The organism is Metapseudomonas phytobenefica, from assembly GCF_043392685.1.
GTDB lineage: Bacteria > Pseudomonadota > Gammaproteobacteria > Pseudomonadales > Pseudomonadaceae > Metapseudomonas.
In genome coordinates this window covers 1-56,778 of record NZ_JBHZGM010000028.1, presented here as the reverse complement: position 1 = coordinate 56,778, position 56,778 = coordinate 1, and the positions used below count along the sequence as shown (strand labels likewise).

The 56,778-nt window shown below is 64.4% G+C and carries 49 protein-coding genes (1 of these 49 only partly in view); 21 read left to right on the top strand and 28 right to left on the bottom strand.

Annotated features, from left to right (window positions below):
- Positions 1–583, top strand: partial view of an amino acid ABC transporter ATP-binding protein gene (locus ACFW0B_RS20025; protein ID WP_449150737.1) — the 3' portion only. It extends 152 nt beyond the left edge of the window; only the last 583 of its 735 coding nucleotides appear in the window; its start codon lies off the left edge, out of view; the stop codon is at positions 581–583.
- Between the two features lie 142 nt (positions 584–725).
- Here ACFW0B_RS20025 and ACFW0B_RS20020 read toward each other — a convergent pair whose 3' ends face one another.
- The 10 genes from ACFW0B_RS20020 to ubiE all read right to left on the bottom strand — a co-directional run bounded on the left by ACFW0B_RS20020 (position 726) and on the right by ubiE (position 7,219).
- The gene (locus tag ACFW0B_RS20020; RefSeq protein ID WP_449150736.1) at positions 726–1,148 is read right to left on the bottom strand and encodes a UPF0158 family protein; all 423 of its coding nucleotides are present in this window, start codon (positions 1,146–1,148) and stop codon (positions 726–728) included.
- Between the two features lie 52 nt (positions 1,149–1,200).
- The gene (locus ACFW0B_RS20015) at positions 1,201–1,908 is read right to left on the bottom strand and encodes a 16S rRNA (uracil(1498)-N(3))-methyltransferase (RefSeq protein WP_449150735.1); all 708 of its coding nucleotides are present in this window, start codon (positions 1,906–1,908) and stop codon (positions 1,201–1,203) included.
- A complete protein-coding gene (tatC, locus tag ACFW0B_RS20010) occupies positions 1,905–2,699 on the bottom strand; it encodes a twin-arginine translocase subunit TatC (protein WP_449150734.1) in 795 nt (264 codons plus the stop codon). Before tatC ends, ACFW0B_RS20015 begins: the two co-directional genes overlap by 4 nt.
- Positions 2,696–3,145 (bottom strand): Sec-independent protein translocase protein TatB, encoded by a 450-nt coding sequence (gene tatB, locus ACFW0B_RS20005; RefSeq protein ID WP_449150733.1) that lies wholly within the window; start codon positions 3,143–3,145, stop codon positions 2,696–2,698. The genes tatC and tatB overlap by 4 nt, the downstream gene beginning before the upstream one ends.
- Before the next feature lie 6 nt (positions 3,146–3,151).
- Positions 3,152–3,409, bottom strand: coding sequence for a twin-arginine translocase TatA/TatE family subunit (locus ACFW0B_RS20000; RefSeq protein WP_449150732.1), 258 nt, complete (start codon positions 3,407–3,409; stop codon positions 3,152–3,154).
- Positions 3,410–3,434: 25 nt separating this feature from the next.
- A complete protein-coding gene (locus ACFW0B_RS19995; RefSeq protein ID WP_449150731.1) occupies positions 3,435–3,770 on the bottom strand; it encodes a phosphoribosyl-ATP diphosphatase in 336 nt (111 codons plus the stop codon).
- Positions 3,763–4,164, bottom strand: a complete 402-nt coding sequence (gene hisI, locus ACFW0B_RS19990; RefSeq protein ID WP_449150730.1) for a phosphoribosyl-AMP cyclohydrolase — start codon at positions 4,162–4,164, stop codon at positions 3,763–3,765. Before hisI ends, ACFW0B_RS19995 begins: the two co-directional genes overlap by 8 nt.
- 78 nt (positions 4,165–4,242) lie before the next feature.
- Positions 4,243–5,835, bottom strand: a complete 1,593-nt coding sequence (gene ubiB / locus ACFW0B_RS19985; RefSeq protein WP_449150729.1) for a ubiquinone biosynthesis regulatory protein kinase UbiB — start codon at positions 5,833–5,835, stop codon at positions 4,243–4,245.
- Positions 5,832–6,449: a ubiquinone biosynthesis accessory factor UbiJ gene (locus ACFW0B_RS19980; RefSeq protein WP_449150728.1), complete on the bottom strand. Its 618-nt coding sequence runs from the start codon at positions 6,447–6,449 to the stop codon at positions 5,832–5,834. Before ACFW0B_RS19980 ends, ubiB begins: the two co-directional genes overlap by 4 nt.
- The gene (gene ubiE / locus ACFW0B_RS26020) at positions 6,449–7,219 is read right to left on the bottom strand and encodes a bifunctional demethylmenaquinone methyltransferase/2-methoxy-6-polyprenyl-1,4-benzoquinol methylase UbiE (protein WP_459251725.1); all 771 of its coding nucleotides are present in this window, start codon (positions 7,217–7,219) and stop codon (positions 6,449–6,451) included. The genes ACFW0B_RS19980 and ubiE overlap by 1 nt, the downstream gene beginning before the upstream one ends.
- A 143-nt stretch (positions 7,220–7,362) precedes the next feature.
- Between ubiE and ACFW0B_RS19965 the strand changes: the two genes are divergently transcribed.
- The 3 genes from ACFW0B_RS19965 to ACFW0B_RS19955 all read left to right on the top strand — a co-directional run bounded on the left by ACFW0B_RS19965 (position 7,363) and on the right by ACFW0B_RS19955 (position 9,188).
- Positions 7,363–7,638 carry a polyhydroxyalkanoic acid system family protein gene (locus tag ACFW0B_RS19965; protein ID WP_449150727.1) on the top strand — a complete coding sequence of 92 codons (276 nt, stop codon included), beginning with the start codon at positions 7,363–7,365 and terminating at the stop codon, positions 7,636–7,638.
- Positions 7,639–7,810: 172 nt separating this feature from the next.
- Positions 7,811–8,242, top strand: a complete 432-nt coding sequence (locus tag ACFW0B_RS19960; protein ID WP_449150726.1) for a phasin family protein — start codon at positions 7,811–7,813, stop codon at positions 8,240–8,242.
- A 10-nt stretch (positions 8,243–8,252) separates the two neighbouring features.
- Positions 8,253–9,188: a phasin family protein gene (locus ACFW0B_RS19955; protein WP_449150725.1), complete on the top strand. Its 936-nt coding sequence runs from the start codon at positions 8,253–8,255 to the stop codon at positions 9,186–9,188.
- Positions 9,189–9,237: 49 nt separating this feature from the next.
- On the opposite strand, the gene ACFW0B_RS19950 is transcribed toward ACFW0B_RS19955, so the two are convergent.
- From ACFW0B_RS19950 to ACFW0B_RS19905, 10 genes are all read right to left on the bottom strand, one after another.
- Entirely contained in the window at positions 9,238–9,852 is a 615-nt protein-coding gene (locus ACFW0B_RS19950; RefSeq protein ID WP_449150724.1) for a TetR/AcrR family transcriptional regulator, read from the bottom strand.
- Positions 9,853–9,923: 71 nt separating this feature from the next.
- Entirely contained in the window at positions 9,924–11,606 is a 1,683-nt protein-coding gene (gene phaC, locus ACFW0B_RS19945; protein ID WP_449150723.1) for a class II poly(R)-hydroxyalkanoic acid synthase, read from the bottom strand.
- Between the two features lie 189 nt (positions 11,607–11,795).
- A complete protein-coding gene (gene phaZ, locus ACFW0B_RS19940; protein WP_449150722.1) occupies positions 11,796–12,653 on the bottom strand; it encodes a poly(3-hydroxyalkanoate) depolymerase in 858 nt (285 codons plus the stop codon).
- Positions 12,654–12,806: 153 nt separating this feature from the next.
- Positions 12,807–14,486 (bottom strand): class II poly(R)-hydroxyalkanoic acid synthase, encoded by a 1,680-nt coding sequence (gene phaC / locus ACFW0B_RS19935; protein WP_449150721.1) that lies wholly within the window; start codon positions 14,484–14,486, stop codon positions 12,807–12,809.
- A 276-nt stretch (positions 14,487–14,762) separates the two neighbouring features.
- On the bottom strand, positions 14,763–15,137 hold the full coding sequence (locus ACFW0B_RS19930; protein WP_449150720.1) for a gamma-butyrobetaine hydroxylase family protein: 375 nt from the start codon (positions 15,135–15,137) through the stop codon (positions 14,763–14,765).
- A gap of 79 nt (positions 15,138–15,216) precedes the next feature.
- Complete coding sequence (gene hslU, locus ACFW0B_RS19925; RefSeq protein WP_449150719.1) at positions 15,217–16,554, bottom strand: ATP-dependent protease ATPase subunit HslU; 1,338 nt, start codon at positions 16,552–16,554, stop codon at positions 15,217–15,219.
- 29 nt (positions 16,555–16,583) lie between these two features.
- Positions 16,584–17,114: an ATP-dependent protease subunit HslV gene (gene hslV, locus ACFW0B_RS19920; RefSeq protein ID WP_044870821.1), complete on the bottom strand. Its 531-nt coding sequence runs from the start codon at positions 17,112–17,114 to the stop codon at positions 16,584–16,586.
- A gap of 96 nt (positions 17,115–17,210) precedes the next feature.
- Positions 17,211–17,918, bottom strand: coding sequence for an SPOR domain-containing protein (locus ACFW0B_RS19915; RefSeq protein WP_449150718.1), 708 nt, complete (start codon positions 17,916–17,918; stop codon positions 17,211–17,213).
- Positions 17,919–17,924: 6 nt separating this feature from the next.
- Positions 17,925–19,664, bottom strand: coding sequence for an arginine--tRNA ligase (gene argS, locus ACFW0B_RS19910; protein WP_449150717.1), 1,740 nt, complete (start codon positions 19,662–19,664; stop codon positions 17,925–17,927).
- 138 nt (positions 19,665–19,802) lie between these two features.
- On the bottom strand, positions 19,803–22,025 hold the full coding sequence (locus ACFW0B_RS19905; RefSeq protein WP_449150716.1) for a primosomal protein N': 2,223 nt from the start codon (positions 22,023–22,025) through the stop codon (positions 19,803–19,805).
- 167 nt (positions 22,026–22,192) lie between these two features.
- On the opposite strand from ACFW0B_RS19905, the gene rpmE reads away from it, so the two are divergent.
- From rpmE to ACFW0B_RS19885, 4 genes are all read left to right on the top strand, one after another.
- A complete protein-coding gene (gene rpmE, locus ACFW0B_RS19900) occupies positions 22,193–22,405 on the top strand; it encodes a 50S ribosomal protein L31 (protein ID WP_449150715.1) in 213 nt (70 codons plus the stop codon).
- A 26-nt stretch (positions 22,406–22,431) separates the two neighbouring features.
- On the top strand, positions 22,432–23,232 hold the full coding sequence (locus ACFW0B_RS19895; protein ID WP_449150714.1) for a thermonuclease family protein: 801 nt from the start codon (positions 22,432–22,434) through the stop codon (positions 23,230–23,232).
- The gene (locus ACFW0B_RS19890; protein ID WP_449150713.1) at positions 23,229–24,683 is read left to right on the top strand and encodes a M48 family metalloprotease; all 1,455 of its coding nucleotides are present in this window, start codon (positions 23,229–23,231) and stop codon (positions 24,681–24,683) included. The genes ACFW0B_RS19895 and ACFW0B_RS19890 overlap by 4 nt, the downstream gene beginning before the upstream one ends.
- A 99-nt stretch (positions 24,684–24,782) precedes the next feature.
- Entirely contained in the window at positions 24,783–26,051 is a 1,269-nt protein-coding gene (locus tag ACFW0B_RS19885; protein WP_449150712.1) for a malic enzyme-like NAD(P)-binding protein, read from the top strand.
- A 279-nt stretch (positions 26,052–26,330) separates the two neighbouring features.
- Here the strand turns inward: ACFW0B_RS19885 and ACFW0B_RS19880 are convergent, their stop codons facing one another.
- Positions 26,331–28,769 carry a penicillin-binding protein 1A gene (locus tag ACFW0B_RS19880; protein WP_459251724.1) on the bottom strand — a complete coding sequence of 813 codons (2,439 nt, stop codon included), beginning with the start codon at positions 28,767–28,769 and terminating at the stop codon, positions 26,331–26,333.
- A 181-nt stretch (positions 28,770–28,950) separates the two neighbouring features.
- Between ACFW0B_RS19880 and ACFW0B_RS19875 the strand changes: the two genes are divergently transcribed.
- The 12 genes from ACFW0B_RS19875 (at position 28,951) to ACFW0B_RS19820 (ending at position 45,492) form a co-directional block, all read left to right on the top strand.
- Positions 28,951–30,015 carry a pilus assembly protein PilM gene (locus tag ACFW0B_RS19875; RefSeq protein ID WP_449150710.1) on the top strand — a complete coding sequence of 355 codons (1,065 nt, stop codon included), beginning with the start codon at positions 28,951–28,953 and terminating at the stop codon, positions 30,013–30,015.
- A complete protein-coding gene (locus ACFW0B_RS19870) occupies positions 30,015–30,614 on the top strand; it encodes a PilN domain-containing protein (protein WP_449150709.1) in 600 nt (199 codons plus the stop codon). Before ACFW0B_RS19875 ends, ACFW0B_RS19870 begins: the two co-directional genes overlap by 1 nt.
- A complete protein-coding gene (gene pilO / locus ACFW0B_RS19865; protein WP_449150708.1) occupies positions 30,611–31,234 on the top strand; it encodes a type 4a pilus biogenesis protein PilO in 624 nt (207 codons plus the stop codon). Before ACFW0B_RS19870 ends, pilO begins: the two co-directional genes overlap by 4 nt.
- A complete protein-coding gene (pilP, locus tag ACFW0B_RS19860) occupies positions 31,231–31,764 on the top strand; it encodes a type 4a pilus biogenesis lipoprotein PilP (protein WP_449150707.1) in 534 nt (177 codons plus the stop codon). Before pilO ends, pilP begins: the two co-directional genes overlap by 4 nt.
- 57 nt (positions 31,765–31,821) lie before the next feature.
- Positions 31,822–33,930: a type IV pilus secretin PilQ gene (gene pilQ, locus ACFW0B_RS19855; RefSeq protein ID WP_449150706.1), complete on the top strand. Its 2,109-nt coding sequence runs from the start codon at positions 31,822–31,824 to the stop codon at positions 33,928–33,930.
- Between the two features lie 5 nt (positions 33,931–33,935).
- Complete coding sequence (gene aroK, locus ACFW0B_RS19850; protein ID WP_449150705.1) at positions 33,936–34,454, top strand: shikimate kinase AroK; 519 nt, start codon at positions 33,936–33,938, stop codon at positions 34,452–34,454.
- A gap of 51 nt (positions 34,455–34,505) precedes the next feature.
- On the top strand, positions 34,506–35,609 hold the full coding sequence (aroB, locus tag ACFW0B_RS19845; protein ID WP_449150704.1) for a 3-dehydroquinate synthase: 1,104 nt from the start codon (positions 34,506–34,508) through the stop codon (positions 35,607–35,609).
- Positions 35,610–35,618: 9 nt separating this feature from the next.
- A complete protein-coding gene (locus tag ACFW0B_RS19840; RefSeq protein ID WP_449150703.1) occupies positions 35,619–37,256 on the top strand; it encodes an AAA family ATPase in 1,638 nt (545 codons plus the stop codon).
- A 253-nt stretch (positions 37,257–37,509) separates the two neighbouring features.
- On the top strand, positions 37,510–41,955 hold the full coding sequence (gltB, locus tag ACFW0B_RS19835) for a glutamate synthase large subunit (RefSeq protein ID WP_449150702.1): 4,446 nt from the start codon (positions 37,510–37,512) through the stop codon (positions 41,953–41,955).
- 36 nt (positions 41,956–41,991) lie between these two features.
- Positions 41,992–43,410 carry an FAD-dependent oxidoreductase gene (locus ACFW0B_RS19830; RefSeq protein WP_449150701.1) on the top strand — a complete coding sequence of 473 codons (1,419 nt, stop codon included), beginning with the start codon at positions 41,992–41,994 and terminating at the stop codon, positions 43,408–43,410.
- A 142-nt stretch (positions 43,411–43,552) separates the two neighbouring features.
- On the top strand, positions 43,553–44,620 hold the full coding sequence (gene hemE, locus ACFW0B_RS19825; RefSeq protein ID WP_449150700.1) for a uroporphyrinogen decarboxylase: 1,068 nt from the start codon (positions 43,553–43,555) through the stop codon (positions 44,618–44,620).
- Between the two features lie 107 nt (positions 44,621–44,727).
- Entirely contained in the window at positions 44,728–45,492 is a 765-nt protein-coding gene (locus ACFW0B_RS19820; RefSeq protein ID WP_449150699.1) for a ParA family protein, read from the top strand.
- Positions 45,493–45,500: 8 nt separating this feature from the next.
- On the opposite strand, the gene ACFW0B_RS19815 is transcribed toward ACFW0B_RS19820, so the two are convergent.
- The 4 genes from ACFW0B_RS19815 to ACFW0B_RS19800 all read right to left on the bottom strand — a co-directional run bounded on the left by ACFW0B_RS19815 (position 45,501) and on the right by ACFW0B_RS19800 (position 48,401).
- Complete coding sequence (locus ACFW0B_RS19815; protein WP_449150698.1) at positions 45,501–46,325, bottom strand: universal stress protein; 825 nt, start codon at positions 46,323–46,325, stop codon at positions 45,501–45,503.
- 73 nt (positions 46,326–46,398) lie between these two features.
- The gene (locus ACFW0B_RS19810; protein ID WP_449150697.1) at positions 46,399–46,842 is read right to left on the bottom strand and encodes a PaaI family thioesterase; all 444 of its coding nucleotides are present in this window, start codon (positions 46,840–46,842) and stop codon (positions 46,399–46,401) included.
- A gap of 90 nt (positions 46,843–46,932) precedes the next feature.
- Complete coding sequence (gene trxC / locus ACFW0B_RS19805) at positions 46,933–47,367, bottom strand: thioredoxin TrxC (RefSeq protein ID WP_449150696.1); 435 nt, start codon at positions 47,365–47,367, stop codon at positions 46,933–46,935.
- Between the two features lie 59 nt (positions 47,368–47,426).
- Positions 47,427–48,401, bottom strand: coding sequence for a sulfite exporter TauE/SafE family protein (locus ACFW0B_RS19800; RefSeq protein WP_449150695.1), 975 nt, complete (start codon positions 48,399–48,401; stop codon positions 47,427–47,429).
- 250 nt (positions 48,402–48,651) lie between these two features.
- Here ACFW0B_RS19800 and ACFW0B_RS19795 point away from each other — a divergent pair, with 250 nt between their 5' ends.
- On the top strand, positions 48,652–49,347 hold the full coding sequence (locus ACFW0B_RS19795; protein ID WP_449150694.1) for an aspartate/glutamate racemase family protein: 696 nt from the start codon (positions 48,652–48,654) through the stop codon (positions 49,345–49,347).
- Positions 49,348–49,527: 180 nt separating this feature from the next.
- On the opposite strand, the gene selO is transcribed toward ACFW0B_RS19795, so the two are convergent.
- From selO to ACFW0B_RS19780, 3 genes are all read right to left on the bottom strand, one after another.
- On the bottom strand, positions 49,528–50,988 hold the full coding sequence (gene selO, locus ACFW0B_RS19790; RefSeq protein ID WP_449150693.1) for a protein adenylyltransferase SelO: 1,461 nt from the start codon (positions 50,986–50,988) through the stop codon (positions 49,528–49,530).
- Between the two features lie 53 nt (positions 50,989–51,041).
- Positions 51,042–54,377 carry a mechanosensitive channel MscK gene (mscK, locus tag ACFW0B_RS19785; protein ID WP_449150749.1) on the bottom strand — a complete coding sequence of 1,112 codons (3,336 nt, stop codon included), beginning with the start codon at positions 54,375–54,377 and terminating at the stop codon, positions 51,042–51,044.
- A gap of 169 nt (positions 54,378–54,546) precedes the next feature.
- Positions 54,547–56,289: a potassium/proton antiporter gene (locus ACFW0B_RS19780; protein ID WP_449150692.1), complete on the bottom strand. Its 1,743-nt coding sequence runs from the start codon at positions 56,287–56,289 to the stop codon at positions 54,547–54,549.
- Between the last annotated feature and the right edge of the window lie 489 nt (positions 56,290–56,778).

Sequence of the window (56,778 nt, the reverse complement as noted above, 5' to 3'; positions counted from 1 at the left end):
GAACGGCCTGGAGGAACTGGACTCCGGCTCGGTGAGCATCGACGGCGTCGACCTCGCTGACCCGAAGACCGATGTGAACGCCTACCGTCGCGAGGTGGGCATGGTGTTCCAGCACTTCAACCTGTTCCCGCACATGACCGTGCTGGAGAACCTGTGCCTGGCGCAGAAGATCGTCCGCAAGCGCGGCAAGGCCGAGCGCGAGGCCAAGGCCCAGGCGCTGCTGGCCAAGGTCGGCATTGCGCAGAAGGCCAACGAGTATCCCTCGCGCCTGTCCGGCGGCCAGCAGCAGCGCGTGGCCATCGCCCGCGCCCTGTGCATGGACCCCAAGGTGATGCTGTTCGACGAGCCCACCTCGGCGCTGGACCCGGAAATGGTCGGCGAGGTGCTGGACGTGATGAAACAACTGGCCCAGGAAGGCATGACCATGGTCTGCGTGACCCACGAAATGGGTTTTGCCCGCGAAGTGGCCGACCGGGTGCTGTTCTTCGATCACGGCAAACTGCTGGAGGACGCCCCGCCCGCGCAGTTCTTCGACAAGCCCCAGGACCCGCGCGCGCAGAGCTTCCTGCGGCAGGTGCTCTGAGGCGGGGGCATTTCCTGGAAGGGGCGAATTCATTCGCCAAGGGCGGCGCAGCTGCCCCATTTACCCCTCATGGGCAGGCCTTCGGCCTGCTTGGCGATTGAAATCGCCCCTTCTACAGAAAAGCGCCACAGAGCAGCTGGCTTCAGTGCAGCGGCTTCGCCGGCTCCAGCTCATTCTCCGCCAGCCAGTCCTGGGCCAGTTCGCGCAGCCGGGCGGCTTCGAACTGGTGCCAGGCCTCCAGCAGCACCGGGTATTCCATCAGCACGTGGCGGAAGCTGCGGGCAGGCTTACGGCCCGCCAGGGCCTGTTCCAGGGCGGAATAGGCGTGGGGGTGGATCACTTCCACGAGGAACTCCTGCATCAGTCGTAGCTCGTCGCCCTGGCCCAGGGGCTCCACCAGCAGGAAGCGCTCCGGTTCCTCGCGCAACAGGCTCTCCAGTTCGGGATCGGCGTCTTCTTCGGGGATCAGCAGGACCTTGCCGCTGTGCAGGTCGAGGTAGTGATCGAGACCCTCGGTATTGAGGGCGAAGGCGATCTGGTCGAGGTCGATGGTCAACGGGCGCATGGCTCAATCTCGATGGCAGAAGGATGCTGCCAGCCTACGCCAGCGTCGCCGCTCAGAACAGCCGGGCGAGCAGGGCAGTGACCGCCGTTTCCACACGCAGGATGCGTTCGCCGAGCTGCACCGGCTGCAGGCCGGCTTCGTGCAGCTTCTCCACCTCGTAGGGGATCCAGCCGCCTTCCGGGCCGATGGCCAGGGTGATGGGCTCGTTCACCGCGCGCGGGCAGGGCGGGTGGTCGCCGGGATGCCCCACCAGCCCCAGGGTGCCGGCGGCGAGCTGCGGCAGGCGGTCCTCGACGAACGGCTTGAAGCGCTTTTCGATGACCACTTCGGGCAGGACGGTATCCCGCGCCTGTTCAAGACCCAGGATCAGCTGTTCACGAATCGCCGAAGGTTCGAGGAACGGGGTCTGCCAGAAGCTCTTTTCCACGCGATAGCTGTTCAGCAGCACCAGGCGCGGCACGCCCATGGCGGCCACTGTCTGGAACACGCGGCGGAGCATCTTCGGCCGTGGCAGGGCCAGCAGCAGGGTCAGCGGCAGCTTGGCTGGCGGGGGCTGGTCGAAGCTCACTTCCAGCTCGGCGCAGGCCGCTTCGAGGCTGAGCAGGCGCCCCTGGCCCATCTGCCCGCCGAGGCGGCCGACCCGCAGGCTGTCACCTTCCTCGGCGCGATGGACTTCATGCAGGTGCTTGAGGCGCCGGCCTTCCAGGCGCACGCGGTCCGCCGCGATGAAGTCGGCGTCTTCGAGAAGGAGCAGGTTCACGGGCGGGTAGCGGGCGGCTGGTCGCCGGGTTCTTCGCTGTCTTCTTCCGGATGGTCGCCGCGCTTGCGGATCAGGCCGCCGAAGAACACGCCGACCTCGAACAGCATCCACATGGGCACGGCCAGCAGAGTCTGCGAGAAGATGTCCGGTGGGGTGAGGATCATGCCCACCACGAAGCAGCCGATGATCACGTAGGGACGGATGCGCTTGAGGTAGACGACGTCTACCACGCCGATCCAGATCAGCAGCACCACAGCCACGGGGATCTCGAAGGCGACGCCGAAGGCGAAGAACAGCGTCATCACGAAATCGAGGTAGCTGCTGATGTCGGTCATCATCGACACGCCTTCGGGCGTGACGCTGGCGAAGAAGTGGAAGATCAGCGGGAACACCAGGAAGTAGGCGAAGGCCATGCCCGCGTAGAACAGCACGATGCTCGACACCAGCAGCGGCAGGGCGATGCGTTTTTCATGCTTGTACAGGCCGGGGGCGATGAAGCCCCAGACCTGGTGCAGGATCACCGGCATGGCGAGGAACAGCGCCACCACCATGGTCAGCTTGAACGGGGTGAGGAAGGGCGAGGCCACGTCGGTGGCGATCATGGTCGCGCCTTCCGGCAGGTACTGGCGCAGGGGCGCCGAGACCAGGGTGTAGATCTTCTGCGCGAAGTAGAACAGGCCGGCGAAGATCAGGAAGATCGCCGCTACGCAGCGCAACAGGCGTGTACGCAGTTCGGTGAGGTGCGAGACCAGGGGCATTTCCTGGTCTTGTTCCGGCTTCTGGTCGCTCATGGGATGCGGGACGGCTGTTGCGGTTCGACGGGGGCCTGGGGAGCAGCCGGTGCTGCCGCAGTGGCGGCGGGCGACTGGGTGGCCGCGGGGGCTTTTGCCGGCGCTGCGGGAGTCGCCGGACTGGCTGGCGCCTGACTCGCGGTCGCGGCGGCCGGTGTTGCGCTTTCAGGTTCGGAATCGGACAGCAGGGATTCGACCGTCGGAGGCACGATGCTCTCCTTGATCTGCTTCTCCAGCGCCATGATGTGTTCGTTATGCAGCTGGCGGCGGATCTCGTCGGCGCCGATCTCGCGCTCGACCTCTGTCTTGATCGCATTGAAGCTGCGCTTGAGACGGCCGATCCACAGGCCGGCGGTGCGCGCCGCGCCGGGCAGCCGTTCAGGCCCGAGCACCAGGAGGGCGATCAGGCCGATCAGCAGCAGTTCACCGAAGCTGATACCGAACATGGGTCATCAGTCCTTGCGGGTCACCGGGTCCTGCACTTGCTGCGCCTGGCCGTCGATGGTGTGCGGCTGGTTCAGCGGGGTGCCGGATTGCTGGGTGGTGGTCTGCTCGGGGGTCTTGTCGGCCTCCTCGGTGTTCATGGCCTTGCGGAAGCCCTTGATGGCCTCGCCGACGTCGGAGCCGAGGTTCTTCAGGCGCTTGGTGCCGAACACCAGCACGACGACGATGAGAATGACCAGCCAGTGTTTCCAGTCGAAGATGCCCATGGTGTGTTCCTCTTGATTGTATTTGTCAGGCGGAAGGCTGGCGGGCGGCCTTTTCGGCGTGCCCGGACAGGCCGAAGCGACGGTCCAGTTCATCGAGTACGGCCTGGGGATGCTGGCCGAGGGCGGCGAGCATGACCAGGCTGTGGAACCAGAGGTCGGCGGTTTCGTAGATCAGGTCGCTGGAGTCGCCGCTGACGGCGGCATCCTTGGCGGCGAGTATGGTTTCCACCGCTTCTTCCCCGACTTTCTCGAGGATCTTGTTCAGGCCCTTGTGGTACAGGCTGGCGACGTAGGAGCTGTCGGGCGCGGCGTTCTTGCGCTCTTCGAGTACCTCGGCCAGGCGGGCGAAAGTATCACTCATGGCTGTGTCCTGCGGCGTAGATGGCATGCGGGTCCTTGAGCACGGGGTCGACGGTCTTCCAGCCGCCATTTTCAAAGACGCGGTAGAAGCAGCTTTCCCGCCCAGTATGGCAGGCGATGCCGCCCAGCTGTTCGACCAGCAGGATGACGACGTCGGCATCGCAATCCAGGCGCAGCTCGTGGAGCTGCTGCACGTGGCCGGATTCCTCGCCCTTGCGCCAGAGCTTGCCACGGGAGCGCGACCAGTAGATGGCGCGGTTTTCGGCAACGGTGAGGGCGAGAGCCTCGCGGTTCATCCAGGCCATCATCAGTACGCGGCCCGTCTTGTGGTCCTGGGCAATCGCCGGCACCAGGCCTTCGGCGTTCCAGTTGATCTCTTCCAGCCAGTCTTTCATCGTGTCATCCACTACTGGGCCGGCCCCGCAGGACCGGCGCTCGAATCGAAATAGTGTGCCAGTGCCGCTCCGGGCTGGCTATTGGCGCAGTACCAGATATAGACCGCCGGCCAGCATCAGCCAGCTCGGCCAGGTTTCGGCGGTGGGCGCCAGGCCCTGGGTTGCGGCGCCGGCGACCAGAAGCGCGCCGAGCAGGCGTGCCGGCCAGCGGATGCCTGCCGGCGGCTCGGTTTTCTGCACTGCACTGGCCGGCTGGGCCAGGCGTTCCAGGGTATCGCGGGCGATCTGCGACAGGTGCGGCACCTGCTCGGCCTGTTGCTGCAGGTTGCGCAGCAGCTGCAGGGGGCTGACGCGCTCGCGCATCCAGCGTTCGAGGAACGGCTGGGCGGTGGTCCAGAGGTCCAGGTCCGGGTAGAGCTGACGGCCCAGGCCTTCGATGTTCAGCAGGGTCTTCTGCAGCAGCACGAGCTGCGGCTGGACTTCCATGTTGAAGCGGCGGGCGGTCTGGAACAGGCGCAGCAGCAGCTGGCCGAAGGAGATGTCCTTCAGCGGCTTCTCGAAGATGGGCTCGCACACGGTGCGGATGGCCGCTTCGAAGTCGTTGACCTTGGTTTGTGCGGGCACCCAGCCGGAGTCGATGTGCAGCTGGGCCACGCGGCGGTAGTCGCGCTTGAAGAAGGCGATCAGGTTGCGCGCGAGGTAGTCCTGGTCCTCGGGGGTTAGGCTGCCGATGATCCCGCAGTCGATGGCGATGTACTGCGGGTTCCAGGGCTGGCGGGTGGCCACGAAGATGTTGCCGGGGTGCATGTCGGCATGGAAGAAGCTGTCGCGGAACACCTGGGTGAAGAAGATTTCCACGCCGCGCTCTGCCAGCAGTTTCATGTCGGTGCGCTGGTCGGCGAGGGTGGCCAGGTCGGTCACCGGGATGCCGTAGATGCGTTCCATCACCAGCACCTTGGGGCGGCACCAGTCCCAGTAGACCTGGGGCACGTAGAGCAGCGGAGAGCCGTCGAAGTTGCGGCGCAGCTGGCTGGCGTTGGCCGCCTCGCGCAGCAGGTCGAGCTCGTCGTAGATGGTCTTCTCGTAGTCGTCCACCACTTCTACCGGGCGCAGGCGGCGGGCGTCGGCGGACACGCGCTCGGCCAGGCGGGCGAGGAGGAACAGCCAGGCGAGGTCCTGGCGGATGATCGGCCGCAGGTTGGGGCGGATCACCTTCACCACCACTTCCTCGCCGCTTTTCAGCTGGGCAGCGTGGACCTGGGCCACCGAGGCCGAGGCCAGCGGCTCGACGTCGAAGCGGGCGAACACCTCGCTGACCCTGGCGCCCAGTTGTTCCTCGATACGCGCGACGGCCTTCTCCGGGGCGAACGGCGGTACCTGGTCCTGCAGGCGGGCCAGTTCATCGGCGATATCGGGCGGCATCAGGTCGCGGCGAGTGGAGAGCAGCTGGCCGAACTTGATGAAGATCGGGCCGAGGTCTTCCAGCGCCAGGCGCAGGCGCGCTCCGCGGGATAGCGGCAGCTCCTTGCGCGGCAGCCAGCGCCAGGGCAGGGCGTAGCTCAGTGCGCGCAGCCACCAGGGCAGCGGCAGTTCGAGCAGCAGGTCATCGAGGCGGTAGCGGATGACGACCTGCTGGATGCGCAGCAGGCGGCGGGCGGCGAGCAGCTTCATGCGTTGGGCTTGGTTCTCTGGTTCAGGCGCTCGACGCGGGCATCGAGACGGTCCAGGGCGAGCTTGAGGCGGTCCAGTTCGGCGAAGCGCGCGTCGGCTTCGCGGCGGCCCACCAGGGTGCGCGACTCTTCGGCCAGGTAGTCGGCGAGGTTCTGCCGCAGGTTGTCCAGCCCTTGTCCGGCCCAGCTGGCGCGGCTCTTCAGGTGGCCGGCGAGCAGTTGGGTGCCGACCGGGCCGAGCCAGCGCGACAGCTCGTATTCCCAGTCCAGTTCGAGTTCCTGGAGGATGGCCGCCAGTTCGAGCAGCACACCGCTGTCGCCTTCCAGGGTGACTTCCGGGCTGTGCAGGACGGCGGTCTTCTCCCGCGTGGTGGCCAGCTTCAGCAGGCTGCTGGCGGGCGCTCGCAGGCGGCAATCGGCGGGGGCGGACCAGTGGGCGGAGAGCCTCAGGCCGTCGCCGCCGGGGAGCAGGAACAGGGTCAGCGCCGGGCTCTGGCAGTCGATCTCGATGACGCTGCCTTCCAGTGCGGACATGCGCGGCAACGCGGTGCTGTCCAGGGCCAGCACACGGTTCAGGCCGAGCTCGATACCGGCCAGCAGCGCCTGGGTCAGCATCAGGGCTTGATGCCGCGGTGCAGGGCGACGATGCCGCCGGTCATGTTGTGGTAGGTGACACGTTCGAAGCCGGCTTCGGACATCATCGCCTTGAGGGTTTCCTGGTCCGGGTGCATGCGGATCGACTCGGCCAGGTAGCGGTAGCTGTCGGCGTCGTTGGTGATCAGCTTGCCCATCAGCGGCAGAAGGCTGAAGGAGTAGGCGTCATAAGCCTTCGACAGCAGGCCGTTGGTGGGCTTGGAGAACTCCAGCACCAGCAGGCGGCCGCCCGGCTTGAGCACGCGCAGCATCGAACGAATGGCTTCGTCCTTGTGGGTGACGTTGCGCAGGCCGAAGGCGATGGTGACCACGTCGAAATGGTTGTCGGGGAAGGGCAGCTTCTCGGCATCGGCCTGGACGAAGCTGACGTTCCCGGCCACGCCGCTGTCCAGCAGCTTGTCGCGGCCCACCTTGAGCATCGAGGCGTTGATGTCGGCCAGCACCACTTCGCCGGTCACGCCCACCAGACGCGAGAACTGGCGGGTGAGGTCGCCGGTGCCGCCAGCGATGTCCAGCACGCGGTTGCCCGGACGGACGCCGGACAGCTCGATGGTGAAGCGCTTCCACAGGCGGTGGACGCCACCGGACATCAGGTCGTTCATCAGGTCGTACTTGGCTGCAACCGAGTGGAATACCTCGGCGACCTTGTCGGCCTTCTGGCTTTCGGGGACCTGTTGGTAACCGAAGTGAGTCGTGGGTTCGGCGTCGTTGCCTTTGCGCGGGTCGTTCATGTCGATGCCACCGGAATTGAATGGCGGCCATTCTAATGCCGGCGCCCGGCTTTGTCTTGGCGCCCGGGTGCTGCGGGGGCGGCCAGGGCGCGTGGCGGCTGGTATAGTCGCGCGACCAAAGGTCGCAGTTCAGGAACCCTCCCATGTCGCGCATCCAAGTCGAACGTCCCCATGCCCTCGGCCGCGAGGCCGTCCGGGAGAAAGCCGAGAAACTGGCACAGCGCCTGGCGCGCGAGTACGACGTGCGTTACCAGTGGCGCGGCGACACCCTGGAGTTCAAGCGCAGCGGTGCCGATGGCTCGATCGAAGTGAGCGATGCCAGGGTGCGGGTCGAGGTCAAGCTGGGCCTGTTGCTCTCGACCATGAGCGGCAGCATCAAGCGCGAGATCGAGAGGGCACTGGACGAATACCTGGCCTGAGCCATCCTGCTCCACAGGGCCGCTCAGCGGCCCTTCGCGATTGAGTTCGCACAGCCACCCTGCCCGGAACAGCCCGCCTCGCGGCTAGTATGCGGTTTCTAATTTTCCTCGCTACCTTGCGCTCAAGCCCTGAAAAAGGGCGAGTCATCTACCTTTCAGCGTGAGGTGCATCATGGCCAAAGTAGCCGTCAAGAAGAAAGTCGAGAAAGCCCAAGTCAAGTCCGGCGTCATTGCCGACGTGAAGCTCTATGCCCGCAAAATCTGGCTGGCTGGCCTGGGTGCCTACGCCAAGGCCGGCGCCGAGGGTGTCGATTACTTCAAGGAGCTGGTGAAGGCCGGCGAAGGCGTCGAGAAGCAGGGCAGGAAACTGGTAGGCGAGCAGGTCGAAGCCGCCAACAGCCAGTTCGACAGCGTGAAGAACAGCGTTACCGGCGTGAAGGAAAAGGTCGAGGTTCAGTTCGACAGGATCGAGAAGGCTTTCGACAACCGTGTAGCCAGCGCGCTCAATCGCATCGGTATTCCCTCGCGCCAGGACGTTGAGGCACTCTCTGCTAAGCTTGATGAGCTGAGCGCGTTGCTCGAGCACGTCGCGCGAACCAAATAAGGAGAGCAGGATGGCTGGCAAGAAGAAAACCGATAAAGACTCCAACTCCTGGATCGGCGAGATCGAGAAATACTCGCGCCAGATCTGGCTGGCTGGCTTGGGGGCCTACTCGAAGATCAGCAACGACGGTTCCAAGCTGTTCGACACGCTGGTCAAGGATGGCGAGAAGGCCGAGAAGCAGGCCAAGACCGAGGTGGACAAGCAGGTAGACGCCGTCAAATCGAGAGTCGGCTCCCGCGTGGGCACGGCCAAGTCCAAGGTCGAAGAGGTCAAGGGCAAGGCGTTCGGCAAGTGGAGCGAGCTGGAAGAGGCTTTCGACAAGCGTCTGAACAGTGCCATTTCCCGTCTCGGCGTGCCCAGCCGCAGCGAAGTGAAGGACCTGCAGGGCAAGGTGGATGCCCTGACCAAACAGCTCGAGAAGCTCACCGGTGTGTCGGCCAAGTCGGTGAAACCTGCAGCCAAGCCAGCCGCAAAAACGGCAGCCAAGGCCGCCGCCAAGCCCGCTACCAAGGCCGCCGCCAAGTCTGCAGCCAAGCCAGCCGCCAAACCTGCTGCCAAGGTTGCTGCGGCCAAGCCTGCCGCCAAAGCCGCTGCTACGAAACCTGCGGCCAAGGCTGCTGCGAAACCGGCCGCCAAGCCGGCTGCCACTGCCAAGCCTGCAGCCAAGGCCGCCGCCAAGCCTGCTGCCGCGAAACCGGCTGTCGTCGCCAAGGCTGCCGCAGCGAAGCCCGCTGCCAAAGCGGCTGCGACCAAGTCCGCCGCCGCGAAGAAGCCGGCAGTGAAGAAGCCCGCCGCGCCCAAGGCCGCCAAGCCTGCAGCTCCGGCCCCGACGCCGGCTCCGGTCGCTCCGGCAGCGCCTGCAGTCGCGGCCGCTCCGGCGCCCAGCGTGGCTCCGGCTCCGGTAGCCCCCGCTACACCGGCAACCCCGCCGACCAGCCAGTCCTGATTGGTTTCGGTATGACGAAAACGCCCGGCTTGTCCGGGCGTTTTTCGTTTCAGGCGTCCAGATATCGCCTGGCAAGGCTTTCGGCGGCGTGCCGGGAGCCGGGACGAAGGTGCGGTGCGACCAGCATCATCACCTGGTAGACCACGAGGCGAATCTCGCCGGCGTTTCCCAGCACACGCTGGTAGTCGAGCGAGAACAGTAGGGTCAGGGTGATCTGCTCCACCAGCTGGCCGAGGGACTCGGTATCGCTGACCAGTTGCTCTTCGGCCTTCAGCCGGGCCAGCAGGGCGGCCAGGGTCCGCTTGAGATGGTTCAGCCAGTTGCGCATTCCCCGGGCCAGCTTCGGCAGGCGGCCAGCCAGGTTGGAGAGGTCCTGGAAGAGAAAGCGGTAGCGCGACAGTCGCTCGACGATCAGGTGCAGGAACAGCCAGTAATCCTCGGCATCCAGTCGCGCGTCGGCCGGTGGGTCGAGCAGCGGCGCGAGCTCCTCCTGGAAACGCTCGAACAGCTCCAGCACCAGGGGCTCCTTGCCGTGGAAGTGGTAGTAGAGGTTGCCGGGGCTGATGCCCAGTTCGGTGGCGATTTCCAGGGTGGTGACGTTGGGTTCGCCGTTGCGGTTGAACAGCTCAAGGGCGCATTCGAGGATGCGGTCGCGGGTCTTCATCCAGGGTACTGCCAGCCTTTCGATCAAGGGGTGAAGGGCCGGCCGGGCATTCGCCGGGCCGGCCGCCGGGGTCAGCGCACGTGCACGTAGGTGCCGGGAGCGGCTTCCATTGGGGGGTAATCCTGGTTGCCCAGGGCCATGATGGTTTCCCGCTGCTCGCCGGAGCGTTGCTGGATCCAGTCCAGCCATTGCGGCCACCAGCTGCCCTGCACCTGTCTGGCGTCGTAGTACCAGGCGCGCGGATCGGAGGTGAGCTTGCCGTTCTCGTAGTAGTTGGCCTTGGGATTGCCCGGCGGATTGAGAATGCTCTGGATATGGCCGCTGTTGGCCAGCACGAAACGACTGTCGCCGCCCAGCAGCAGGGCGGAGCGGTAGACGGCGTCCCAGGGGGTGATATGGTCGTTGATGCCGGCCACGCTGAAGCTGTCCACCGTGACCTTCTGCAGGTCGATGGGCGTGCCGCAGATTTCCAGGCCGCCGCTGCGGGTCAGCGGATTGTGCTTGAAGAAGTCCAGCATGTCGCCGTGCAGCGCGGCGGGCAGGCGGGTGTTGTCGTTGTTCCAGTAGAGGATGTCGAAGGCCGGAGGTTCGCGGCCCAGCAGGTAGTTGTTGACGAAGTAGTTCCACACCAGGTCGTTGGGGCGCATCCAGGCGAAGACCCTGGCCATGTCCTTGCCCTCGAGCACGCCGGCCTGGTACGAGCGGCGCTTGGCGGCTTCCAGGGTCTGCTCATCGGCAAAGAGCGCGGCCGGGCTGTCCACCTGGCTGTCCAGCAGGCTGACCAGGTAGGTGGCGCTGCCGACCTTGCGCAGTTGCCGGCGTGCCTGCAGGTGGCCCTGCAGGGCGGCGATGGTGAGGCCGCCGGCGCAGGCTCCGGCCAGGTTGACCTCCTTGCTGCCGGTGATGGCACGGCAGGCTTCGAAGGCCTCCTCAAGGGCCTGTACGTAGGTGGACAGGCCCCATTCGCGATGCCGCGCATCAGGGTTGCGCCAGCTCACCATGAACACCTGCAGGCCGTTCTTCAGGGCGTACTGGACGAAGCTCCTGCCCGGGCTGAGGTCGAATATGTAGTACTTGTTGATCTGCGGCGGCACCACCAGCAAGGGGCGCAGGTACTGCTTCTCGCTCATCGGCTTGTACTGGATCAGCTCCAGCAGTTCGTTGCGGAAGACCACGGCGCCGGGGGTGGTGGCGAGGTTGCGGCCGATCTCGAAGGCCTGCTTGCTGACCTGGCTGGGCATGCCGTCGTTGTGCAGCAGGTCGTCCAGCAGATGGCTGAGGCCCTTCACCAGGCTGAGGCCGCCGGTGTTGAACAGCTCCTTCACTGCCAGCGGGTTGAGCAGGCTGTTGGTGGGGGAGAGGGCGTCGCTCAACTGGGCCAGGACGAAGCGCGCCCGGGCGCGGTCGTCGTCGCTGAGGTCGCTTTCGTCGATCCAGGTGCCGAGCTGCTTCTGCCAGGCCAGGTAGACCTGCAGGCTGCGGCGGTAGAAGGGGTTGTGCTGCCAGGACGGGTCGGCGAAGCGGCTGTCCTGTGGGTTGGGCTGGTGCAGGGTGTCGCCGAGCAGTACACGGCCGACCTGGCCGCCGAAGGCGAGCATGTGTCGAGCGCTGTGCAGGGGATGCCGCAGTCCTTGCAGCGCCAGGTTGCGTACCGTGGAAAACAGATCTTTGCCGCGAACTCCCACGATGGCGTTCTGCGCATTCATGAAGGCGGCGGGTACCGGCAAGGTGCCCGGGATTTGTTTTTCTCGCATGGGGCAACGCTCCGTATTCGGTCCGTGGTTCAGGAGAACTACAGGGTTCAGGAGAACTACAGCAAGGCTTGTACCACCAGGAGCCCGAAGGGCATTCCAGACTATCTCCAGCAGAATTCAAGTCGATGACGGCACGCACCGGCCTGGTTCGGGTGTCATGCGCTCGCCCCACGAAGGCGCGACAGGTTCTCAGCCATTGCGCAGCGGCACGGCATGGGGGTGGATCACCGCGCGCTGACGCTCTTCGGCGAGGAATCTCATGATGATCGGCGCCACCGTTTCGGCGCGGGTCACGAGAAACAGGTGACCGTCGTCGATCACGTGGAGTTCAGCATTGGGGATGCGCCAGGCGAGCAGGCGCATGTTCACCAGCGGGATGATCGGATCGTCGTCGCCGGCCAGCACCAGGGTCGGCTGGCGGATGCGGTGCAGCCAATGGATGCTGGTCCAGCCGAGCCCGGCGAACAGCTGCCAGTAGTAGCCCATCTTGCCGGAGGAGCGCACCTTGCTGGCGTGGGCCATCGCCAGGCCCGGGTCGCGGCGGAAGGCGCCGCCATAAATGTCCGGGGCGATACGCACGCCGTAGGACGGCTGGATGTAGCGCCGCGGGCTGGCCATGCGCCAGAGCACCTTGGGCTTGCCGGGCACCATGACGGCACCGGCCGAGGTGGCGGCGAGGATGAGTTTCTTGCAGCGCTCCGGATAGTCATGGGCGAACTGCTGGGCCAGGGCTCCGCCCCAGGACACGCCGATGGCGCTGACCTGGCCGTAGTCCAGGTAATCCAGCATGCGCGCGGCGAGTTTGGCCAGGCCGGAGAAGCGGTAAGGCACGCTGGGGGTGGACGAGCCACCGACGCCGGGCACGTCGAAGGCGATGACCTCCAGGTCCGGGTCCAGGGCCTGGACAAAGGGGAATACCAGTTCGAGGTTGGCGCCGATGCCGTTGAAGATCAGCAGCGGCGTCATGTGCGACTGGCCGGGGCGGACGGCGGTGCGGATGGTCTGGCCATCCAGCTCGATGGTTCGGAATACAAAAGGTAGCGGCATGCGCGGAGCCCTATTGAAGATAAGACCGGGAGCAGTCGCCAGCGGCTGCTGCCGAAATCGCCAGGCAGTGCCTGGTTGGCCCCGCCGGCAAATGCCGGCGGGGCACAGGGCACATCCCGGTGCCATGGGCAGTGGTGCGCAGGGCGCAGTCTTTCATCGCTCGTGCACGTAAGTGCCGGGCGAGGCTTCACCGGCCGGGTAGGCCTTGTTGCCCAGGGCGAAGTTGGCTTTCTTGGTCTTGCCGGAGCGATCGGCGATCCACTGCTGCCAGTGCAGCCACCAGGAGTCGGCGTGCTTGGTGGCGTTTTCCAGCCAGGCCTTCGGATCCTCCGGCATTTCACTGCTGGTGGAGAAGCGCGCCTTGGGGTTGCCCGGTGGGTTGAGGATGCTCTGGATGTGGCCGCTGTTGGACAGCACGAACTCGCACTTGCCGCCCAGCAGCCGCGCCGAGCGGTAGCAGGCTTCCCAGGGGGTGATGTGGTCGGTGGTGCCGGCCACGCAGTAGAAGTCGCAGGTGACCTGCTTGAGATCGATGGGGGTGCCGCAGACTTCCAGCGCGTTGGGACGGGTCAGCGGGTTGGTCTTGAACATTTCCACCAGCTCGCCGTGCAGCGCGGCAGGCAGGCGCGTGGTGTCGTTGTTCCAGTAGAGGATGTCGAAAGCCGGCGGCTCATTGCCCAGCAGGTAGTTGTTGACCCAGTAGTTCCAGATCAGGTCGTTGGGGCGCATCCAGGCGAACACCTTGGCCATGTCCTTGCCCTCCAGCACGCCGGCCTGATACGAGCGGCGCTTGGCCGCTTCGAGGGTCTGCTCATCGGCGAACAGGGCGACCTGGGTGTCGAGGTTGAAGTCCAGCACGCTGACCATCTGGGTGAAGGCGTTGATCTTGTTCTCGCCGATCGCCTGGTAGTGGCCGAGCAGGGCGACGGTGGTGATGCCGCCGGAGCACGCGCCGAGGATGTTGAGGTCCTTGGCTCCGGTGATCTTCAGGATGACGTCGATGGTTTCCTTCAGGGCCTCGATGTAGGTAGACAGGCCCCACTCGCGTTGCGCCTTGGTCGGGTTGCGCCAGCTGATGATGAAGGTCTGCAGATCGTTGCGCAGGCAGAAGCGCGCCAGGCTCTTTTCCGGCGACAGGTCGAACACGTAGAACTTGTTGATCTGTGGTGGCACCACCAGCAGCGGCCGCTCGTGCACGCTCTCGGTGATGGGCTTGTACTGGATCAGCTCCAGCACGTCATTGCGATAGACCACCGCGCCTTCGGTGGTGGCGAGGTTCTTGCCGACCTCGAAGGCGTCCATGTTCACCTGGCTCGGCATGCCGCCGTTTTTCACCAGGTCCTTGGCCAGGTGGGAAAGACCGTCCAGCAGGCTCTTGCCGCCGGTTTCGAAGAAGCGCTTGACCGCTGCCGGGTTGGCCATGCTGTTGGTGGGCGCCATGGCCTCGGTCATCAGGTTGATGACGAAGTGACCGCGACTGGTGTCCTGTTCGGAGAGGTTGCTGTGCTCTATCCACTGATGCAGTTCCTTGCGCCAGGCAAGGTAGGTCTGCAGGTAGCGCTTGTACAGCGGGTTCTGGCTCCAGGCCGGGTCACTGAAACGGCGGTCGTCGGCTTCAGGTTGCAGGCCGGATTGGCCGAGCACCACGTTCTTCAGTTCCAGGCCGAAATGGGCGACGTGTTTTGCACTGTGGAAAGGTTGCTTGATGGCTTGCAACAGCACCATCCGCGCGGAAGACAGCAGATCCTTGCCGCGGATACCTATCACCGGGTTGAGGTTCAGGGTGTTGTCCGAGGCTTGGCGCTGCAGGTCTTCATTGTTCTTGTTGCTCATCTACGACGCTCCATTGTCCTGAGTCGAACAGCGCCCTGGCGAGGCCGCGCGCTGACAGGCTCGGGTTACCGGGAAGGCGAAGCGAACTTCGCGCATTTCTCTGTATCTGGCGATGCCAAATGCATGGAACCTGCCAGAAATTGGTTACCTGAGTTTGTCAGTTTGCGCAAGCTGACCGCAGAGAGGACGCTGCGTCGGGAGTATGTCGCGAGGCATTAGAAAATGCGCCCTAACCTTGGGCGCCATGCGCGGCGATGGAGCGCGGCCTGCACCGCGTCAGAGCATGAGTTTCACCACCGATTCGTCGGGGTCGCGGGAGCGGCCGGCGGCGGCAAGCGCCTGCAGGTAGTCGTTCCACAGCTCTTCCTGGCGGGTGGCGAGCTGGTAGAGGTAGTCCCAGGTGAAAAGGCCGCTGTCGTGGCCGTCGTCGAAGGTCAGCTTCAGGGCGTAGTTGCCGGCCGGTTCCAGCCGGGTCAGGCCGACGTTCAGCTTGCCGTACTGGAGGATGGGCTTGCCGTGGCCCTGCACCTCCGCCGAAGGCGAGTGCACGCGCAGGAACTCGGCGCTGAGCTGATAGCGCTCGTCCGGTCCGTATTCCAGCTCCAGGGTCCTGGAGGCTTTGTGCAGCTTGATGGCGGTGGGGATGCGCATGGGAGAGGCTCGGGGTGGCAGGCTACAGGCTACAGGCGGGTGCGGCTTTTGCCTGCCGCCTGCCGCCTGAAGCCGTTCTTCAAAGAATATAGCGCGACAGGTCTTCGTCCTGGGCCAGTTCGCCGAGGTGGCCGTTGACGTAGGCCGCGTCGATGAGGATCGGCTTCTCGTCGTGCTGGGCGGCGAGGTCGCCGGCGCTGAAGGAGACTTCTTCCAGCAGTCGCTCGAGCAGCGTGTGCAGGCGGCGGGCACCGATGTTCTCGGTCTTCTCGTTCACCTGCCAGGCGATTTCCGCCAGGCGCTTGATGCCGTCCGGGGCAAACTCGATGTTCAGGCCTTCGGTCTTCAGCAAGGCGCTGTACTGCTCGGTCAGCGAGGCGTGGGGCTCGGTCAGGATGCGTTCGAAGTCTTCCGGCGACAGGGCTTTCAGTTCGACGCGGATCGGCAGGCGGCCCTGCAGTTCCGGCACCAGGTCGCTGGGCTTGGACAGGTGGAAAGCACCGGAGGCGATGAACAGGATGTGGTCGGTCTTCACCATGCCCAGCTTGGTGTTCACGGTGCAGCCTTCGATCAGCGGCAGCAGGTCGCGCTGCACGCCTTCGCGGGAGACATCGGCGCCGCCGACGTTGCCGCGCTTGGCCACCTTGTCGATCTCGTCGATGAAGACGATACCGTTCTGCTCCACCGCTTCGAGGGCGGCGGCCTTGAGTTCTTCCTCATTGACCAGGCGCGCGGCTTCTTCGTCACGCACCAGCTTCATGGCTTCCTTGACCTTCAGCTTGCGGGTCTTGCGCTTGCCCTTGCCGAGGTTGGAGAAGAGATTCTGCAGCTGGCTGGTCATTTCCTCCATGCCGGGCGGGGCCATGATTTCCACGCCGGCCGGAGCTTCGGCCACTTCGATGTCGATTTCCTTGTCGTCCAGCTGGCCTTCGCGCAGGCGCTTGCGGAATAGCTGGCGGGTGTTGGAGTCCTCGCGCGGCGCTTCATCGCCGAAGCCGGTGCGGGCCTGAGGCAGCAGGGCGTCGAGGATGCGCTCCTCGGCGGCGTCTTCGGCGCGGTAGCGCACGCGGTGCATTTCCTGCTCGCGCATCATCTTCACGGCGGCGTCGGCCAGGTCGCGGATGATGGACTCGACGTCGCGGCCGACATAACCCACTTCTGTGAACTTGGTGGCTTCGACCTTGATGAAGGGCGCGTTGGCCAGCTTGGCCAGGCGACGGGCGATCTCGGTCTTGCCGACACCGGTCGGGCCGATCATCAGGATGTTCTTCGGCGTCACCTCGGCGCGCAGTTCGGCCGGCAGCTGCATGCGGCGCCAGCGGTTGCGCAGGGCGATGGCGACGGCGCGCTTGGCGTCGTCCTGGCCAACGATGTGGCGGTTGAGTTCGTGGACGATTTCGCGGGGCGTCATGGACATGAATGTTGCTCCAATGCGGGACGGCGGCCTCACTCGGCGCTGTCCAGCTCCTCGATGGTCAGGTTCTGGTTGGTGAACACGCAGATGGAACCGGCGATGTTCAGGGCGGTCTCGGCCACTTCGCGGGCGGACAGCTCGGTGTGTTGCAGCAGCGCCAGGGCGGCGGCCTGGGCGAAACCGCCGCCGGAGCCCATGGCGATCAGGCCGTGCTCGGGTTCGACCACGTCACCGTTGCCGGTGATGATCAGCGAAGCATCCTTGTTGGCCACGGCGAGCATGGCTTCCAGGCGGCTCAGGGAACGGTCGGTACGCCAGTCCTTGGCCAGCTCGACGGCGGCGCGGACGAGGTGGCCCTGGTGCTTTTCCAGCTGTCCTTCGAAGCGTTCGAACAGGGTGAAGGCGTCGGCAGTGGCACCGGCGAAGCCGGCCAGGACCTGGCCGTGGTAGAGGCGACGGACCTTGCGGGCGTTGCTCTTCATGACGGTGTTGCCGAGGGAAACCTGGCCGTCGCCGCCCATGACGACTTTGCCGTTGCGGCGGACTGAAACGATGGTGGTCAAGGGGAGAGTCTCCACGCAGCGGGGCGGAAATGCCCGAATGGAAACTCAGATGGGGGGCCTTGCCCGGCTTTTCAACCGGGCGCGGTAATCAACAGCTCAACGGCTCTGCCGCTGCTGTAACAGCAGGTTGCTGAAGCCGTTGCCGGCCAGCTGCTTCTGCGCCGAGGCGAGTTGCTCCCGGTTGGCGAAGGGGCCGACCAGCACGCGGTACCAGGTTTCCTCGCGGACGGTGCCGGATTCCACCTGGACGTTCTGTCCGAGCAGGATGATCTGCGCACGTACCCGGTCGGCGTCATCACGCTTGCGGAACGAGCCGGCCTGGAGGAAGAACTGGTTAGTGACCGGCGCCTTGGCCACCACCGGCGGCGGGGGCGGCGTTTCGCCGTTCAGCGCTGCCTGGGCGCGGGCGGCGTCGATCCGGGCAGCCTCTTCCGGCGTGACCGGCTTCTGCGCCGGTCGCGCCGGCGGCGTTTCCTTCGGCAGTGCTTCCGGCGGCACTATGACTTCCGACTCCGGCAGCAGGGTGTAGAAGTCGTACTTGGGTTTCGCCGGCTCCTGCGGCGCTGGCTTGGCCTGGGGCTTGCTTGCGTCGTTGCCTGCCTTGCCGGCGGAGGTGCCTCCAGCTGCCTGCTCGGGCTTGGTCCGGCGAATTTCATCGCGGCCCGGCTCGAGCTGGTTGAGGAACACCACGAAGCCCCCGATGACCAGTCCGATGGCCAACCAGACCCAGCCGGGCACCGGTTTCTTGGCCGGCGCCTGGTAGCGGCTGGCCCCGCGCTTGGGTGCAGGTTTCTTCTTCGCCATAGTCCGTTACATGCGTTCCAGGGTTTGCAGGCCGAGCAGTTCCAGGCCTTGCTTGAGGGTGCGGCCGGTGAGCGCGGCAAGGCGCAGGCGGCTCTGTTGGGTGGCCTGGTCCTCGGCGGTGAGGATCGGGCAGTTCTCGTAGAAGCTGGAGAACAGGCCGGCCAGATCATAGAGGTAGGCGCAGAGGATGTGCGGAACCCCCTTCTCGGCCACGTTGCCCAGGGTGTCGGCGAACTGCGCCAGCTTGGCGGCCAGGGCCTGCTCCTGCTCGGCTGCGAGGATGATCTGGCCGTCGATCTCGGAGAAGTCCTTGCCCAGTTTGCGGAACACGCTGGCCACACGGGTGTAGGCGTAGAGCAGGTAGGGCGCGGTGTTGCCTTCGAAGCTCAGCATCAGCTCGAAGTTGAAGCTGTAGTCGCTGGTGCGATGCTTGGACAGGTCGGCGTACTTCACCGCGCCAATGCCCACGGCACGGGCGATCTGGCGCAGCTCGGATTCGTCCAGGTCGGGGTTCTTGCCCTTCACCAGGTCATAGGCGCGCTGTTCGGCCTCGTTCAGCAGGTCGATCAGCTTCACCGTGCCGCCGTCGCGGGTCTTGAAGGGCTTGCCATCGGCGCCGTTCATGGTGCCGAAGCCCATGTGCTCCATTTCGAAGGTCGGCGGCACGAAGCCGGCCAGGCGCGCGGCGGCGAACACCATCTGGAAGTGCAGGGCCTGGCGCTGGTCGACGAAGTACAGCGCGCGGTCGGCCTTGAGCACATTGGCGCGGTAGCGGGTGGCGGCCAGGTCGGTGGTGGCGTAGAGGTAACCACCGCCGGCCTTCTGCACGATCAGCGGCAGCGGGTTGCCTTCGGCGTTCTTGAACTCGTCCATGAACACGCACAGGGCGCCGTCGCTTTCGGTGAGCAGGCCCTTGGCGCGCAGGTCGGCGATGACGTTGGGCAGGTCGTCGTTGTAGGCGCTTTCGCCCTTCACGTCGGCCATGCTGAGCTTCACGCCCAGGCGGTCGTACACCGCCTGGCAGTGGCTCAGGGAAATGTCGTTGAAGCGGGTCCAGAGTTTCAGGCACTCGGGGTCGCCGGCCTGCAGCTTGACCACCAGCTCGCGGGCGCGGTCGGCGAACTCGGAGGATTCGTCGAAGCGCTTCTTCGCGGCGCGATAGAAGGATTCCAGGTCGGACAGCTCGGCGTCGCTGCCTACCGGCTGTTCCTGCATATAGGCCAGCAGCATACCGAACTGGGTGCCCCAGTCGCCCACGTGGTTCTGGCGGATCACGGTGTCGCCGAGGAACTCCAGTACGCGGGCCACGCCGTCACCGATGATGGTGGAACGCAGGTGGCCGACGTGCATTTCCTTGGCCAGGTTCGGTGCCGACAGGTCGACGACCACGCGCTGTTGCGGGCCGTTCTTGCGCACGCCGAGGTGGGTGTCGGCCAGTGCGGCGTCCAGGCGCTGGGCCAGGGTCTGGCTGTTCTGGAAGAAGTTGAGGAAGCCGGGGCCGGCGATTTCCACCTTGGCCACCTGCTCGTCCCGGGGCAGGGCGGCGATGAGCTTTTCGGCCAGGTCGCGCGGCTTCATGCCGGCGGGTTTGGCCAGCATCATGGCGATGTTGCTGGCGAAGTCGCCGTGGCTCTTGTCCTTGGTGTTTTCCACCTGGATGGCCGGGCTGAGCCCCTCGGGCAGCACGCCCTCGCTGGCGAGACGGGTCAGGGCTTGCTGGATCAGCTGGCGAATGGTGTCTTTCATCTTCTGCTCTTCCGGCCGCCCCGGAGAGGGCTGGCGCTGGTTGAAAACTGTGCATTATCGGCGGGCTGCGGCTGCAGCTTCAAGTTTTAAGCGGCGAGCTGCAAGGGACTTTCCGGGATATCGGCCGGGCGGTGGGGCTCAGAACAGGTCAATCGGATCGACATCCAGCGACCAGCGTACCGCGCGGCCTCCGGGCAACTGCTCCAGCGCCTGGCTCCAGGGCGTCAGCAGGCGATGCAGGGGCGCTCGGGCGTTGGCCTGCAACAGGAGCTGCGCTCGATAGCGGCCGGCGCGGCGTTCCATGGGGGCGGGGACCGGTCCCAGCAATTCGACGCCGTTGATGCCCAGTTCGGCCAGCTGCTGTTCGGCTTCGGCGCAGGCATTGTCGAGGAACTCTTCCGCCTGGCCCGGCTTGTGGGCTTCGGCGCGCAGCAACGCGAGATGAGCGAACGGCGGCAGGCCGGCGGCGCGCCGCTCGGACAGGGCCTGGTCGGCAAAGGCGAAGTAGCCCTGTTCGGTGAGCTGCACCAGCAGGGGATGCTCGGCCAGGTGGGTCTGGATGATCACCTTGCCCGGCTCTTCGGCCCGGCCGGCCCGGCCCGCGACCTGGACGATGAGCTGGGCCATGCGCTCGCTGGCGCGGAAGTCGGCGGAGAACAGGCCGCCGTCGGCATCGAGGATGGCCACCAGGGTCACGCGGGGGAAGTGGTGCCCCTTGGCGAGCATCTGGGTGCCGACCAGGATGCAGGGCTCGCCACGCTGGATGGTGGCGAACAGCTTGTCCATGGCGTCCTTGCGTGAGGTGCTGTCGCGGTCGATGCGCAAAACCTGCGTCTTCGGAAACAGGATCGCCAGGCGCTCTTCGGCGCGCTCGGTGCCGGCACCCACCGGGCGCAGGTCGACGCGGCCGCAGTCGGGGCAACAGGTCGGCTGGCGCTGGGTGTGGCCGCAATGGTGGCAGCGCAGCTCGTTGAAGCGCTGGTGCAGGGTCATGCGCGCGTCACAGCGCGGGCACTGGCTGATCCAGCCGCAGTCATGGCACAGCAGGGTCGGCGCGAAGCCGCGGCGGTTGAGGAACACCAGCACTTGCTGTCCCGCCGCCAGGGTCTGGGCGATGGCCTGCTGCAGCGGCATGGAGATGCCGGAGTCCAGCGGCAGGCTCTTCACATCCAGGCGCAGGAAGCGCGGTTGCCTGGCGCCACCGGCGCGCTGGGTCAGGCGCAGCAGGCCGTAGCGTCCGGCGTGGGCGTTCTGCAGGCTTTCCAGCGAGGGCGTGGCCGAGCCCAGCAGGATCGGGATGTTCTCCTGGCGGGCGCGCACCAGGGCCAGGTCGCGGGCGTGGTAGCGCAGGCCTTCCTGCTGCTTGTAGGAGGCGTCGTGTTCCTCGTCGATGATGATCAGCCCCGGATTCTTCAGTGGCGTGAAGAGCGCCGAGCGGGTGCCGATGACGATGTCGGCTTCGCCATCGCGTGCGGCCAGCCAGGCGTCCAGGCGCTCGCGGTCGTTCACCGCCGAGTGGAGCAGGGCGATCCGCGCGTTGAAGCGGCGGGAGAAGCGCTCCAGGGTCTGCGGGCCAAGGTTGATCTCGGGGATCAGCACCAGGGCCTGCTTGCCGGCCTCGAGGGTCTGGCGGATCAGTTGCAGGTAGACCTCGGTCTTGCCGCTGCCGGTAACCCCGGCCAGGAGCAGGGCGTTGAAACTGCCGAAGGAGGCATGCACCGCGTCGAAGGCGGCGCGCTGCTCGGGATTGAGCGGCAGCTCCGGCTGGGCCAGCAATGGGCCATGACGGTCGCTGGGGGCGTGGCGGCGTACTTCGACGCAGGCCAGGCCCTTTTCCAGGAGGATGTCGAGGCTGTCCTTGTTCAGCTGCAGTTGGCCGAGCAGCTGATGCGCCACGCCGTGGGGATGCTGCGCCAGGGTGGCCAGGGCCTGGCGCTGGCGCGGTGCGCGGGCCAGGCGCGGATCGTCGAGACTGGCGCCGGGGGCGGCGTGCCAGAATCGCTCCTGGCGGGCCTCGGCCGGTTCGCCCTGGCGCAGCAGCACCGGAAGGGCCCAGCTCAGGGTGTCGCCGAGGCTGTGCTGGTAGTACTGGGCTGTCCACAGGCAGAGCTTGAACAGCGACGGCGGCAGCAGCGGGCAGCTATCCAGCAGTTCCAGTGCCGGTTTGAGCTTGTCCGCGGGCACATCGCTCTTGTCCGTCACTTCCACCAGTACGCCGATGATCTCGCGCCGGCCGAACGGCACGCGCAGGCGAACCCCCGGCTGCAGGGCGGCGCGAGGCACACCGGCAGGCGCCCGGTAGTCGAACAGGCGGCGCAGCGGCGAGGGCAGGGCGAGGCGCAGGATGGGGGCGTCGGACAAGCGGGCGGTCCCTTCGGAAAAGGCGCGATCTTAACATGGCTCCGTACGACAACCGGTGCGGCTGGCACCTTGCAACGTACCCTCACTCTGGTATCATCCGCCGCCTGTTTCCGTGCGGTGCTCGACATAGGGTCGGGTGGCGGCACGCCAGACCTGAGGATCATGCAATGAAACCGGATATCCATCCCGAGTACGTAGCGATCGAAGCTACCTGCAGCTGCGGTAACGTCATCAAGACCCGCTCCACCATCGGCAAGAACATCAGCCTCGACGTATGCTCCGAGTGCCACCCGTTCTACACCGGTAAGCAGAAGGTTCTGGACACCGGCGGCCGTATCGATCGCTTCAAGCAGCGTTTCGGCGTGTTCGGCGCCAAGTAAGAGCCGACACAGCCCGGGAAGGCCAGATGGCCAGGTCCCCGCTGACGAGAAAGGCGCCTCTGACAGGCGCCTTTTTCTTTTTCTGGCTGCTGAGTTTCTCCCTTCATGCCGCCTGCCCGCTTTCGGGCAATCTTCCTACCTATAAAGTCCGAAACGTCGTCGATGGCGACACCTTGCGTCTGGTCGATGGCCGAAGCGTCCGTCTGATTGGTCTTAACGCGCCCGAGTTGGCGCGCAAGGGAAGGTCGGATGAACCCTACGCCGTAGCGGCGCAGCGACGTCTTGCCGAGCTGGTGAAAACCAGTGGCGGGCAGGTGGGGCTGCGCCTCGGGCGCGAACCGAAAGACCGCTACGGGCGCACTCTGGCCCACGTTTACGACAGTCGCGGGCGCAACCTCGAAGAGCGTCTGCTCGCCGAAGGCCTGGCGTTTCAAATTGCCATCGCGCCCAACGCCGCGCTCAGCTTCTGCCATGCCGCTGCGGAGCGGGAGGCGCGCCGCGCCGGGCGGGGGCTCTGGCGTCGACTGGCGTTGCAGTCGCCGTGGCAGTTGCGCCGCAGTGGCTTTGCGCTGGTGCAGGGGCGCATCGCCAGGGTCGAACGCAACCGTGGCGGGGTCTGGCTACAGCTGGACGGGCCCCTGGTATTGCGCGTCGAGCCGAAGCATCTGCGCCAGTTCGATGCCGCTGCGTTGCAGCGTCTGGAAGGGCGGCGAATAGAGGCGCGAGGCTGGGTAATTGACCGTGCCGGTAGGGGCGGCGTAAATACGAAGAATCCCCGCTGGATGCTCCCCCTTACCCACAATGGAATGCTCGAGGTGATTCGATGAGATCTCCTGCGCTCGTCGTGGCGCTGCTGTTCGGTTCTTCCCTGCTGGCCGGTTGCGCAGTGAACCCTGCGACCGGCAAGACCAACTTCGTGATGATGAGCGAGCGGCAGGAGCTGGATCTCGGTTCCCGGTACAACCAGGAAATCGCCAAGCAGAACCCGCGCTACGCGGACGAGAAGCTGCAGGCCTATGTGCAGGAAGTCGGGCAGCGCGTCGCCAGTCACAGCCACCGCAGCAATATTCCCTACCGCTTCACCGTGGTCGACTCGCCGGACATCAACGCCTTCGCCCTGCCGGGTGGTTACATCTATATCCACCGGGGCCTGCTGGCCTACCTGAACTCGGAAGCGGAACTCGCTGCGGTGCTGGGGCATGAGGTGGGTCACGTCACCGCGCGCCACAGCGTGCAGCAGCAGAGCCAGTCCACCGCGTGGAACATCCTGGGACAGGCGGTCGCCATCGGTACCGGCGTTGGCGCTGCAGGTGATCTGACCAATGTGCTGGGCACTGCCTTCGTGCGGGGCTACGGGCGTGACATGGAGCTGGAGGCGGACGGTCTGGGCGCACAGTACCTAGCGCGCAGCGGCTATGACCCGCAAGCCATGATCGAAGTGGTGAAAGTGCTGAAGAACCAGGAAGAGTTCGCCCGCGACCAGGCTCGAGGCAAAGGCCAGGCAGAGGCGCCGTCGGGCTACCACGGCGTATTCGATACCCATCCGGACAGCGACACCCGTCTGCAGCAGGTGGTGGGGCCGGCCAGGGCGCTGGCCGGTAGTAACCAGTTGGTGAACCGGGACGTCTTCCTCAAGCATCTCGAGGGGCTGCCGTTCGGCGACTCGGCTGAAACCGGCGTGCGCCGGGGGCAGGTCTTCTATCACGCCGGGCTGGATTTCACCCTTCACTTCCCCGACGGCTGGGGGATGGTCAACCGCCCTGACGCCGTGATTACCCACAGCGCCAATCAGCAGGCCTTCATCGCCATGAGTCTGGATGGGCGCAAGCCGAACCTGACTCCGGCGAACTATCTGCGGCAGAAGGCCGGTGGCCAGCGGCTGGCCATGGAAGAGTCCCTGCAGCAGGCCGGGCTGCAGGGCGCCACTGCGGTCCTGCCGGGAAACCCGGCACGCCGGGTAGCGGTCATCTACAAGGACGACAAGGCCTATCTGTTCGTCGGAGCGATTCGCAATGGGGCGTCCCTGGAAAGCGAGGATGACAAGTTCCTCTCGGTGATCCGTAGCTTCCGCCCGATGAGGAAGGAGGAGGCGGCCTTGGCCCAGCCGTTGCGGCTGCACCTGATCCAGGTGAAGTCCGGCCAGACGATCGCCAGTCTGGCTCGGGAGAGCAAATTGCCGGGTACACAAGCGGATCTGGAAAATCGTATCCGATTGTTGAATAATTTGTATCCAATTGGAGAACCAAAGCCCGGAGATTGGCTGAAAGTCTTACGTTAGAGGGGTTGACGCCGGGCAGCTGAACGGTCTTGTTAGCCCCATGCATCTTGCGTATGCTCGCCGGTCACGTCTGTCACAAGCAAAAGCGGAAATGCCAAAATGTCTGATCTGAAAACGGCCGCTCTCGAATACCATGCCCAGCCCCGCCCCGGGAAACTCAGCGTCGAGCTGACCAAGCCGACCGCCACCGCCCGCGACCTGTCGCTGGCTTACAGCCCGGGCGTCGCCGAGCCGGTGCGCGAAATCGCGCGTGATCCGGAACTGGCCTACAACTACACCGGCAAGGGCAACCTGGTAGCGGTCATTTCCGATGGCACCGCAATCCTCGGCCTGGGCAACCTCGGCCCGCTGGCTTCCAAGCCGGTAATGGAGGGCAAGGGCGTGCTGTTCAAGCGTTTCGCCGGCATCGACGTATTCGACATCGAAGTGGACGCCGAGAGCCCGCAGGCCTTCATCGACACCGTCAAGCGCATTTCCATCACCTTCGGCGGCATCAACCTCGAGGACATCAAGGCACCCGAGTGCTTCGAGATCGAGCGCACCCTGATCGAGCAGTGCGACATCCCGGTCTTCCACGATGACCAGCACGGCACCGCCATCGTGACCGCCGCCGGCATGCTCAATGCCCTGGAAATCGCGGGCAAATCCCTGGCTGAAGCCAAGATCGTCTGCCTTGGCGCCGGCGCTGCCGCCATCTCCTGCATGAAGCTGCTGGTGAGCATGGGTGCGCAGGTCGAGAACATCTTCATGATCGACCGCAAGGGCGTGATCCATGCCGGTCGTGACGACCTGAACCAGTACAAGGCCGTATTCGCCCACGAGACCGAGAAGCGCACCATGTCCGAAGCCCTCGAAGGCGCGGACGTGTTCGTCGGTCTGTCCGGTGCCAACCTGCTGAGCCCGGAAGACCTCAATCGCATGGCGCCCAACCCGATCGTGTTCGCCTGCTCCAACCCGGATCCGGAAATCAAGCCGGAACTGGCGCACGCGACCCGCAGCGACGTGATCATGGCCACCGGTCGTTCCGACTACCCGAACCAGGTCAACAACGTCCTCGGCTTCCCCTTCATCTTCCGCGGTGCCCTGGACGTACGCGCCACCCGCATCAACGAAGAAATGAAGATCGCCGCCGCCCTGGCCCTGCGCGATCTGGCCAAGCTGCCGGTGCCGCAGGAAGTCTGCGACGCCTACGGTGTGGGCTCCCTGGAGTTCGGTCGCGAGTACATCATTCCGAAGCCCATGGACAAGCGCCTGATCACCGTCGTATCCGATGCCGTGGCCAAGGCCGCCATCGAATCCGGCGTGGCAACCCTGCCGTATCCGAAGCACTATCCGCTGACTTCGGTGGACGAAGTGTTCAACGGCTAAGCCGAGACGCAATGAAAAGCCCCGCACAGGCTGTGTGAAAACACCCTGATGTGAGGTCCAGGCAACGCCCCGACTGGTTCGGGGCGTTGCCGTTTCAGAGGTGAAGGAAAGCGAAGCGCGGGCTCGGCCCATCGGTTCGTCCGGCGGCGGGAACAGGCTGCCCTCTGGATACAGCCCATAAACGAAAATGCCTGTATCGATCGATACGGGCATTTTCGTCTTCAGGTTCGGCCAGTTATTACGCAGCCTGAATCGCGGAGCTGTCCCGTTTTCGGGTTCTCAGAACAGATCGATGGGGGCGACCTCGTCGGCCGGCAGCGGGCTGCCCGGAATGGCGAGGCCCGGCTCGAACTCGCTCATGGGCGGGGGCGTGTCCTCGCTCTTGAACAGCTCGAAGAAGGCATCAGGTGTTCCCGGGCTGGCGGCGCGGCCACTGAGTGGATCGATGCGTAGGGTCAGCAGTCCGGCAGGCTCTGGCTGGACGTGAGCGGGTTTGTCCTTGAGCGCGGCGCTCATGTAGTTCATCCAGATGGGGAGCGCGACAGTGCCGCCGTATTCGTGGCGACCCAGGCTTTCCGGCTGGTCGAAGCCGACCCAGACGGTGGTGACGTAGTCGGCGTTGTAGCCCGAGAACCAGCTGTCCTTCGACTCGTTGGTGGTACCGGTCTTGCCGGCGATGTCGCTGCGTCCCATGGACAGTGCGCGGCGCCCGGTGCCGCGCTTGATCACGTCCTGCAGCATGCTGTTGAGGATGTAGGTGGTGCGCGGGTCGACGATGCGTTCGGCGACTGCTGGCGCCAGGCTCTGGGGTGGCGATGCGTCGGTGGAGGCGAGCAGGGTGTCCGGCGCCGCGCTGCTTTGCGCGATTTCGTCGGGCTCCGCCTCGTTTGCCGGAACCCGTGGCGGATTGGCGACGAACAGGGTCTTTCCGTCGCGGCTTTCGATACGCTCGATCAGGTAGGGCTGAACCTTGTAGCCGCCGTTGGCGAAGGTGCTCCAGCCACCGGCGATTTCCAGCGGAGTGAGGTTGGCGGTACCGAGTGCCAGGGACAGGTTGCGCGGCAGGTCGTCCTTGTTGAAGCCGAAGCGGCTGACATAATTCAGCGCATAGTCGATGCCGATGGCTTGCAGCAAACGGATCGACACCAGGTTGCGCGACTTGTACAGGGCTTCACGCAGGCGGATCGGGCCAAGGAAGGTGTTGTTATCGTTCTTCGGGCGCCAGGCCTCTTCCATGCCGGCTTCATGGAAAACGATGGGGGCGTCATTCACCAGACTGGCGGCGGTGAAGCCGTTGTCCAGGGCGGCGGCGTAAAGGAAGGGCTTGAAGCTGGACCCCGGCTGTCGCTTGGCCTGGGCCGCTCGGTTGTAGTTGCTTTGCTCGAATGAGAAACCACCGACCAGCGCGCGGATGGCGCCGTCGTTCGGGTCCAGGGAAACCAGGGCGCTCTGGGCGGCCGGCAGTTGGACGAAGCGCAGACTGCCGTCGTCCTGGCGCTGCACGCGGACCAGGTCGCCGACCTGGGTGACGTCGGCAGGCTGCTGCGGGCGTGGCCCCAGGCTGTTGGTATTCAGGAACGGGCGGGCCCATTTCATGCTGTCCCAGCTCACGGCCTCTTCCTGGCCACTGCGACTCAGGACCAGGATGCCGCTCTTTTCCACCTGGGTGACGATGGCCGGCTCGAGACCGCCAAGGGACTTCTGCTTGGCCAGTTCCTGCAGCCAGGTTTCCTTGGTCATGCCGGGCAAGCGGGTTTCCGGGCCACGATAGCCGTGGCGCTGGTCGTATTCGATCAGCCCTTCGCGCAATGAGGTATTGGCAGCCTGCTGGAGGTCACTGGGTACTGTCGTGGTGACGCGGAAGCCTTCGGTGTAGGCGTCGCTGCCGTAGCGGCCGACCATTTCGGCGCGGGCCATCTCGGCGATGTAGGGGGCGGTCAGTTCCGGGGTGGGGACGTGGTAGCTGGCGTCGATCGGTTCATTGATCGCTTGCTGGTAGCGGTCCTGATCGATTCGGCCCAGCTTGTACATGCGGCCTAGAATCCAATCGCGACGTTCCTTGCTGCGGGTCGGGTTGACTAGCGGGTTGAAGCGTGACGGCGCCTTCGGCAGGCCGGCAATCATGGCCATCTGGGCCAGGCTGATTTCGCGAATCGACTTGCCGTAATAGACCTGGGCAGCGGCCTCGATACCGTATGCACGGTTACCGAGATAGATCTTGTTCACATAAAGTTCAAGAATCTCGTCTTTGCTGAGTTCCCGCTCAATCTGCAGTGCCAGCAATATTTCATTGATCTTGCGGGAGAAACTTCTTTCGCTGGTGAGGAAGTAGTTCTTCGCCACCTGCATGGTGATGGTGCTACCGCCCGTCTGGATGTGGCCGGTTTTCAATAATTGCGTGGCAGCGCGCATCAGGCTGGTGAGGTCGACGCCATAATGATTGGCAAAATTGTCGTCCTCGGCGGCCAGCAAGGCCTGGATGAAGTCCGGCGGAACGTCGGCGATACGTACCGGAGAACGGCGCATTTCGCCGAACTCCGCGATCAGCTTGCCGTCGCTGCTGTAGATGCGCAGCGGAATCTGGAGCTGGATCCGGCGCAGCGAGTCGACCGATGGAAGGCTGGGGCTAAGATAGAGATAGGCGCCGCTGAAACTGAGCAGCAGGCCACAGAAGACGGCAACGAAGGACCACCAGAATAACTTCAGCAGGCGCATCAAGGCTTGTGGATTTCCAGGTAGAAGAATGAGTTAAGCGGAAGGCAATGATGAAAGGCAAAAGCCGATCACATTATAAGCGTTTTTTTTCCGGGGGAGCCATTTGCGCTTCTGTCAAGACTGCTATTTAATGTGGAAAAACATAAATCGTCCGTAAGTCTCGGGCGCTGATAGGAAATCGGTCGTGCTAGGGCTCTTCAATAAGAAAGCGAATTCGCTGTTGGGGATCGACATCAGCTCGACCTCAGTCAAACTCCTTGAATTGAGTCGCTCGGGAAGCCGCTACAAAGTGGAGTCCTATGCTGTCGAGCCGCTCCCACCAAACGCGGTTGTCGAAAAGAACATCGCGGAACTGGAGGGCGTCGGGCAGGCAATTTCCCGGGTGATCAGCAAGGCGCGCACCGGCGTCAAGGTCGCAGCTGTGGCCGTGGCCGGTTCGGCCGTGATCACCAAGACCATCGAAATGGAAGCCGGGCTCTCCGACGATGATCTGGAGAACCAGCTGAAGATCGAGGCTGACCAGTACATTCCTTATCCGCTGGAGGAAGTCGCCATCGACTTCGAGGTGCAAGGTGCGTCGGCACGCAACCCGGAGCGGGTCGATGTGCTGCTCGCAGCTTGCCGAAAGGAGAACGTCGAGGTGCGCGAGGCCGCGCTCGCCCTGGCCGGACTCACCGCCAAGGTGGTCGATGTCGAGGCCTACGCTCTGGAGCGTGCCTTTTCGCTGCTGTCCTCGCAGTTGGGCGATGCCCATGATGAACTGACTGTCGCCGTCGTCGACATCGGTGCCACCATGACCACCCTCAGCGTGCTGCACAACGGCCGCATCATCTACACCCGCGAACAGCTCTTCGGTGGTCGTCAGCTGACCGAGGAGATCCAGCGTCGCTATGGTCTTTCGGTTGAAGAAGCTGGTCTCGCCAAGAAGCAGGGCGGTCTTCCGGATGACTATGACAGCGAGGTTTTGCAACCGTTCAAAGATGCTGTCGTTCAGCAGGTTTCCCGCTCACTGCAGTTCTTCTTCGCTGCTGGCCAGTTCAATGATGTGGACTACATCCTCCTGGCGGGCGGCACGGCTTCGCTCCCGGGGCTCGATCGCTTGATCCAGCAGAAGATCGGTACCCCGACCCTGGTTGCCAATCCCTTCGCCGATATGGCGCTGAGCAGCAAGGTCAATGCCGGTGCGCTGGCTAGCGATGCGCCTGCCCTGATGATTGCGTGTGGCTTGGCGATGAGGAGTTTCGACTGATGGCGCGCATCAACCTACTCCCCTGGCGCGAGCAGCTGCGCGAGGAGCGCAAGCAGCGCTTCCTGGTGGCAATGGGCGCGGTTCTGGCCTTGGGCGCCGGCGCGGTGTTCCTGGGTGACCAGTATCTGAACGGCGCCATCGAGAATCAGCAGGCGCGCAACGACTTCGTGCGCAAGGAAATCGCCGTCCTGGATGCCAGGATCAAGGAGATCAGCGAGCTGAAGACCCGTCGTCAGCAGCTGCTCGAACGCATGAAGATCATCCAGGACCTGCAGGGCAACCGGCCGATCATCGGACGTGTGTTCGATCAGCTGGTGCGTACGCTGCCGGATGGCGTCTTCTTCACGGGTGTGAAGATGACTGGCAAGAGCATTGCCATCGTCGGTGCGGCCGAGTCGAACAACCGGGTTTCCAACTTGATGCGTAACCTGGATGCCTCGGAATGGCTGGTGTCGCCCAATCTCACCGAGGTCAAGGCGGTGACCGCGGGGGCTGTTGATCAAGCCAACGTCTTCCAGCTGACCGTGCAGCAGACCCAGCCGGGTTCCGAAGAGCAGAACGGCAAGAACGCTGCCGCCACTACAGGAGCCGCGAAATGAGTTTCTCCGACTCCCTCGAAAGCCTGCGCAAGATCGATCTTGCCGACCTGGACGTCAACAACCTCGGTTCCTGGCCCATTGCGGTCAAGGTCATCACTTGCCTGCTGTTGCTGATCATTGTGCTGGCACTGGGATACAACTTCCACCTCAAGGACCTTGAGCTCGAGCTGGATACCAAGCGAGCCGAAGAGGCGACCCTGAAGGATCAGTTTGCCTCGAAGGCGTTCCAGGCCGCGAACCTCGAAGCCTACAAGGAGCAGATGAAGGAGATGGAAACCTCCTTCGGTGCCTTGTTGCGGCAGCTGCCCAGTGATACCGAGGTTCCGGGTTTGCTGGAAGACATCACGCGTACCGGCCTGGGCAGCGGTCTCGAATTCGAAGAGATCAAGCTGTTGCCCGAAGCCACCCAGCAGTTCTACATCGAACTGCCGATCCAGATTTCGGTGGTGGGTGGCTATCACGACCTGGCGACCTTCGTCAGTGGCGTCGCCAGCCTGCCGCGAATCGTGACCCTGCATGATTTCGAGATCAAACCCCTTTCCCTGGAAAGTGGCTCCAAGCTGCGCATGTCGATCCTCGCCAAGACCTACCGTTATAACGACAAGGGGCTGCAGAAATGAGTAGTCCTCGCGCCCGCCTGGCGCTCAGTATCCTGATGTTGCTCGGCTTGTCCGGCTGCGGTGCCGGCGGCGATTTCAGCGACCTGCAGGCGTACATGGATGAGGTTCGTGCCCGTCCGAAGGGTTCCATCGAACCCCTGCCGAAGTTTCAGCCATACGAAGCCTTCACCTATAGCGCAGCGGCATTGCGCAGCCCCTTCCAACCGCCGATCAAGATCGATCTGGCAAAACAGCAGAAGGGTTCGAAGGATGTTCATCCGGATGAAACCCGGGTCAAACAATTCCTCGAAGGGTTCAACATCGAGTCCTTCGAGATGGTGGGAACCCTGTCCAATAGTTCGGGGAGCTTTGCCTTGATCAGTGGCGCTGGAGGGGTGCATCGGGTCAAGGTGGGGGACTATCTGGGGCGCAACCATGGCAAGGTCGTCAGCATCGACGAGTCCAAGGTCGACGTGATCGAGATTGTCCCGGACGGGGAGGGCGGATGGCTGGAGCGTCCGCGGAGTCTCGCGCTCAGGGAGCGCTCTTGAGGGCGAGGTTAACCACCGATGAAGAATAACTACCGGTCTGCACAACGGAACCAGATGATGAAAAGCTCGCTATCGCGCCTTGGTATCACGCTATTGGCCGCCCTGATTTCACCTGCGCTGCTGGCGGCGAACCTGCAGGGGCTGGATGTCGCGGCACTGCCGGGGGACAGGGTCGAACTCAAACTGGCCTTCGACGAGCCAGTGGCCGCGCCTCGTGGCTATACCATCGAGCAACCAGCCCGCATAGCCCTGGATCTTCCTGGCGTGTCCAACAAACTGGGCTCGAAGAATCGGGAACTGGGCGTGGGTAATGCCCGCAGCGTGACCGTGGTGGAAGCCAAGGATCGCACTCGACTGATCATCAACCTGTCCACGCTCGTGCCCTACAGCACCCGCGTGGATGGCAGTAACCTCTATGTGCTGGTGGGCGATTCCGCCCCGGCTCCGGCAGCACCGCGTCCGGTTGCCGCTGCCCCGGCGCCTGCCCCGGCGGCCTCGCGCCTGACCGCATCGCAGCCGGTCAAGAACTACGCCCGTGCGGGGCGGAGCATCGAAAACATCGACTTCCAGCGTGGCGAGCAGGGTGAGGGCAATGTGGTTATCACCCTGTCCGATCCCAGCGTCAGTCCGGACATCCAGGAACAAGGCGGCAAGATCCGCCTGTCGTTTGCCAAGACCCAGCTGCCCGAACCGCTGCGCGTTCGTCTGGACGTCAAGGACTTCGCCACTCCGGTGCAGTTCGTCAGCGCCTCGGGTGCCGGCAACGACGCCAGCATCAGCATCGAGCCCACCGGCTATTACGACTACCTGGCCTATCAGACCGACAACAAGCTGACCGTCAGCATCAAGCCGCTGACCCAGGACGATGTGGAGAAGCGCAAGGCCGAGCGTTTCGCCTATTCCGGCGAGAAGCTGTCGTTGAACTTCCAGGACATCGATGTGCGCTCGGTGCTGCAGCTGATCGCCGACTTCACCGACCTCAACCTGGTGGCTTCGGATACCGTGCAGGGCAACATCACCCTACGCCTGCAGAACGTACCCTGGGATCAGGCACTGGATCTGGTGCTGAAGACCAAGGGTCTGGACAAGCGCAAGGTAGGTAACGTGCTGCTGGTCGCGCCGGCTGACGAGATCGCCGCCCGTGAGCGCCAGGAACTGGAATCGCAGAAGCAGATCGCCGAGCTGGCCCCTCTGCGCCGCGAGCTGATCCAGGTGAACTATGCCAAGGCTGCCGACATCGCCAAGCTGTTCCAGTCCGTCACCAGTGGGGACCCGAGCGCTGCCGGTACCGATGAGCGCGGTTCCATCACGGTGGATGACCGTACCAACAGCATCATCGCCTATCAGACCGAAGAGAAGCTGGATGAGCTGCGTCGTATCGTGACCCAGCTGGATATCCCGGTTCGCCAGGTCATGATCGAAGCGCGCATCGTCGAAGCCAACGTCGACTACGACAAAGCGCTGGGCGTGAACTGGCGTGGTGCGAGCATCGGCGACAACAACTTCGTCGTCGGCGGTGGCGGCCTGGGTCGTCCGGCTGCCGGGCAGACAGGAAACGTCAACCTGGCAAACGCGCCCTTCGTCGATCTTGGTGCTGAAAACGCAACCTCCAGCATCGGCATCGGTTTCATCACCGACAACACCATTCTCGACCTCGAACTGTCGGCGATGGAGAAGACCGGTAACGGCGAGATCGTATCGCAGCCCAAGGTGGTCACCTCCGACAAGGAAACCGCCAAGATCCTCAAGGGTCAGGAAGTGCCTTACCAGGAAGCCAGTTCCAGCGGCGCCACCAGTACCTCGTTCAAGGAGGCGGCCCTGTCCCTGGAAGTCACTCCGCAGATCACGCCTGACAACCGCATCATCATGGAAGTGAAGGTAACCAAGGACGCGCCGGACTTCGCCAACGCACTGAACGGTGTACCGCCGATCAACAAGAACGAAGTCAACGCCAAGGTGCTGGTCAATGATGGTGAAACCATTGTCATAGGTGGGGTATTCTCCAACACCCAAACCAAGGCGGTGGACAAGGTGCCCTTCCTCGGCGACCTTCCCTTCCTCGGCCGCATGTTCCGTCGCGACGTGGTTCAGGACAAGAAAGCCGAGCTCCTGGTATTCCTCACTCCCCGCATCATGAACAATCAGGCCATTGCGGTGAGTCGCTGATATCGGTGCGTAATTTGATTCTGATCGGCCCGATGGGAGCTGGAAAAAGCACCATCGGGCGTTTGCTTGCCAAAGAACTGCGTCTTCCCTTCAAGGACTCCGATAAGGAAATCGAACAGCGTACCGGCGCGGATATCCCCTGGATATTCGATGTCGAGGGCGAGCAGGGCTTCCGTGATCGCGAACAGGCGATGATCGAAGAGCTCTGTGGTCACGACGGCGTCGTACTGGCAACCGGCGGGGGCGCGGTTCTGCGTCCGGCCAATCGTCGAGCCCTGCGTGACGGTGGTCGTGTCGTCTATCTGCACACCTCGGTGGAGCAGCAGATCGAGCGCACCTCGCGTGACCGCAATCGGCCGCTGCTGCGGTCGGCCGACCCGGGGAAGGTCCTGCGCGACCTGATGGCGATTCGCGATCCTCTCTACCGCGAGATCGCGGACATCATCATCGAAACAGACGAACGGCCGCCGCGCATGGTCGTGCAAGAGATACTGGCACGCCTACAGGCATTGCCGCCCCGTTAAAGCACGGGCGGAACTGCGCTATCCTTTAGCCCTTTTTATATCGGGGGCCCCATGCGGACACTTCAGGTCGATCTTGGCGAGCGTAGCTATCCCATCCATATAGGTTCCGGTCTGCTGTCGCGGCCGGAACTCTTCACGCCGCATATCGCCGGTAAGCAGGTGGCCATTGTCACCAACGAGACTGTGGCTCCCCTCTATCTCGACACGCTGACCCGGACGCTGCAGGGCTACTCGGTTCTCCCGGTGGTGCTGCCCGATGGCGAGGCCCGCAAGAACTGGGAAACCCTGCAACTGATCTTCGACGCCTTGCTGGGGGCTCGCCATGATCGCCGCACCACGGTCATCGCCCTGGGCGGCGGAGTGATCGGGGACATGGCCGGCTTCGCTGCGGCCTGTTACCAGCGTGGCGTGGACTTCATCCAGGTGCCTACCACCCTGTTGTCCCAGGTGGATTCCTCGGTGGGTGGCAAGACCGGGATCAACCACCCGCTGGGCAAGAACATGGTGGGGGCCTTCTACCAGCCCAAGGCGGTGATCATCGATACCGATAGCCTGCGCACCCTGCCGGAGCGCGAGCTCTCCGCCGGCCTTGCGGAAGTGATCAAGTACGGCCTGATCTGCGACGAGCCCTTCCTGCCCTGGCTGGCCGAGAAGATGCCGGCCATGCGTGGCCTCGACGCTGCAGCCCTGACCGAGGCCATCGAGCGTTCCTGTGCGGCCAAGGCGCGCGTCGTCGGGGTGGACGAACGCGAATCCGGCCTGCGCGCCATCCTCAATCTGGGCCACACCTTCGGCCACGCCATCGAGACCCAGATGGGCTACGGCGCGTGGCTGCACGGCGAGGCGGTAGCGGCGGGTACTGTCATGGCCCTCGAAATGTCCAGCCGCCTTGGCTGGATTACAACCGACGAGCGCGACGCGGCGATTCGCCTGCTGCGCAGCGCCGGCTTGCCGGTCGTGCCGCCAGCGGATATGACGCCGGAACATTTCCTCCAGCACATGGCCGTAGACAAGAAGGTGCTCGACGGTCAGCTGCGTCTGGTGCTGTTGCGCCGGATTGGCGAGGCCGTCGTGACTGCCGACTATCCGCGCGATGTACTGGAGGCCACCCTGGCCGCTGACTATTGCGCCCTGGCCGACCAGCTTGGAGAGTAAGGAATTCCCATGAGCAGCCTGCACGCCGACGAGGCCTATCTCGGCCATTACCAGCTCACCCATGATCCGTTCGCGGCGCGGGTGCCCGGCTTCAAGTTCTTCCCGGCCCAGCGCAAACCCGTGCTGGGTCAGCTTCACCACCTCGCCCGTTACAGCCAGCTGATGCTGGTGGTGAGTGGTCCCCACGGCAGCGGCAAGACGCTGCTGCGCCAGGCGCTGGTGGCCAGCACCAACAAGCAGGCCGTGCAGAGCCTGGTGGTGTCAGCGCGCAATTCGGCTGAAGCCGGCGGTCTGCTGCGCCAGATCGCCCAGGGACTGAACATCGCCCAGGCCGACGTGCGCTCCATCCTCGCCCAGGTCGCTCAACTGGCCCTGACCGGCCAGGAGGTGTACCTGCTGGTCGACGACGCCGAAGAACTGGACGATACCGCTCTTGGCAACCTGCTGGCCCTGGCCGAGGGCAATGTCGAGGCGCGTGCCCATGTCTTCCTGTTTGGCGAGGATTCCCTGCTCGCACACCTCGATGCCTTGGCAGATGGCGAAGAGCGTTTTCACGTCATCGAGCTTCAGCCCTATAGCCAGGAGGAAACTCGCGAATACCTCGCCCAGCGTCTCGAGGGCGCTGGTCGTGGCATCGAGCTGCTGAGTGATGAGCAGGTGGACGAGATCCATTTGCAGTCCGGCGGCTGGCCGGGTGGGATCAACCAGGTCGCACGCGATCTCATGATCGAAGCCATGCTTGCCCAGCGCGGAGCGTCGCGGAAATCCGCTGGCGGGTTCAACCTGCCGAAAAAGCACCTGCTGGCCCTGGCTGTGGTCGGGGTGGGCGTGATCGCCGCCTGGATGATGCAGGGTCGCAATGAGGGCAGTGTCGAGCAGGCTCCCGCTGCCGCCCAGCTGCCGTTAGGGCAGGCACCAGCCGGCCAGGATGATTCGGGTGCTCCGTCCGTCGAGTTCGCGGGCTCCTCGCAGCCGCTGCCCCTGCCGTTGGTGGGAGAGGCCCAGCCGGTGATTCGCGAGCCGCTGGCCCAGGCCGCTGGTCAGGGCGAGCTGGAAGATGGCCCGGCACCGGCTGAGGTCGCCAGTGTGCCGCCTACCGTTACTACCATTGCGCCGCCCCAGGGCGCGACCGCCAGTCCGGCGCCTATTGCACCGGTGGAGCCCATCGTACCGGCGCAGCCGCTGCCCCGGCCGGCTCAACCCATTGCGACCGCGCCCACAGCTCCGGCAGCTCAGGTTCCTGCACCCAAGCCAGCTGCGCCGGCTCCGACGCCCAAGCCAGCTCCCGCGCCTGTCCAGGTTGCAGCCAAGCCCGCCGAGAAGTCGGCCCCGGCGACTGCGTCTGTCGCCCCGACTGGCTCTGCAGGCAATGGCTGGTATCGTAGCCAGGCCGCCAGCCACTTCGCCCTGCAGGTGCTTGGCACCAGTTCGGAGAGCAGCGCAAAGGCCTTCGTGCAGCAGAATGGCGGGCAGTACCGCTACTTCAAGAAACAGCACCAGGGCAAGCCGCTCTATGTCGTGACCTACGGCAGCTTCCCCAGCCGGACTGCGGCCCAGGCGGCGATCAAGTCCCTGCCGGCCACGGTCCAGGCTGGCAAACCCTGGCCCAAGACCTTCGCCAGCATCCAGCAGGAAATGGTTCGCTAGTTCCCTTCGAGCCTGATCCCCCGCCTTATGACCAGGTGGTCGCTAGCACGACCTCCTGGCTCATTCATTCATTTTTGCGACATCGACTTTCACTAGTTGGTCACTAAGATTTGTGGTCGACCAACGGGCTATGTACAATGACCTCCCTTTGCCCTACGCAAAAGCTGGCGTCAAGTCCGGCGCGTATGGTAAGGAGTTGAATTACAAAGCAATTCTGCCTTTGTCTAAAGGCAACCCTGGTGAGAGTTCCCCTATGAAAGCAGGTCTGTACCATCCTGATGAATTCAAGGATAACTGCGGTTTCGGCTTGATCGCCCATATGCAGGGCGAGGCGAGCCACCATCTTCTTAAAACCGCCATCGAAGCCCTGACCTGCATGACCCACCGCGGTGGCATCAATGCCGACGGCAAGACCGGCGATGGTTGTGGTCTGTTGATCCAGAAGCCTGACCTTTTCCTGCGCGCCATCGCCAAGGAAACTTTCTCGGTCGAACTGCCCGCCCAGTACGCGGTCGGCATGGTCTTCTTCAACCAGGACCCGGTTCGCGCCGAAGCGGCTCGCGAAAACATGAATCGCGAAATCCTGGCCGCTGGCCTGCAGCTGATCGGCTGGCGCAAGGTCCCGATCGACACCAGCGTCCTCGGCCGCCTGGCCCTGGAGCGCCTGCCGCAGATCGAGCAGGTGTTCATCGGTGGCGAAGGCCTCGGCGACCAGGAAATGGCGGTCAAGCTGTTCAGCGCCCGTCGTCGCTCATCCGTGGCCAATGCCGCGGACGCCGATCACTACATCTGCAGCTTCTCGCACAAGACCATCATCTACAAAGGCCTGATGATGCCGGCCGACCTGCAGCAGTTCTACCCGGACCTGGGTGACGAGCGCCTGCAGACCGCCATTTGCGTGTTCCACCAGCGCTTCTCCACCAACACCCTGCCGAAGTGGCCGCTGGCGCAGCCCTTCCGCTTCCTCGCCCACAACGGCGAGATCAACACCATCACCGGCAACCGCAACTGGGCGGTGGCCCGTCGCACCAAGTTCGCCAACGATCAGCTGCCCGACATCGATGAACTCGGCCCGCTGGTCAACCGCGTCGGTTCCGACTCCTCCAGCATGGACAACATGCTCGAGCTGATGGTCACCGGCGGCATCGACCTGTTCCGCGGCGTGCGCATGATCATCCCGCCGGCCTGGCAGAACATGGAAACCATGGATGCCGACCTGCGTGCCTTCTACGAATACAACTCCATGCATATGGAGCCCTGGGACGGCCCCGCCGGCGTCGTGCTCACCGACGGCCGCCATGCCGTCTGCCTGCTCGACCGCAACGGCCTGCGCCCGGCCCGCTGGGTCACCACCAAGAACGGCTACATCACCCTCGCTTCGGAAATCGGCGTATGGGACTACAAGCCGGAAGATGTACTCGCCAAGGGCCGTGTCGGTCCCGGGCAGATCCTCGCGGTGGACACCGAAACCGGTCAGATCCTCAACACCGACGACATCGACAACCGCCTGAAGTCGCGCCACCCGTACAAGCAGTGGCTGCGCCAGAGCGCCGTGCGCATCCAGGCCAAGCTGGATGATGACCACGGTGTGGCCAGCTACGACAGCGACCAGCTCAAGCAGTACATGAAGATGTTCCAGGTCACCTTCGAGGAGCGTGACCAGGTGCTGCGTCCGCTGGCCGAGCAGGGCCAGGAGGCCGTCGGCTCCATGGGCGACGACACCCCCATGGCCGTGCTGTCCCAGCGCGTCCGTTCGCCGTACGACTACTTCCGCCAGCAATTCGCGCAGGTCACCAACCCGCCGATCGACCCGCTGCGCGAAGCCATCGTCATGTCCCTGGAGATCTGCCTCGGTGCCGAGCGCAACATCTTCAGCGAGTCGCCGGACCACGCCACCCGCGTGATCCTCAGCAGCCCGGTGATCTCCCCGGCCAAGTGGCGCGCACTGATGTCCCTGGACCGCCCGGGCTTCGAGCGTCACATCATCGACCTGAACTACGACGAGAGCCTCGGCCTCGAAGCGGCCGTGCGCAACATGGCCGACCAGGCCGAAGAAGCCGTGCGTTCCGGCAAGGTACTGCTGGTCCTGACCGACCGCCACATCGCCCCCGGCAAGCTGCCGGCCCACGCCTCCCTGGCTGTCGGCGCCGTGCACCACCGCCTGGTGGAGAAGGGCCTGCGTTGCGACTGCAACATCCTGGTCGAGACCGCCACCGCCCGTGACCCGCACCATTTCGCCGTGCTGGTGGGCTTCGGCGCCTCCGCCGTCTACCCGTTCCTCGCCTATGAAGTGCTGGCTGACCTGATCCGCACCGGCGAAGTGCTGGGCGACCTGTACGAAGTCTTCAAGCACTACCGCAAGGGCATCTCCAAGGGCCTGCTGAAGATCCTGTCGAAGATGGGCATCTCCACCATCGCCTCCTACCGTGGCGCGCAGCTGTTCGAAGCTGTCGGCTTGTCCGAGGAAGTGGTCGATCTCAGCTTCCGTGGCGTCGCCAGCCGCATCAAGGGGGCGCGCTTCGTCGACATCGAGTCCGAGCAGAAGCTGCTGGCCAATGAAGCCTGGAACAACCGCAAGGCCATCCAGCAAGGCGGCCTGCTGAAGTTCGTCTACGGTGGCGAGTACCACGCCTACAATCCGGACGTGGTGAATACCCTGCAAGCCGCCGTGCAGCAGGGCAACTACGAGAAATTCAAGGAATACACCGCGCTGGTGGACAACCGCCCGGTGTCGATGCTGCGTGACCTGCTCAAGGTCAAGACCGCCGCCCAGCCGCTGCCGCTGGACGAGGTCGAGCCGCTGGAGTCCATCTTCAAGCGCTTCGATGCCGCCGGCATCTCCCTGGGCGCGCTGTCCCCCGAGGCCCACGAAGCCCTGGCCGAAGCCATGAACCGCCTGGGTGGCCGCTCCAACTCCGGTGAGGGCGGTGAAGACCCGGCGCGCTACGGCACCGTGAAGAGTTCCAAGATCAAGCAGGTGGCCACCGGCCGCTTTGGTGTGACGCCGGAATACCTGGTCAACGCCGAAGTGCTGCAGATCAAGGTCGCCCAGGGCGCCAAGCCCGGCGAAGGCGGCCAGCTGCCCGGTGGCAAGGTCAATGGCCTGATCGCCCGCCTGCGCTATGCAGTGCCCGGCGTCACCCTGATCTCGCCGCCGCCGCACCACGACATCTACTCCATCGAAGACCTGGCCCAGCTGATCTATGACCTCAAGCAGGTCAACCCGCAGGCGCTGGTCTCGGTGAAGCTGGTGGCTGAAGCCGGCGTCGGCACCATCGCCGCTGGCGTGGCCAAGGCCTATGCCGACCTGATCACCATCTCCGGCTACGACGGCGGTACCGGCGCATCCCCGCTGACCTCCATCAAGTACGCCGGCAGCCCGTGGGAACTCGGCCTGGCGGAAACCCACCAGACCCTGCGCGGCAACGATCTGCGCGGCAAGGTGCGCGTACAGACCGACGGCGGCCTGAAAACCGGCCTCGACGTCATCAAGGCGGCCATCCTCGGCGCCGAAAGCTTCGGCTTTGGTACCGCGCCGATGATCGCCCTGGGTTGCAAGTACCTGCGCATCTGCCACCTGAACAACTGCGCCACCGGCGTCGCCACCCAGAATGACAAACTGCGCAAGGACCACTTCATCGGCACGGTCGAAATGGTGATGAACTTCTTCACCTACATCGCCACCGAGACCCGTGAGTGGCTGGCCAAGCTGGGCGTACGCAGCCTGAGCGAGCTGATCGGCCGTACCGACCTGCTGGAAATGCTGCCGGGCGACACCGAGAAGCAGGGCTTCCTGGACCTCAGCCCGCTGCTGGGCAGCGACCACGTGCCGGCCGACAAGCCGCAGTTCTGTGAAGTCGAGAAGAACCCGCCGTTCGATCCGGGTCTGCTGGCCGAGAAGATGTGGGACATTGCCAAGTCTGCGATCGAAGGCAAGACCGGCGGCGTCTACGACCTGGAAATCTGCAACTGCGACCGCTCCATCGGTGCGCGCATTTCCGGTGAAATCGCCCGCCGCCACGGCAACCAGGGCATGAAGGACGCCCCGGTGACCTTCCGCTTCCGTGGTACTGCCGGCCAGAGCTTCGGCGTGTGGAACGCCGGTGGCCTGCACCTCTACCTCGAAGGCGATGCCAACGACTACGTGGGCAAGGGCATGACCGGCGGCAAGATTGTGATCACCCCGCCGAAGGGCAGCCCGTTCAAGAGCCAGGAATCGGCCATCGTCGGCAACACCTGCCTCTACGGCGCGACCGGCGGCAAGCTGTTCGCCGCAGGTACCGCAGGCGAGCGTTTCGCCGTGCGTAACTCCGGCGCCCACGCCGTGGTGGAAGGCACCGGCGACCACTGCTGCGAGTACATGACCGGCGGTTTCGTCTGCGTTCTCGGCAAGACCGGCTATAACTTCGGTTCCGGCATGACCGGCGGCTTCGCCTACGTGCTCGACCAGGACAACAGCTTCGTCGATCGGGTCAACCACGAACTGGTGGAAATCCAGCGCATCAGCAACGAGTCCATGGAGGCCTACCGTAGCCACCTGCACAGCGTGCTGGTCGAATATGTGAAGGAAACCTCCAGCGACTGGGGCGCTCACCTGCTCGAGAACCTGGACGATTACCTGCGCAAGTTCTGGCTGGTCAAGCCGAAGGCCGCAAGCCTGGCTTCGCTGCTCTCCAGCACCCGTGCCAACCCGCAATAACAACAGCGCCTGAAGTGGTTTGATGAGGTTTTTTTAATGACTGAACGTCTGAACAACGACTTCCAGTTCATCGAGGTCGGGCGCAAGGATCCGAAGAAGAAACTGCTGCGCCAGCGCAAGAAGGAATTCGTCGAGATCTATGACCTGTTCAAGCCGCAGCAAGCGGCTGACCAGGCTCACCGCTGCCTTGGCTGCGGCAACCCGTATTGCGAGTGGAAGTGCCCGGTGCACAACTTCATTCCGAACTGGCTGAAGCTGGTCTCGGAAGGCAACATCCTGGCCGCCGCCGAGCTGTCGCACCAGACCAACACCCTGCCGGAAGTCTGCGGCCGCGTGTGCCCGCAGGACCGCCTCTGCGAGGGCGCCTGCACCCTGAACGACGGTTTCGGTGCCGTGACCATCGGTTCGGTTGAGAAGTACATCACCGACACTGCCTTCGCCATGGGTTGGCGCCCGGACATGTCCAAGGTCAAGCCCACCGGCAAGCGCGTCGCCGTGATCGGTGCCGGCCCGGCGGGCCTGGGCTGCGCCGACGTGCTGGTGCGTAACGGCGTGACCCCGGTGGTCTTCGACAGGAACCCGGAAATCGGCGGTCTGCTGACCTTCGGTATCCCCGAGTTCAAGCTCGAGAAGCACGTACTGAGCCGTCGCCGTGAAGTGTTCACCGGCATGGGCGTCGAGTTCCGCCTGAACACCGAAGTGGGCAAGGACGTGACCATGGACCAGCTGCTCGAGGAATTCGATGCGGTCTTCATGGGCATGGGGACCTACACCTACATGAAGGGCGGCTTCCCGGGCGAAGACCTGCCGGGCGTGCACGATGCGCTCGACTTCCTGATCGCCAACGTCAACCGTAACCTCGGCTTCGAGAAGTCCCCCGAGGACTTCGTCGACATGAAGGGCAAGCGTGTGGTGGTCCTGGGTGGTGGCGACACCGCGATGGACTGCAACCGCACCTCCATTCGCCAGGGCGCCAAGACCGTGACCTGCGCCTACCGTCGTGACGAAGAGAACATGCCGGGTTCGCGCAGGGAGGTGAAGAACGCCAAGGAAGAGGGCGTGAAGTTCCTCTTCAACCGCCAGCCCATCGCCATTGTCGGCGAGGACAAGGTGGAAGGCGTGAAGGTGGTCGAGACCCGTCTTGGCGAGCCGGATGCCCGTGGCCGTCGCAGCCCCGAGCCGATCCCGGGCTCCGAGGAGATCATCCCGGCCGAGGCCGTGCTGATCGCCTTCGGTTTCCGGCCGAGCCCGGCGCCCTGGTTCGAGCAGTTCGATATCGGCATCGACAACCAGGGCCGCGTGGTGGCGCCCGCCCAGGCGCAGTTCAAGCACCAGACCAGCAATCCGAAGATCTTCGCCGGTGGCGACATGGTCCGTGGTTCCGATCTGGTGGTGACTGCGATCTTCGAAGGCCGTACGGCTGCTGAAGGCATCCTCGACTACCTCGGCGTTTAAGCTGCTGCGCTAGCTCAGGCGACGCTTAACGTTTCGGGGGCGCAGCGACAAACTGTCGCGATGGACAAAAGGCACGGCACCCGCCGTGCCTTTTGCATTGGGCTCTGCGAAAATGCCCGCACTTTTTTGCTGGAATACTGCCATGACCGCCCTGAAGAACGACCGTTTCCTTCGTGCGCTGCTGAAGCAGCCAGTCGACGTCACCCCTGTCTGGATGATGCGCCAGGCTGGTCGCTACCTGCCGGAGTACCGCGCGACCCGCGCCAAGGCCGGTGATTTCATGAGCCTGTGCATGAACCCCGAACTGGCCTGCGAAGTGACCCTGCAGCCGCTGGATCGCTACCCGCAACTGGACGCGGCGATCCTCTTCTCCGACATCCTCACCATCCCCGACGCCATGGGTCAGGGCCTGTTCTTCGAGGCCGGAGAAGGTCCGCGCTTCAAGAAGGTGGTGACCAGCCAGGCCGATATCGACGCCCTGCCGATTCCCGACGCGGAGAAGGACCTGGGTTATGTGATGGACGCCGTGCGTACCATCCGCCGCGAGCTGAACGGCCGCGTGCCGCTGATCGGCTTCTCCGGCAGCCCCTGGACCCTGGCCACCTACATGGTCGAGGGTGGCTCCAGCCGTGACTTCCGCAAGTCCAAGGCGATGCTCTACGACAATCCCCAGGCCATGCACGCCCTGCTGGACAAGCTGGCCCTGTCGGTGACCGCCTACCTCAACGGGCAGATCAGGGCCGGCGCCCAGGCGGTGCAGATTTTCGACTCCTGGGGCGGCGCGCTGTCCGCGGCGGCCTATCAGGAATTCTCCCTGGCCTACATGAAGAAGATCGTCGATGGCCTGATTCGCGAACACGACGGCCGTCGTGTGCCCGTGATCCTCTTCACCAAGGGCGGCGGCCTCTGGCTTGAATCCATGGCTGATAGCGGTGCCGAGGCCCTGGGCCTGGACTGGACCTGCGACATCGGCAGCGCCCGCGCCCGCGTTGGCGGCAAGGTGGCGCTGCAGGGCAACATGGACCCTTCCGTGCTTTACGCCAACCCGGCTGCCATCCGCGCCGAGGTGGGCCGCATCCTCGCGGCCTACGGCAAGGGCTCGGGCCATGTCTTCAACCTCGGCCACGGCATCACGCCGGAAGTCGACCCGGCCCACGCCGGCGCCTTCTTCGAGGCGGTGCACGAGTTGTCGGCGCAGTATCACGGGTAAGTATGAGGGGCCGCGCAAGCGGCCCTTTCTTTTAGTGCCGGGAAACCTCGCCCTCGTTACGGGCGTTGCATAGAATCCGGTACCTATCAGGTTCAGGGAGGTGTGCGATGCGGCGCGTGGTTTTCAATCAGAAGGGCGGAGTAGGCAAATCCAGCATTGCCTGCAACCTGGCGGCGGTGAGCGCTTCGCAGGGGTATCGCACCCTGCTGATCGACCTGGATGCCCAGGCCAACTCCACGCATTACCTCACCGGCCTGACCGGCGAGGAAATTCCCATGGGGATCGCCGATTTCTTCAAGCAGACCCTGTCGGCCACCTCCTTCCGCAAGGGCAAGGTGGATATCTACGAGACCCCGTACGACAACCTGCATGTGGTGACCGCCACCGCCGAGCTGGCCGACCTGCAGCCCAAGCTGGAGGCCAAGCACAAGATCAACAAGCTGCGCAAACTGCTGGACGATCTGGATGAGGACTACGAGCGGATCTACCTGGATACGCCGCCGGCCTTGAACTTCTATACGGTTTCCGCGCTGATCGCCGCCGATCGCTGTCTGATTCCCTTCGACTGCGACAGCTTCTCGCGCAATGCGCTCTACGGCCTGCTGGCGGAGATCGAAGAACTGCGGGAGGACCACAACGAACGCTTGGAAGTCGAAGGCATCGTGGTCAACCAGTTCCAGCCGCGTGCTTCGTTGCCCCAGCAACTGCTGGATGAATTGTTGGAAGAGGGGCTGCCGGTATTGCCGGTGAACCTGATGATGTCGGTGAAGATGCGCGAGTCGCATCAGGCCTGCAAACCGCTGATCTACCTCGAGCCCCGGCACAAGCTGACCCAACAGTTCGTTGAGTTGCACGATCTCCTTGAAGCTTGAAGCCTGGGCTACTTGACCAGCAAAAGGTCGCAGGGCGGGGCCTGCAGATAACGCAAGGCGAGGCTGCCCAGCAGGGCCTGGGAAATCAGGCTGCGACCATGACTGCCAAGGGCCAGCAATTGTGGGCGCTGCTCGGCAATGGCCTCATCCAGTGCCCGGGGCAGGGCGCCGCGCACTACTTCCAGCTCCACCGCCGGAATCTGGCCGGCAAGGCCTGACAGCTCGTCTTCCAGCAGTTTCCCCAGCAGTTCCCGCTGAGTGGCGAGGAAGTCGGTCGAACTGCCGCTCTTCGACAGCAGTCGGCTGCCCAGTTCCATCACGTTGAGGGCGACCAGGCTGGCGCTGCGAGGCGACAGGACGCACGCCTTGCGCAAGGCGTCGCAGGCGCAGAGGGAGAAGTCCAGCGCTACGGCGGTCTTCTGGTACGGCTCGTTCGCCGACTCGCCCGTCACCAGCAGCAGGGGCGCAGTCAGATGGCGGGCGACGCGTTCCAGGGTGGTGCCGATGAACAGTTCGGGTGCGTTGTGGTGGTGCCGGCCGATCACCAGCAGATCGGCCTGGCTGTCGCTCATCTCTTCAAGGATCTGCTGGGCCGGGCGGCCCTTGCGCAGGAGCAGCTGGCAATCCTCGACGCCCAGCCGTGCCAGGTGCTCGCTGAAATACTGCTGGGCGGCATCGCACAGGTTGCTCTGGACGGCGTTGGGCAGGTGATCTTCGAGGACATGCAGGACACAGAGGCGCGCGCCGTGCTGGCGGGCGAGCTGGATGGCGCGATGCAGTGCGATGTCAGCCTCGCGGCTCAGATCATGGGCGACCAGGATGTGCTTGAACATGGGGTGGATCTCCTCTGGAGGCCACACTCTGCGGTCTTTTGCCGCGCGGCAGATTGATCCAGCGCAAGGCGGCTCAATGTGCCCGCATCTGGTAAAGCCCACGGCTTTCGGCGACCACTTCTCCATCTGCGTCCAGCAGTTGCAGCTCCAGCCAGTACTCAGCCTTGCCGTTGGTTTCGGCTTCGTTCCGGATGCGTGCGATCTCCGCCTGGTCGATGCGCGCATCCACCGTGATGTCGCCCCTGGCCGGGCGGCGGAAGCGCAGGTTCATTTCCTTCACGATCGGATAGAAGCGGCAGGCATCGAAACAGGTGAGAAACAGCGCGCCACCAGGCACTTCGGCCAGGGTGAACAGGGCGCCCGCATAGAGGGTGCCGATGTGATTCTGGTTGCCTTCCAACGGCATGCGCAGACGCACGTGGCCGGGTTCCAGGACTTCGGCCTTCAGGCCGCTGCGTTTGACGAAGGCGATCTGTTCTTCGGTGAGCTGGCGAACCAGCTCCGGGGGCATGGACATGGCGGGCTCCGGCGTTGGGATTTTCCAGAGCCTAGCCGGCGCGGCGCGCCCGGCAATGACCGGGACGGCCAGACGAATTGACCGGAGCGATCAGATGCCCTGGGAACCGAGCCAGCCGATCAATTGCGGCAGCGGCAGGGCGCCGCTCTGCCGGGCGACTTCCTTGCCGTCCTTGAACAGGATCAGCGTCGGGATCGAGCGGATGCCCAGTTGCCCCGCCAGGTTGCGATTGGCTTCGCTGTCCAGCTTGCCCAGGCGGCAGCGCCCCTGGAGCTGGCCGGCAGCCTGCTGGTAGATGGGTGCGAAGGCCTTGCACGGGCCGCACCAGTCGGCCCAGACATCCACCAGCAGCGGCAGGTCGCCGCGAAGCTGTCTGGCGAAGCTGGCCTCGTTCAGGTCGAAGGGGCTCGTGGGCAATACGCTGCCCTTGCAGTGACCGCAACGCGGCGAATCCTTGAGGCGGGCGGCGGGGATGCGGTTCAACCCGGCGCATTGGGCGCAGGGAACCAGAAGCGGGTCGGTCATGGGGAACTCCGGTGGCGGATTCCGTCTATCTGGAGTCGCGCCACCGGGATATCAAGGGATCAGCTCAGGCTGGCGAAGATGTTGTAGGCGCTGATCAGGGTGATCAGGCAGCCGACGATGATCAGTAGGGTGCGCGACGACAGCTTCTTGCACAGCAGCGCGGCAAGGGGCGCGGCGAAGAGACCACCGAAGACCAGGCCGGCGACCATCTTCCAGGTGTCTGGCTGGCCGGCCAGGAGGATGAAGGAGGTAGCGCTGGAAATGGTCAGGAAGAACTCGGCGAAGTTCACCGAGCCGATGGTGGTGCGCGGGTCGGTGCCGGAGCCGATCAGGCTGCTGGTGACCACCGGGCCCCAGCCGCCACCGCCGGCGGCATCGACGAAGCCACCGAACAGGGCCAGCTTGGCGACGTGCTTGGGCGCCTTGCGCTTGGTGACGTGGCGGTAGGCCTTGCTCAGGATGTACAGGCCCATGAGCAGCAAGTAGGCGGAGATGATGGGCTTGAGTGCCGCGCCATCGAACTGGGTGATCAGCACCGCGCCGAGCACGGCGCCGATGATGCCCGGCAGCAGCAAGCGCAGGAACAGGGACTTGTTGACGTTGCCAAGCTTCACGTGGGAGATGCCTGACAGGCCCGTGGTGAAGACTTCGGCGATATGCACGCTGGCGCTGGCCGCGGCGGGAGAGGCGCCGGCACTGAGCAGGAAGGTGGTGGCGGTGATGCCATAGGCCATGCCCAGGGCGCCGTCGATGACCTGGGCGAAGAAACCCACCGCCACCGCGCTCCAGAAGCCCCGGCTGGACAGTGCGTTTTCGATGATCTCGAAGCCATTGCCGCCGCCGTTGTCGAAGAACAGGCGCCAGGCGAGGAAACCGAGCAGGCTGACCAGGATGAGGATCGCCGCCCACATGGCGGCCCGCAGGACCGGGTGGTCGTCAGGATGGGAAACGAAATCTTCGACTGGCGGGATCCCCAGCGCTTGGTGTTCGGTGTTGATCGAACTCTGGCTGAGGTCGAGGTCGCGAATCTTCATGCGGGTACAGCGCCTGACAGTGGGTGGTAGAACAGGCTGGAATAAGCAGGGGGCCGAAGATAATTCGCTTTGCTTAGATAGTCTAAGAAGATTTATGCAGGTTTATATTCCAGTTTGTGTATGCGGGCATCTGTAGGCGGCCGGCGTTCAAGGGATGCGGCTGTACCTCCCAGATGCCCGGCAACTGTATTTCCGACCTGTGGTGAGCCTGGATTAGGCTGGGGTTTTCCATATCGAGGAGAGGTCTGCCATGCGCATGCTGGGTGTACTGGGCGGGATGAGCTGGGAATCGACCGTGACCTATTACCAGTTGCTCAACCGCGGTGTGCGCGATCGCCTCGGTGGCCTGCACTCCGCGCCCCTGTTGCTGCATTCGGTGGACTTCGCACTGATCGCTGCCCAGCAGAAGGCCGGCGAATGGGATGCCGCGGGCCAGGTGCTGGTCGAGGCCGCGAGGGGGCTGGAGGGCGCGGGTGCCACGGCGCTGCTGCTGGCGACCAACACCATGCACAAGGTGGCGGCGGCCATCGAGCAGGCTGTGGATATCCCGCTCCTGCACATCGGCGATGCCGTCGGACAGGCACTGCAGGGGCAAGGGGTCGAACGCGCGGCGCTGCTCGGCACCCGCTTCACCATGCAGGAGGCCTTCTATCGCGAGCGCCTGGGCCAGCGCTACGGCATCGATGTGCTGGTGCCGGATGCCCGGGCCATCAGCGAAATCGACCGGGTGATCTTCCAGGAACTCTGCGTCGGCCGGTTCCTGCCCGAAGCCCGCGCCTTCTACCTCGACCAACTGGCGCAGCTGAAGGAGCAGGGGGCGCAGGCGGCGGTACTCGGCTGTACCGAGATCGGGCTGCTGCTGGAAGGCTGCGAGTCGCCGTTGCCGCTGGTGGACAGCGGCGAGCGGCATGTTGCGATGGGGTTGGAATGGATGCTGGGCCGCTAGTCCTGATTTGTAGAAGCCAGCTTGCTGGCGAAAAAACCGCTGTTCGCTAGCAAGCTAGCTCCTACAGGGATCGGGGCTCAGGACCGCAGCAACTGACGATGGGGCCTGATTTGTAGGAGCCAGCTTGCTGGCGAAAAAACCGCTGTTCGCTAGCAAGCTAGCTCCTACAGGGATGGCGGCTCAGGATGAGCAGCTGATTTCCAGATGCTTGCCCCATTCCGGCGGGCGCTCGGCGAAGCGTTCCATGCCCGGTTGCTCGTCGAAGGGGCGGGACAGCACGGCGTGGAGCTGGCGCACCTCGCTATAGTCGCCTTGCTGGGCGGCCTCGATGGCGCGTTGGGCCAGGTAGTTGCGCAGGATGTATCGGGGGTTCACCGCGTGCATGCGCGCGCGGCGCGCCTGCTGGTCATCGCCATCCAGCGCCGCGCGAGCCTGGTAGTCGGCGGCCCAGGCATCGAAGCCGGCCAGGTCGACGAAATCTTCCCGCAGTTTGCGTAGCGCCTGTTCCGGCGCCTCATCACCCAGGCGGCGGAAGAACTGGCTGTAGTCCACGGCGCTGCCCTGTATCAGCTGCAGCAGGCGCTGCACCAGGGCTTCGTCGCTATCCCTGGCGGAGGTGAAGCCCAGTCGCCGGCGCATCAGGTCCAGGTAGTGGGTCTGGTAGAGGGGCAGGAAGAGGTTGAGGGTTTCGCGCAATTGCTCCACTTCGACGTAGGGCGTCAGCGCCTGGGCCAGGGCGGCCAGGTTCCAGTGGGCGATGGGCACCTGGTTGCTGAAGCTATAGCGGCCAGCGTCGTCGGAGTGGTTGCAGATGTGGTTGGCGTCGAAGTCGTCGAGGAACGCGTAGGGTCCGAAGTCAAAGGTGATGCCCAGGATCGACATGTTGTCGGTGTTCATCACGCCGTGGCAGAAGCCGTAGGCCTGCCAGAGGGCGATCAGCTCGGCATTGCGTTCCAGCACCTCGCGGAAGAAGGCCGCCCAGGGCCGTTCCTGTTCCAGGCAGTGCGGGAAATGGCATTCCATGACGTGCCGGCCGAGGGTTTCGAGCTGTTCATGTTGGCGCGTGTAATAGAAATACTCGAAGTGGCCGAAGCGCACGTGGCTTGGCGCCAGGCGCAACAGCATGGCGCCGGTTTCGCGGGTTTCCCGGTACACCGGAGTCGACGAGCCGGTCACGCACAGGGCGCGGCTGGTGGGGATGCCCAGGGCGTGCAGGTGTTCGCTGGCAAGGAATTCGCGAATCGAGCTGCGCAGCACCGCGCGGCCATCACCCATGCGCGAGTAGGGCGTCTGTCCGGCGCCCTTGAGGTGCAGGTCCCAGTGCTCGCCGGCGTCGTTGACCACCTCGCCCAGCAGCAGGCCGCGCCCGTCGCCCAGGCGCGGGTTGTACACGCCGAACTGGTGCCCGGAATAGACCATCGCCCGTGGCTCTGCCTCGGACCAGAGCTTGTGTCCGGAGAACAGCTCGGCGAAGAGCGGGGTGTCCGCCTCGGCAGGATTGAGGTCGAGCAGCGCCATGGCCGCCGGGCTGGCTACTACCAGACGCGGTTCGGCGATGGGCTCGGGCAGCACCTCGGTGGAGAACGCGTCGCCCAGGCGGGCGAAGCGGTTATCGAACTGCAGTTCGTCGAGTGTCTTCATGGCTTCAGCTTGTCATGCCGCCGGGGCGTGCGGAAGAACCTGGATGGCGTGGCTCATCGGGACTCCGGAACCGGCACCTTGTCCTTGACCGGTATCGACACGGCTTCGACTGCGTCTTCGACGTGCTTCTCGGTCCTGCGGGTGAGGGTGACGTCCATCTTCGGCGTGCTGGAGGTGTTGATGTCGTGCTCCTTGAACAACTGGTCGATGCGCCGGTTCAACTCGTCGGTGGCCAGGCCGCGATCGCCCAGTTCGCGCACGTAGATCTTCAGCTCGTGCTCCAGGGTGCTGGTGCCGTAGGTCTTGAGCTGTACGGAGGGCGCCGGGTCGCGCAGCACGCGGGAATTTTCCTGGGTGGCCTGCAAGAGCAGCTTGCGCACCAGTTCCAGGTCGAGATCGGCGCTGCGGTTGACGTTGTACACCAGCACGATGCGGGTGACGGTGTCGGTCAGCGTCCAGTTGATCAGCTGGCTGGTGAGGAAGGTCTGGTTCGGCACTATCACTTCCTTGCGGTCGCTGTCGGTGATGTGCGTGGCGCGGATGTGGATGCGGTTGACCGTGCCGGTGACGGTGCCGATGGTCACCAGGTCGCCGATGCGCACCGGGCGCTCGAACAGCAGGATCAGGCCGGAAATGAAGTTGGCGAAGATCGCCTGCATGCCGAAGCCGATACCCACCGAGAGCGCCGCCACCAGCCATTGCAGTTTGTCCCAGCTGACCCCGAGGGTGGACAGCGCGCTGACGAAACCGATGCCGGCGATGGCGTAGGACAGCAGGGTCGTGGTGGCGTAGGCACTGCCCTGGGCCAGTTTCAGCCTTGAGAGCACCAGCACTTCCAGCAGGCCCGGCAGGTTGCGGGCGAGCGCTATGGTGATGCCGGCGATGATCAGCGCGCCGAGCACGTCCAGCATGCTGATGGGAACCAGGGTCGCAGCGTCGCCGGTGCCGGTGGAGTACTGGTAGAGCGTCACTTGGTCGAGGTAGGCGAACACGCTGATCAGGTCGGCCCAGACCAGGTATAGGCAGGCGAGGAACACGCCCAGCAGGGCCAGGCGGATCAGGCGCAGCGACTGCTGGTTGACCGTCTCGATGTCGAGGGTCGGTTCTTCCACCACCACTTCCTCACCTTCGGCGTTCTCCTTGGTCTGCGCCTGGCGCTTGGCGAGCATCCGCTGGTAGGCCAGGCGCCGTGCGGCCACGGCCAGGCCGCGAAGGAAGGTGGCTTCCACCAGCAACAGGATGATCAGCAGGTAGAGCGTGGTGATCAGGCGGTCGGTGAGCTTGAGCGAGGTGTAGTAGTAACCGAAGCCCACCGCCACGATCAGCGCCAGGGGCAACAGGGTGAACGCGACGCCGATCAGCAGGCGGAAAGGCGAGGTCTGCTCGCGCATCGGTTCGGCCAGCAGCAGGTTGCTCAGCACCAGGGTCATCAGGGTGTAGCAGCTGAGCACCACGATCACCCCGATGATGTCGTCGGCCAGGGCGGCGGGCTGGTGTTCGGCCACGGTGACGATGGCCACCAGCGCCATGACCACGCCGCCCAGCCGGCGGATCTGGCCGCGCAGGAAGGCGACCTGCGGGCGATCCCAGTGGAAGTGCAATTCGCCGATGCCGCCCGGGGCGAGGATGCGGTAGAGGGTGTAGAACACCATCCAGGCCTGGGCCATGTCCATCAGGGCTGCACCGAGCGTGGCGTTCTGCCCGCGCGCATCGATCTGCAGGGCCAGGCCGCAAAGCAGCAGGAACAGGCTGACGGGCAGGGCCAGCAGCACGGTGAGGAACAGGGCCACGGGCGTGTGCATCTGGCTGTCACGTTTGAAGTGACCGACGTCCTGGTTGATTTCGTTGAGCCTGGCGTAGATGGCGCGGCGCTTCCACAGCAGGCCGCCGATCAACAGCAGCAGCGGCAGGAACAGCCAGGGCCGATCCATCAGGCCTGCGCCCAGTTCGCGCACGCCCGAGCCCCAAGGCATGTTGGCCAACTGGCGTTCCAGCAAGTGCGGGGTGGATTTCAGCCAGTTGAAGTCCAGCGGCTTGTTGCTGGGAATCCAGAACATCTGCTCGTCGAGGGTGTTGCGCAGGGTCTGGGAGGTTTCCTGCAACTGCTTCTGGTTCAACTGCAGGGTGATGGATTCGTTGAGCAGGTTGTTCAGTTCGCGACTCAGGCGATCGAGCAGTTCGCTACGGGTGCTGATCAGCTCGCTGAGGGTGGTGCGCAGTTCCGGGGTGACCTGCTCCGCCGGCTGGTCGGCAAGCAGGCCCTCGATGTAGGCGTCGGGATTGGCCAGCTTGTCGCGCTGCTGGTTCAGCTCGAACTGGTAGAGGCGGATGTCGGCGATTTCGTCAGCCAGGTTCTTGTCCAGATTCAGTTGCGGCAGGGCCTGCTTCTGCTGATAGAGGATCTTGGCCAGCAGCAGGCTGCCCTTGAGCACGCTGATCTGCTCTTCCAGGGCCTGGCCGGCCTGGCTGAGGTTGTCCAGCTGCTGGCGGGTCTGCAGGTTCTGCCGGGTCAGTTCGTTGAGGCGGTCGGTTGCGCGCAGCAGGTAGTCGGACATCTTCAGATTGATGGCGCTTTCCTTCGCCACCAGGCTGTCCGGCGTGGTCTGATCGGCGTCGCGGGAGAGCTCGGCGACTGTCTGTTCCGAGCTTTCCCGGCGCATTTCGTTGATCAGCGACTGCAGGTCCAGGGTTTCCTGCTCCAGGCGGCGGATGCGCTCCACGAGCAGGTCGCGGCGGCTGTTGCCGAGGTCCTGCAGCAGGCTGTTGCCGGCCAGTTCCTGGCGGCGCAGCTCGGTCTGGGCGGCGAGAGCAGCCTGCTCGGCGGTGAGCAGGGCGCGTTGCTCTTCGCTGATGTCCTTGCCACTGTCCTTGCCGCTCTTGAGGATGGCATTGATCTGCTGGGTGCGGGTCTGGTTGGCGCTGATCTCGGCCTGGGCCCGCTCCGGACGGGTCTGGACGGTGACGATCAGGCTGTTGGCCTCGGCCAGCGCGTTTTGCTGCTCGGCCAGCTCGTTGCTGCGCTCATCCAGCAGCTTTTCCAGTTGGGTAAGTTCAGATTTGCCGTAGCGCTCCGTGACCGACACCTGCGGGCTGCTCTTCAGTCTTGCCAGTTCCCGCTGGGCCTCGCCCACCAGGTGCGGCGCATCGCTCAGTTGGCGCTTCAGATCGGCGAGGCGTTTCTCGCTTTCCTGCTGATTGGCGACGAAGGTCTGCGTCTGTTCATCGAGCGAGGGCTTGGCCTGGGCCTCGCCATCGGCCGGTTTGCTGTCGGCGGATGCGGCGGCCGGCTTGGGTACGGCGGCGCCGGTGGCCGGGGCGGCCGGCAGGCCGGCGGGAGCGAGGCAGAGGCCCAGCAGTGCGGCGGCAATAAAGGTGCGCAAGGAAGTAATCATCGCGATCGGGCAGCTCGGGGGGGCGAATGCGGCTAATGATATGCCACGGCGGCCTTTGCGGGGCTGCCGGGCACGAGCGGTTGTGATCCGGGTTCGCGCAGGGGCGAACCCCTGGTTTCCATGGCAGCGGCCTGAAGGGGCAGGAGGGCCGCCGTAGACGGGTTCCCTAGAGGAACAGCCCCGGACGGCCCTGGCCTTCGGGGAATTTGACGCCGACCTTGCGCACCTTGTTCCCTTCCATCAGAGCAACGGTCCAGGTCAGGCCGTTCCACTCCACCTGGTCGCCCACCACCGGCTCGCCGCCGATTTCGTGGGCAATGAAGCGGCCGAGGGCCTGCTGGCCGTCCTGCTCGCCGAGCTTCAGGCCGTAGAGCGACGCTATGGCGGAGAGCTGGGCATCGCCTTCCAGCACGAAGTCGCCGAAGAAGCGCATGTCCAGGCCGCGTTGCGGTGCCTGGCTGAACAGCTTGCCGAGGGCCGGAAGGTCGTGCTCGTGGCCCACCACACAGAGGATATCGCCGGCTTCCAGGGTGGTGCTGCCCGAGGGGTGCAGCAGTTCCTTGCCGCGGAACAGTGCCGCGATACGGGTGCCTTCCGGCATCTTCAGCTCACGCAGGGCCGCGCCGATGCACCACTTCTCGGCACCCAGGCGGTAGACGAACAGTTCCCACTCGCTGGTGGGGTGCACTTCCAGGCCGGCGCGGGAGATGGGCGCCGGCTCCGGTGGCACGGTGACGCGCAGCAGCCTGGCAGCCCAGGGCAGGCTGGTGCCCTGCAGCACCAGAGAGACCAGCACGATGAAGAAGGCCACGTTGAAGAACAGCTGGGCGTTGGGCAGGCCGGCCATCAGCGGGAATACCGCGAGGATAATGGGCACCGCGCCGCGCAGGCCGACCCAGGCGATGAAGACCTTTTCGCGGTCATGGAAGGCGCGGAATGGCGCCAGGCCAAGGAAGATCGACAGCGGCCGGGCGATCACGATCATCCACAGCGCCAGGCCCAGGGCCGGCAGGACGATCGGGAACAGCTCATGGGGTGTTACCAGCAGGCCCAGGACCACGAACATGCCGATCTGCGCCAGCCAGGTCAGGCCGTCGAGCATGTGCAGGATGCCGTGGCGGGAACGGATCGGCCGGTTGCCGAGGAACAGGCCGAACAGGTAGACGGCGAGGATGCCGCTGCCGTTCACGGCGTTGGTCAGGGCGAAGGTCAGCACGCCACCGGACACCACCAGCAGCGGGTACAGGCCGTTGGCCAGGGTCAGGCGGTTGATCAGTTGCAGCATCAGCCAGCCGCCGGCGAAGCCCATCGCAGTGCCGACGCCGAACTGCTGGATGATGTGGACGATGAAACTCCAGCTGAAACCGGACTGGCCGGTAGCGAGCATCTCGATCAGGGTTACCGTGAGGAACACGGCCATGGGGTCGTTGCTGCCCGACTCGATTTCCAGGGTGGCGCCGACCCGTTCGTTGAGGCCGCGCCCGCCAAGTAGGCTGAACACTGCCGCCGCGTCGGTGGAGCCGACGATGGCGCCGATCAGCAGGCCTTCCAGGGTGCTCAGGTTGAACAGCCAGGCGGCTGCGACGCCGGTCAGCCCGGCGGTGACCAGGACCCCGAGGGTGGCCAGGGACAGCGATGGCCAGAGCGCCACGCGGAAGGTCTCCGCACGGGTGCGCAAGCCGCCGTCGAGCAGGATGATCGCCAGTGCCAGGTTGCCCACCAGATAGGCCTGGGAATAGTTGTTGAAGACGATGCCGCCGGGGCCATCGTTGCCGGCAAGCATGCCGATCACGAGGAAAACCACCAGGATGGGGACACCGAAGCGCGATCCGAAGGCGCTGACCAGGATGCTCATGCCTACCAGCACCGCGCCGATCAGGAACAGGCTGTTGACGGTGGCTGCATCCACTGGTGGCTCCTTGCGAGGGGGAATGGGCAAAACGAGGCGTGCAGGGGCGCACGCCGAGGAATTCTAACCTGCCGGTGGCAAGGCTCTGCAAGATTTCATGCAGGCTTCTTGCCAGCCTGGAGAATCCATTGGGCAGGCGAAGTGGTTCGAGGTTCCCGAAAGGGGACGCAGGGTGATGAAGAAACGAGCGATGGTGGTTCGGGGGCCGTTACTAGCGTCTTCTCCGGTGCCATGAAGAAGGTTCAGGAGGCAGCAGGTCGAGTTCCTTTGCCTGGATGAAATCCGCGGAAAGTCCCTCCACCGCTTCCGGCTTTCATCGGGCTACGATTTGCTGCGGATCACCAGACCTTTCGAACGCGCAAAAAAAAGGTTCTTCGCGGAGTCTGGGGGAAGAGCGAGTTGACAGTCAGGGAAGTGGGTAAATTGGCAGTCGCCAAACGAACCAACCCCCACTCCCTGCTGCCGCCGTGCATCCTATTGATCTTGCTC

Excerpts from the sequence above, each read along its gene's own strand:
- ACFW0B_RS19965 (WP_449150727.1), top strand. The coding sequence starts at position 7,363 with ATGTCGCGCATCCAAGTCGAACGTCCCCATGCCCTCGGCCGCGAGGCC.
- ubiE (WP_459251725.1), bottom strand. The coding sequence starts at position 7,219 with ATGAACGACCCGCGCAAAGGCAACGACGCCGAACCCACGACTCACTTC.
- aroB (WP_449150704.1), top strand. The coding sequence starts at position 34,506 with ATGCGGACACTTCAGGTCGATCTTGGCGAGCGTAGCTATCCCATCCAT.
- ACFW0B_RS19980 (WP_449150728.1), bottom strand. The coding sequence starts at position 6,449 with ATGCTGACCCAGGCGCTGCTGGCCGGTATCGAGCTCGGCCTGAACCGT.
- ACFW0B_RS19820 (WP_449150699.1), top strand. The coding sequence starts at position 44,728 with ATGCGGCGCGTGGTTTTCAATCAGAAGGGCGGAGTAGGCAAATCCAGC.
- argS (WP_449150717.1), bottom strand. The coding sequence starts at position 19,664 with ATGAAAGACACCATTCGCCAGCTGATCCAGCAAGCCCTGACCCGTCTC.
- tatC (WP_449150734.1), bottom strand. The coding sequence starts at position 2,699 with ATGAGCGACCAGAAGCCGGAACAAGACCAGGAAATGCCCCTGGTCTCG.
- selO (WP_449150693.1), bottom strand. The coding sequence starts at position 50,988 with ATGAAGACACTCGACGAACTGCAGTTCGATAACCGCTTCGCCCGCCTG.
- pilO (WP_449150708.1), top strand. The coding sequence starts at position 30,611 with ATGAGTTTCTCCGACTCCCTCGAAAGCCTGCGCAAGATCGATCTTGCC.
- hemE (WP_449150700.1), top strand. The coding sequence starts at position 43,553 with ATGACCGCCCTGAAGAACGACCGTTTCCTTCGTGCGCTGCTGAAGCAG.
- ACFW0B_RS19840 (WP_449150703.1), top strand. The coding sequence starts at position 35,619 with ATGAGCAGCCTGCACGCCGACGAGGCCTATCTCGGCCATTACCAGCTC.
- gltB (WP_449150702.1), top strand. The coding sequence starts at position 37,510 with ATGAAAGCAGGTCTGTACCATCCTGATGAATTCAAGGATAACTGCGGT.
- ACFW0B_RS19960 (WP_449150726.1), top strand. The coding sequence starts at position 7,811 with ATGGCCAAAGTAGCCGTCAAGAAGAAAGTCGAGAAAGCCCAAGTCAAG.
- tatB (WP_449150733.1), bottom strand. The coding sequence starts at position 3,145 with ATGTTCGGTATCAGCTTCGGTGAACTGCTGCTGATCGGCCTGATCGCC.
- trxC (WP_449150696.1), bottom strand. The coding sequence starts at position 47,367 with ATGACCGACCCGCTTCTGGTTCCCTGCGCCCAATGCGCCGGGTTGAAC.
- hisI (WP_449150730.1), bottom strand. The coding sequence starts at position 4,164 with ATGAAAGACTGGCTGGAAGAGATCAACTGGAACGCCGAAGGCCTGGTG.
- ACFW0B_RS19895 (WP_449150714.1), top strand. The coding sequence starts at position 22,432 with ATGGCCAGGTCCCCGCTGACGAGAAAGGCGCCTCTGACAGGCGCCTTT.
- ACFW0B_RS19995 (WP_449150731.1), bottom strand. The coding sequence starts at position 3,770 with ATGAGTGATACTTTCGCCCGCCTGGCCGAGGTACTCGAAGAGCGCAAG.
- ACFW0B_RS20020 (WP_449150736.1), bottom strand. The coding sequence starts at position 1,148 with ATGCGCCCGTTGACCATCGACCTCGACCAGATCGCCTTCGCCCTCAAT.
- ACFW0B_RS19870 (WP_449150709.1), top strand. The coding sequence starts at position 30,015 with ATGGCGCGCATCAACCTACTCCCCTGGCGCGAGCAGCTGCGCGAGGAG.
- ACFW0B_RS19795 (WP_449150694.1), top strand. The coding sequence starts at position 48,652 with ATGCGCATGCTGGGTGTACTGGGCGGGATGAGCTGGGAATCGACCGTG.
- ACFW0B_RS19810 (WP_449150697.1), bottom strand. The coding sequence starts at position 46,842 with ATGTCCATGCCCCCGGAGCTGGTTCGCCAGCTCACCGAAGAACAGATC.
- rpmE (WP_449150715.1), top strand. The coding sequence starts at position 22,193 with ATGAAACCGGATATCCATCCCGAGTACGTAGCGATCGAAGCTACCTGC.
- ACFW0B_RS19830 (WP_449150701.1), top strand. The coding sequence starts at position 41,992 with ATGACTGAACGTCTGAACAACGACTTCCAGTTCATCGAGGTCGGGCGC.
- ACFW0B_RS19915 (WP_449150718.1), bottom strand. The coding sequence starts at position 17,918 with ATGGCGAAGAAGAAACCTGCACCCAAGCGCGGGGCCAGCCGCTACCAG.
- ACFW0B_RS19815 (WP_449150698.1), bottom strand. The coding sequence starts at position 46,325 with ATGTTCAAGCACATCCTGGTCGCCCATGATCTGAGCCGCGAGGCTGAC.
- ACFW0B_RS19800 (WP_449150695.1), bottom strand. The coding sequence starts at position 48,401 with ATGAAGATTCGCGACCTCGACCTCAGCCAGAGTTCGATCAACACCGAA.
- ubiB (WP_449150729.1), bottom strand. The coding sequence starts at position 5,835 with ATGAAGCTGCTCGCCGCCCGCCGCCTGCTGCGCATCCAGCAGGTCGTC.
- ACFW0B_RS19950 (WP_449150724.1), bottom strand. The coding sequence starts at position 9,852 with ATGAAGACCCGCGACCGCATCCTCGAATGCGCCCTTGAGCTGTTCAAC.
- pilP (WP_449150707.1), top strand. The coding sequence starts at position 31,231 with ATGAGTAGTCCTCGCGCCCGCCTGGCGCTCAGTATCCTGATGTTGCTC.
- ACFW0B_RS19890 (WP_449150713.1), top strand. The coding sequence starts at position 23,229 with ATGAGATCTCCTGCGCTCGTCGTGGCGCTGCTGTTCGGTTCTTCCCTG.
- ACFW0B_RS19955 (WP_449150725.1), top strand. The coding sequence starts at position 8,253 with ATGGCTGGCAAGAAGAAAACCGATAAAGACTCCAACTCCTGGATCGGC.
- ACFW0B_RS19930 (WP_449150720.1), bottom strand. The coding sequence starts at position 15,137 with ATGCGCATCCCCACCGCCATCAAGCTGCACAAAGCCTCCAGGACCCTG.
- phaC (WP_449150723.1), bottom strand. The coding sequence starts at position 11,606 with ATGCGAGAAAAACAAATCCCGGGCACCTTGCCGGTACCCGCCGCCTTC.
- pilQ (WP_449150706.1), top strand. The coding sequence starts at position 31,822 with ATGAAAAGCTCGCTATCGCGCCTTGGTATCACGCTATTGGCCGCCCTG.
- phaC (WP_449150721.1), bottom strand. The coding sequence starts at position 14,486 with ATGAGCAACAAGAACAATGAAGACCTGCAGCGCCAAGCCTCGGACAAC.
- ACFW0B_RS19885 (WP_449150712.1), top strand. The coding sequence starts at position 24,783 with ATGTCTGATCTGAAAACGGCCGCTCTCGAATACCATGCCCAGCCCCGC.
- hslU (WP_449150719.1), bottom strand. The coding sequence starts at position 16,554 with ATGTCCATGACGCCCCGCGAAATCGTCCACGAACTCAACCGCCACATC.
- phaZ (WP_449150722.1), bottom strand. The coding sequence starts at position 12,653 with ATGCCGCTACCTTTTGTATTCCGAACCATCGAGCTGGATGGCCAGACC.
- ACFW0B_RS20000 (WP_449150732.1), bottom strand. The coding sequence starts at position 3,409 with ATGGGCATCTTCGACTGGAAACACTGGCTGGTCATTCTCATCGTCGTC.